At 68.2% G+C, this 54,762-nt stretch carries 52 protein-coding genes; 28 read left to right on the forward strand and 24 right to left on the reverse strand.

Annotated elements, in window-relative coordinates; all coding sequences use genetic code 11:
• Positions 1–61: 61 nt before the first annotated feature.
• From folE to ACTIE5_RS25280, 3 genes are all read right to left on the reverse strand, one after another.
• Positions 62–700 (reverse strand): GTP cyclohydrolase I FolE, encoded by a 639-nt coding sequence (gene folE, locus ACTIE5_RS25270; protein WP_439552502.1) that lies wholly within the window; start codon positions 698–700, stop codon positions 62–64.
• A 415-nt stretch (positions 701–1,115) separates the two neighbouring features.
• Entirely contained in the window at positions 1,116–1,877 is a 762-nt protein-coding gene (locus tag ACTIE5_RS25275; RefSeq protein WP_439552503.1) for a competence/damage-inducible protein A, read from the reverse strand.
• A 54-nt stretch (positions 1,878–1,931) separates the two neighbouring features.
• Positions 1,932–3,017, reverse strand: coding sequence for a bifunctional GNAT family N-acetyltransferase/(deoxy)nucleoside triphosphate pyrophosphohydrolase (locus ACTIE5_RS25280; RefSeq protein WP_439552504.1), 1,086 nt, complete (start codon positions 3,015–3,017; stop codon positions 1,932–1,934).
• A gap of 185 nt (positions 3,018–3,202) precedes the next feature.
• Here ACTIE5_RS25280 and ACTIE5_RS25285 point away from each other — a divergent pair, with 185 nt between their 5' ends.
• Entirely contained in the window at positions 3,203–3,385 is a 183-nt protein-coding gene (locus ACTIE5_RS25285; protein WP_439552505.1) for a hypothetical protein, read from the forward strand.
• Here the strand turns inward: ACTIE5_RS25285 and argJ are convergent.
• Together argJ and ACTIE5_RS25295 are read right to left on the reverse strand one after the other, a co-directional pair.
• Positions 3,363–4,601 (reverse strand): bifunctional glutamate N-acetyltransferase/amino-acid acetyltransferase ArgJ, encoded by a 1,239-nt coding sequence (argJ, locus tag ACTIE5_RS25290; protein WP_439552506.1) that lies wholly within the window; start codon positions 4,599–4,601, stop codon positions 3,363–3,365. The two genes, ACTIE5_RS25285 and argJ, sit on opposite strands and share 23 nt — an antisense overlap.
• A 14-nt stretch (positions 4,602–4,615) precedes the next feature.
• Entirely contained in the window at positions 4,616–5,521 is a 906-nt protein-coding gene (locus tag ACTIE5_RS25295; protein WP_439552507.1) for a peptidylprolyl isomerase, read from the reverse strand.
• A 256-nt stretch (positions 5,522–5,777) separates the two neighbouring features.
• Here ACTIE5_RS25295 and secA point away from each other — a divergent pair, with 256 nt between their 5' ends.
• The 4 genes from secA to ACTIE5_RS25315 all read left to right on the forward strand — a co-directional run bounded on the left by secA (position 5,778) and on the right by ACTIE5_RS25315 (position 12,032).
• Positions 5,778–8,507, forward strand: coding sequence for a preprotein translocase subunit SecA (secA, locus tag ACTIE5_RS25300; RefSeq protein WP_439552508.1), 2,730 nt, complete (start codon positions 5,778–5,780; stop codon positions 8,505–8,507).
• 124 nt (positions 8,508–8,631) lie between these two features.
• Complete coding sequence (locus tag ACTIE5_RS25305) at positions 8,632–9,843, forward strand: tyrosine-type recombinase/integrase (RefSeq protein ID WP_439552509.1); 1,212 nt, start codon at positions 8,632–8,634, stop codon at positions 9,841–9,843.
• A 1,134-nt stretch (positions 9,844–10,977) separates the two neighbouring features.
• Positions 10,978–11,340 carry a M10 family metallopeptidase C-terminal domain-containing protein gene (locus ACTIE5_RS25310; protein WP_439552510.1) on the forward strand — a complete coding sequence of 121 codons (363 nt, stop codon included), beginning with the start codon at positions 10,978–10,980 and terminating at the stop codon, positions 11,338–11,340.
• Between the two features lie 314 nt (positions 11,341–11,654).
• Entirely contained in the window at positions 11,655–12,032 is a 378-nt protein-coding gene (locus tag ACTIE5_RS25315; RefSeq protein ID WP_439552511.1) for a DUF6876 family protein, read from the forward strand.
• Between the two features lie 184 nt (positions 12,033–12,216).
• On the opposite strand, the gene ACTIE5_RS25320 is transcribed toward ACTIE5_RS25315, so the two are convergent.
• Complete coding sequence (locus ACTIE5_RS25320; protein ID WP_439552512.1) at positions 12,217–12,996, reverse strand: hypothetical protein; 780 nt, start codon at positions 12,994–12,996, stop codon at positions 12,217–12,219.
• Positions 12,997–13,279: 283 nt separating this feature from the next.
• Between ACTIE5_RS25320 and ACTIE5_RS25325 the strand changes: the two genes are divergently transcribed.
• From ACTIE5_RS25325 to ACTIE5_RS25335, 3 genes are all read left to right on the forward strand, one after another.
• Positions 13,280–14,053 (forward strand): hypothetical protein, encoded by a 774-nt coding sequence (locus ACTIE5_RS25325; protein WP_439552513.1) that lies wholly within the window; start codon positions 13,280–13,282, stop codon positions 14,051–14,053.
• A gap of 89 nt (positions 14,054–14,142) precedes the next feature.
• The gene (locus ACTIE5_RS25330) at positions 14,143–14,853 is read left to right on the forward strand and encodes an AAA family ATPase (RefSeq protein ID WP_439552514.1); all 711 of its coding nucleotides are present in this window, start codon (positions 14,143–14,145) and stop codon (positions 14,851–14,853) included.
• A gap of 552 nt (positions 14,854–15,405) precedes the next feature.
• Entirely contained in the window at positions 15,406–15,873 is a 468-nt protein-coding gene (locus ACTIE5_RS25335; RefSeq protein WP_439552515.1) for a hypothetical protein, read from the forward strand.
• Between the two features lie 494 nt (positions 15,874–16,367).
• On the opposite strand, the gene ACTIE5_RS25340 is transcribed toward ACTIE5_RS25335, so the two are convergent.
• Positions 16,368–16,667: a hypothetical protein gene (locus ACTIE5_RS25340; RefSeq protein ID WP_439552516.1), complete on the reverse strand. Its 300-nt coding sequence runs from the start codon at positions 16,665–16,667 to the stop codon at positions 16,368–16,370.
• A gap of 299 nt (positions 16,668–16,966) precedes the next feature.
• Here ACTIE5_RS25340 and ACTIE5_RS25345 point away from each other — a divergent pair, with 299 nt between their 5' ends.
• The gene (locus tag ACTIE5_RS25345) at positions 16,967–17,407 is read left to right on the forward strand and encodes a DUF6641 family protein (RefSeq protein WP_439552517.1); all 441 of its coding nucleotides are present in this window, start codon (positions 16,967–16,969) and stop codon (positions 17,405–17,407) included.
• 551 nt (positions 17,408–17,958) lie between these two features.
• Positions 17,959–18,528, forward strand: a complete 570-nt coding sequence (locus tag ACTIE5_RS25350) for a tyrosine-type recombinase/integrase (protein ID WP_439552518.1) — start codon at positions 17,959–17,961, stop codon at positions 18,526–18,528.
• Positions 18,529–18,788: 260 nt separating this feature from the next.
• On the opposite strand, the gene ACTIE5_RS25355 is transcribed toward ACTIE5_RS25350, so the two are convergent.
• From ACTIE5_RS25355 to ACTIE5_RS25380, 6 genes are all read right to left on the reverse strand, one after another.
• The gene (locus ACTIE5_RS25355; protein WP_439552519.1) at positions 18,789–19,250 is read right to left on the reverse strand and encodes a hypothetical protein; all 462 of its coding nucleotides are present in this window, start codon (positions 19,248–19,250) and stop codon (positions 18,789–18,791) included.
• Positions 19,251–19,364: 114 nt separating this feature from the next.
• Positions 19,365–20,858, reverse strand: coding sequence for an MFS transporter (locus ACTIE5_RS25360; protein WP_439552520.1), 1,494 nt, complete (start codon positions 20,856–20,858; stop codon positions 19,365–19,367).
• Positions 20,859–20,888: 30 nt separating this feature from the next.
• Positions 20,889–21,845, reverse strand: a complete 957-nt coding sequence (locus tag ACTIE5_RS25365; RefSeq protein ID WP_439552521.1) for an acetyl-CoA carboxylase carboxyltransferase subunit alpha — start codon at positions 21,843–21,845, stop codon at positions 20,889–20,891.
• 69 nt (positions 21,846–21,914) lie between these two features.
• Complete coding sequence (locus ACTIE5_RS25370; RefSeq protein WP_439552522.1) at positions 21,915–22,904, reverse strand: Bug family tripartite tricarboxylate transporter substrate binding protein; 990 nt, start codon at positions 22,902–22,904, stop codon at positions 21,915–21,917.
• A 65-nt stretch (positions 22,905–22,969) separates the two neighbouring features.
• On the reverse strand, positions 22,970–23,941 hold the full coding sequence (locus ACTIE5_RS25375; RefSeq protein ID WP_439552523.1) for a tripartite tricarboxylate transporter substrate binding protein: 972 nt from the start codon (positions 23,939–23,941) through the stop codon (positions 22,970–22,972).
• Positions 23,942–24,019: 78 nt separating this feature from the next.
• Entirely contained in the window at positions 24,020–24,694 is a 675-nt protein-coding gene (locus ACTIE5_RS25380; RefSeq protein ID WP_439552524.1) for a substrate-binding periplasmic protein, read from the reverse strand.
• Positions 24,695–25,070: 376 nt separating this feature from the next.
• Here ACTIE5_RS25380 and ACTIE5_RS25385 point away from each other — a divergent pair, with 376 nt between their 5' ends.
• Entirely contained in the window at positions 25,071–27,557 is a 2,487-nt protein-coding gene (locus tag ACTIE5_RS25385) for a response regulator (protein ID WP_439552525.1), read from the forward strand.
• 123 nt (positions 27,558–27,680) lie between these two features.
• Here the strand turns inward: ACTIE5_RS25385 and ACTIE5_RS25390 are convergent, their stop codons facing one another.
• From ACTIE5_RS25390 to ACTIE5_RS25400, 3 genes are read right to left on the reverse strand one after another with little or no spacing between them, the layout of a single operon-like run.
• Positions 27,681–28,391 (reverse strand): trypsin-like serine peptidase, encoded by a 711-nt coding sequence (locus tag ACTIE5_RS25390; RefSeq protein ID WP_439552526.1) that lies wholly within the window; start codon positions 28,389–28,391, stop codon positions 27,681–27,683.
• A gap of 24 nt (positions 28,392–28,415) precedes the next feature.
• Positions 28,416–29,465, reverse strand: coding sequence for a tetratricopeptide repeat protein (locus tag ACTIE5_RS25395; RefSeq protein WP_439552527.1), 1,050 nt, complete (start codon positions 29,463–29,465; stop codon positions 28,416–28,418).
• Positions 29,462–30,163 carry an NAD-dependent deacylase gene (locus ACTIE5_RS25400; protein ID WP_439552528.1) on the reverse strand — a complete coding sequence of 234 codons (702 nt, stop codon included), beginning with the start codon at positions 30,161–30,163 and terminating at the stop codon, positions 29,462–29,464. The genes ACTIE5_RS25395 and ACTIE5_RS25400 overlap by 4 nt, the downstream gene beginning before the upstream one ends.
• Positions 30,164–30,273: 110 nt before the next feature.
• On the opposite strand from ACTIE5_RS25400, the gene ACTIE5_RS25405 reads away from it, so the two are divergent.
• Positions 30,274–31,086, forward strand: coding sequence for a M48 family metallopeptidase (locus ACTIE5_RS25405; RefSeq protein WP_439552529.1), 813 nt, complete (start codon positions 30,274–30,276; stop codon positions 31,084–31,086).
• Here the strand turns inward: ACTIE5_RS25405 and ACTIE5_RS25410 are convergent, their stop codons facing one another.
• Positions 31,087–32,214, reverse strand: coding sequence for an MFS transporter (locus tag ACTIE5_RS25410; RefSeq protein WP_439552530.1), 1,128 nt, complete (start codon positions 32,212–32,214; stop codon positions 31,087–31,089). It abuts the gene before it with no gap.
• Between the two features lie 101 nt (positions 32,215–32,315).
• Between ACTIE5_RS25410 and ACTIE5_RS25415 the strand changes: the two genes are divergently transcribed.
• Entirely contained in the window at positions 32,316–32,696 is a 381-nt protein-coding gene (locus ACTIE5_RS25415; protein WP_439552531.1) for a rhodanese-like domain-containing protein, read from the forward strand.
• A gap of 18 nt (positions 32,697–32,714) precedes the next feature.
• Here ACTIE5_RS25415 and ACTIE5_RS25420 read toward each other — a convergent pair whose 3' ends face one another.
• From ACTIE5_RS25420 to ACTIE5_RS25430, 3 genes are all read right to left on the reverse strand, one after another.
• Entirely contained in the window at positions 32,715–33,182 is a 468-nt protein-coding gene (locus ACTIE5_RS25420; RefSeq protein WP_439552532.1) for a GlcG/HbpS family heme-binding protein, read from the reverse strand.
• Between the two features lie 61 nt (positions 33,183–33,243).
• Positions 33,244–34,782, reverse strand: a complete 1,539-nt coding sequence (locus ACTIE5_RS25425; protein ID WP_439552533.1) for a hypothetical protein — start codon at positions 34,780–34,782, stop codon at positions 33,244–33,246.
• A gap of 193 nt (positions 34,783–34,975) precedes the next feature.
• Positions 34,976–36,622 (reverse strand): electron transfer flavoprotein-ubiquinone oxidoreductase, encoded by a 1,647-nt coding sequence (locus tag ACTIE5_RS25430; protein ID WP_439552534.1) that lies wholly within the window; start codon positions 36,620–36,622, stop codon positions 34,976–34,978.
• A gap of 126 nt (positions 36,623–36,748) precedes the next feature.
• Between ACTIE5_RS25430 and ACTIE5_RS25435 the strand changes: the two genes are divergently transcribed.
• The 5 genes from ACTIE5_RS25435 (at position 36,749) to ACTIE5_RS25455 (ending at position 41,886) form a co-directional block, all read left to right on the forward strand.
• Entirely contained in the window at positions 36,749–37,567 is an 819-nt protein-coding gene (locus ACTIE5_RS25435; RefSeq protein ID WP_439552535.1) for a uracil-DNA glycosylase, read from the forward strand.
• A 412-nt stretch (positions 37,568–37,979) separates the two neighbouring features.
• On the forward strand, positions 37,980–39,524 hold the full coding sequence (locus tag ACTIE5_RS25440; protein WP_439552536.1) for a transglycosylase SLT domain-containing protein: 1,545 nt from the start codon (positions 37,980–37,982) through the stop codon (positions 39,522–39,524).
• 47 nt (positions 39,525–39,571) lie between these two features.
• Entirely contained in the window at positions 39,572–40,111 is a 540-nt protein-coding gene (gene moaB, locus ACTIE5_RS25445) for a molybdenum cofactor biosynthesis protein B (RefSeq protein WP_439552537.1), read from the forward strand.
• Between the two features lie 97 nt (positions 40,112–40,208).
• Positions 40,209–41,102, forward strand: coding sequence for a DMT family transporter (locus ACTIE5_RS25450; RefSeq protein WP_439552538.1), 894 nt, complete (start codon positions 40,209–40,211; stop codon positions 41,100–41,102).
• Between the two features lie 91 nt (positions 41,103–41,193).
• Positions 41,194–41,886: a class I SAM-dependent methyltransferase gene (locus ACTIE5_RS25455; protein WP_439552539.1), complete on the forward strand. Its 693-nt coding sequence runs from the start codon at positions 41,194–41,196 to the stop codon at positions 41,884–41,886.
• Between the two features lie 151 nt (positions 41,887–42,037).
• Here ACTIE5_RS25455 and ACTIE5_RS25460 read toward each other — a convergent pair whose 3' ends face one another.
• Genes ACTIE5_RS25460 through ACTIE5_RS25475 form a run of 4 tightly spaced genes read right to left on the reverse strand, consistent with a single transcriptional unit; the run spans position 42,038 to position 46,011 of the window.
• Positions 42,038–42,964 carry a metal ABC transporter permease gene (locus ACTIE5_RS25460; protein WP_439552540.1) on the reverse strand — a complete coding sequence of 309 codons (927 nt, stop codon included), beginning with the start codon at positions 42,962–42,964 and terminating at the stop codon, positions 42,038–42,040.
• Positions 42,961–44,256 carry a metal ABC transporter permease gene (locus ACTIE5_RS25465; protein WP_439552541.1) on the reverse strand — a complete coding sequence of 432 codons (1,296 nt, stop codon included), beginning with the start codon at positions 44,254–44,256 and terminating at the stop codon, positions 42,961–42,963. The genes ACTIE5_RS25460 and ACTIE5_RS25465 overlap by 4 nt, the downstream gene beginning before the upstream one ends.
• 10 nt (positions 44,257–44,266) lie before the next feature.
• Complete coding sequence (locus ACTIE5_RS25470; RefSeq protein ID WP_439552542.1) at positions 44,267–45,031, reverse strand: metal ABC transporter ATP-binding protein; 765 nt, start codon at positions 45,029–45,031, stop codon at positions 44,267–44,269.
• Positions 45,028–46,011 (reverse strand): metal ABC transporter solute-binding protein, Zn/Mn family, encoded by a 984-nt coding sequence (locus ACTIE5_RS25475; RefSeq protein WP_439552543.1) that lies wholly within the window; start codon positions 46,009–46,011, stop codon positions 45,028–45,030. Before ACTIE5_RS25475 ends, ACTIE5_RS25470 begins: the two co-directional genes overlap by 4 nt.
• 200 nt (positions 46,012–46,211) lie before the next feature.
• On the opposite strand from ACTIE5_RS25475, the gene ACTIE5_RS25480 reads away from it, so the two are divergent.
• The 10 genes from ACTIE5_RS25480 to ACTIE5_RS25525 all read left to right on the forward strand — a co-directional run bounded on the left by ACTIE5_RS25480 (position 46,212) and on the right by ACTIE5_RS25525 (position 54,761).
• Positions 46,212–46,547, forward strand: coding sequence for an ArsR/SmtB family transcription factor (locus tag ACTIE5_RS25480; RefSeq protein WP_092962398.1), 336 nt, complete (start codon positions 46,212–46,214; stop codon positions 46,545–46,547).
• A gap of 353 nt (positions 46,548–46,900) precedes the next feature.
• Positions 46,901–47,773 carry a cytochrome c oxidase subunit II gene (gene coxB, locus ACTIE5_RS25485; protein ID WP_439552544.1) on the forward strand — a complete coding sequence of 291 codons (873 nt, stop codon included), beginning with the start codon at positions 46,901–46,903 and terminating at the stop codon, positions 47,771–47,773.
• A gap of 43 nt (positions 47,774–47,816) precedes the next feature.
• On the forward strand, positions 47,817–49,421 hold the full coding sequence (gene ctaD, locus ACTIE5_RS25490; RefSeq protein WP_439552545.1) for a cytochrome c oxidase subunit I: 1,605 nt from the start codon (positions 47,817–47,819) through the stop codon (positions 49,419–49,421).
• Between the two features lie 5 nt (positions 49,422–49,426).
• Positions 49,427–50,377: a heme o synthase gene (locus tag ACTIE5_RS25495; protein ID WP_439552546.1), complete on the forward strand. Its 951-nt coding sequence runs from the start codon at positions 49,427–49,429 to the stop codon at positions 50,375–50,377.
• Positions 50,377–50,505: a hypothetical protein gene (locus ACTIE5_RS25500; RefSeq protein ID WP_439552547.1), complete on the forward strand. Its 129-nt coding sequence runs from the start codon at positions 50,377–50,379 to the stop codon at positions 50,503–50,505. The genes ACTIE5_RS25495 and ACTIE5_RS25500 overlap by 1 nt, the downstream gene beginning before the upstream one ends.
• Positions 50,506–50,530: 25 nt before the next feature.
• Positions 50,531–51,178 carry a cytochrome c oxidase assembly protein gene (locus tag ACTIE5_RS25505; RefSeq protein WP_439552548.1) on the forward strand — a complete coding sequence of 216 codons (648 nt, stop codon included), beginning with the start codon at positions 50,531–50,533 and terminating at the stop codon, positions 51,176–51,178.
• A 177-nt stretch (positions 51,179–51,355) separates the two neighbouring features.
• Positions 51,356–52,192 carry a cytochrome c oxidase subunit 3 gene (locus tag ACTIE5_RS25510; protein ID WP_439552549.1) on the forward strand — a complete coding sequence of 279 codons (837 nt, stop codon included), beginning with the start codon at positions 51,356–51,358 and terminating at the stop codon, positions 52,190–52,192.
• Between the two features lie 73 nt (positions 52,193–52,265).
• Positions 52,266–52,586 (forward strand): DUF983 domain-containing protein, encoded by a 321-nt coding sequence (locus tag ACTIE5_RS25515; protein ID WP_439552550.1) that lies wholly within the window; start codon positions 52,266–52,268, stop codon positions 52,584–52,586.
• A 10-nt stretch (positions 52,587–52,596) separates the two neighbouring features.
• A complete protein-coding gene (locus tag ACTIE5_RS25520; protein WP_439552551.1) occupies positions 52,597–53,277 on the forward strand; it encodes an SURF1 family protein in 681 nt (226 codons plus the stop codon).
• A 2-nt stretch (positions 53,278–53,279) separates the two neighbouring features.
• A complete protein-coding gene (locus ACTIE5_RS25525; RefSeq protein WP_439552552.1) occupies positions 53,280–54,761 on the forward strand; it encodes a carboxypeptidase M32 in 1,482 nt (493 codons plus the stop codon).
• The last annotated feature ends 1 nt before the right edge of the window (position 54,762 follow it).

Consider the following 54,762-nt stretch of genomic DNA (forward strand, 5'->3'; position numbering starts at 1 on the left):
GGCTGGCTTTCAGCCTTCCGCGCCAAGGCTGGCTTTCAGCCTTCCGCGCCAAGGCTGGCTTTCAGCCTTCCGCGCCAAGGCGCGGGGAGCCGATCATCGCCAGGAATTCGCGGCGGGTGGAAGGATCGTCGCGGAAGGCGCCGAGCATGCGGGACGTCACCATGCTGACGCCGGGCTTGTGGATGCCGCGGGTGGTCATGCACTGGTGCTGTGCCTCGATCACCACGGCCACGCCCTTGGGCTTCAGCACCGTCTCGATCGTGTTCGCGACCTGCGCCGTCAGCTTCTCCTGGATCTGCAGGCGCTTGGCATAGGCTTCCAGCACGCGGGCGAGCTTGGAGATGCCGACGACGCGGCCATCGGGGATATAGGCGATGTGCGCCCGGCCGATGATCGGGACCAGGTGGTGCTCGCAATGCGATTCCAGGCGGATGTCGCGCAGCACGACCATCTCGTCATAGCCGTCCGTCTCCTCGAAGGACCGGGCGAGGAGTTCGACGGGGTCGATCTCGTAGCCGCCGAAGAATTCCTCATAGGCGCGGGCGACACGGGCGGGGGTGTCGACCAGGCCTTCGCGGTTCGGGTCGTCACCGGCCCAGAGCAGCAGGGTCCGGACGGCGGCTTCCGCCTCGGCCCGCGACGGGCGCTGGATGGAGGAGGCCTGGGGGTCGGCGATGCTGGCGGGGGTCTGGATGTTCACGGTCTTGGTTCCTGATGGCGTCTGGATGCGGCGATTGTCTTGTCGCGCCGCCGCGTCTACGGCGCCTTCCTCTCCAGGCCAGATGGGGGTGCGCCCGCATCGCGCAATAGTGGGGGTAAGGCCGCATGGCGCCCCCGCGCTGGCGGCATGGAAGCCTGCCTCAGTGATGGATTGGGAATGCCGGCGGCCGAGGGTTCGCGAGGGATTTTTCGCCCCCGGCAGGGCCGCGGCGGCGCCGCCGATGCTGGTTGCGTCGGCAAGCCCGGGGGCATGCCGCAGGCGTGCCTTTGGCACGAGGCCGCAGGCGTGCCTTCGGCACGAGGCCGCAGGCGTGCCTTTGGCACGAGGCCAGTGGCCGAAAAGCCCAGCGAAACCGACCCGCCGGCGTCCTCGAATGCTCACTCAGGCCCGAGCTTCAGACCGGCGGCTCCCCCTGCACCGGCTGGCTGCCGATGGCGCGCAGCAGCATGGTGATGGCGGCGGAGGCCGCGTCCACCGCCTCGGTATCGTTCCCCTTGGCCACCAGCGCCACGCCGCCGCCGCCCATGCGGTAATAGGGGTAGCTGCCGATATCGAGGTCCGGCCACCGCTTCTGGATATCCGCCAGCCCTTCCGCGATCCGCCCCTCCATCACGCCATTGGCGTGCACGGTGCGGGACGCGATGGGCGGCCCGCCCTGGAGCGTGGGCGCCAGCGCCTCGAACATCGCCTGCATGATGCGCGGTACGCCGGCCATCACATGCACGTTCTCCATGGTGAAGCCCGGCGCGATGGAGATGGCGTTGTCGATCAGCGTGGCGCCGCGCGGCATGGTGCCCATGCGCTGGCGCGCGGCGTTGAACTCCCCGGGCTTGTAGTGGCGCTCCAGGCGGCCCCAGGCCTCGGGATGCGGTTCCCACGGCACGCCGAAGGCGGCGGCGATGCATTCGCTGGTGATGTCGTCATGCGTCGGGCCGATGCCGCCGGTCGTGAAGACGTGGTCGAATTTCCGCCGCATCTCATTCACCGTCGCGACGATGGTGTCCTTCACGTCGGGGATCACGCGCACCTCCCGCAGCGGGATGCCGATCTCCCCCAGGCGCGTCGCCAGGAACTTGATGTTGGCGTCCTGCGTGCGGCCGGACAGCACCTCATTGCCGATGACGAGGAGGCAGGCGATGGGATTCGATTCGGTCATGCGGCGGGGTCCTGGCGGGCTGGTCACGATGATGGCGAGGGGCCCGGCGTGCCGCTACAGGAAATCCCGGAGCAGCGCGACCAGCGGCTTGTCCGCCGGCGGCATCGCGTAATCCGCCAGCTTCTGCGGCCTGACCCAGGCCAGCGCCTGGCCCTCCACCGGCGTTACCGCGCCGTTCCAGCGCCGGCAGAGATAAAGCGGCATCAACAGATGAAACTTCTCATAGCCATGGCTGGCGAAGGCGAAGGGGGCGAGGCAGCTTTCCGCCACATCGATCGCCAGCTCCTCCTTCAACTCCCGGATCAAGGCGGCTTCGGGCGTCTCCCCCGCATGGACCTTGCCGCCCGGGAATTCCCAGAGGCCCGCCAGCGGCTTGCCCTCCGGCCGCCTGGCCAGCAGCACGCGGCCATCGCCATCGATCAGCGCGCAGGCGGCGACGAGGAGGATCTTCTTCCCCGGTGCATCGGCCGGGCCATCCGCCAGGGCAGGCGCGGCCGCGGGCGTGGCGGAAGGGGCGGGGGCGGGCAGGTCGGCGCGGGTCATCGCGAACAGCTTGACGGGCATCGGGCCGCCGCGTGCAACGAAATCCCGCACGCCCTCTCCCGTCTCGCGGAAGCCGATGCGGCCCAGCAGCTTCTGGCTGCGGTCGTTCTCCACCAAAGCGGAGGCGACAAGCCGGTCCACATCGATATTGGCGAAGGCCCAGCTCACGACCCGCGCCGCCGCTTCCGGCCCCACGCCATGGCCCCAGAAGCGGCGGCCAACCCAATAGCCCAGCTCCGCCTCCCGCTTCGCCGCATCCCGGCTGAGGCCGATGCAGCCGACCAGCACCTCCCGCTCCTCCGCCGTGCCCGCCTGTTCGAGGCCGGTGATGGCGAGGTGCCAGGCATGGCCATCGGCCATCTGCGCGCGGGTGGAGGCGATCCATTCATCCGCCAGGTCGCGGGGATAGGGGAAGGGTACGCGCGCCAGGGTCTTCGCCACCTCCCAGTCATTCACCAGGCGGTGCAGGTCGGCTGCATCCTCCGGCCGGAGGGGACGGATGGTCAGTCGCTCCGTCCGCAGCGGCGCGAAGGGCGGGGGGGCGAGGGGATCGGCTTCCTCCGATGCGGAGGGCAGGAGGGGGGGCAAGGTCGCCATGGGTTGGTGGGAACGGTCCTGCCGGAGTCGTGGAAGGGGGGAAATGCTGCGCCGCTCATAACGCGGGGCGTGGGGGGCGGTAAGGTCGCGCGGCGTGAAGGCCTGGATAGTTTCGCTCGCGACCGGCCGACCGTGGCCGTGGCGCACCATGGGCTCGCCGATCATGCAGGGCGGCGACAGGATGGATGACGGTGGGACGCGGCACGCCAGCGGCGCGCAACCTCATCTTCGCCGCGCCCACGGATGGCACGCTGGGGCCGGCCTGCAACAACGGCGGCCGGCCGATGGCGGTGATCCGCCTCGGCGACTGGCGCGGGACGCTCTATTCCCGGGAGGAGAAGCCACTCAGCTCCGGTAGGACCCGTTGATGTCGATGTAGCCATGCGTCAGGTCGCAGGTCCACACGGTCGCCTTGCCGCGGCCGAGGCCGATATCGACCTCGATCATCACTTCCCGGCCCTTCATATGGGCGACCACGGGCGTCTCGTCATAGCCGGCGACCACGCCGCCTTCACGGGCCATCCAGGTGCCGCCGACGGCGACGCTCAGCTTGTCCCGGTCCGCGGGTTCGCCCGCCTTGCCGACGGCCATGACGATGCGGCCCCAATTCGCGTCCTCGCCCGCGATCGCCGTTTTCACGAGTGGCGAATTGGCGATGGACATGGCGATCCGGTGGGCCGACTTCGCGCTGACGGCACCGGTGACGTCGATCTGGATGAGCTTCTGCGCGCCCTCCCCGTCCCGGGCGACCATCAGCGCCAGGTCCATGAGGACCTCATGCACCGCGCGGGTGAAATCCTTCAGCATGGCGCCGCCCTCGGCGGGCACGCGGGGGTGCCTGGTGGCGCCGGTGGCGAACATCAGCACCGTGTCGCTGGTGGAAGTGTCGCTATCCACCGTGACGCAGTTGAAGGACCGGTCGCTGCCCTTGGCCAGGATCTTCTGCAGCACCGGGGCGGGGATCTTCGCATCGGTGGCCAGGAAGCACAGCATCGTCGCCATGTCGGGCGCGATCATGCCGCTGCCCTTGGCGATGCCGCTGACCGTCACGGTCGCGTCGCCGATCTTCGCCGTCCGGGTCGCGCCCTTGGGGAAGGTGTCGGTGGTCATGATGGCGCGGGCGGCGCCCTGCCAGCCATCATCGCCCAGCGCGCCGAACAGGCCGGGGAGGGCGGCGACCAACTTCTCGGTCGGCAGCTTCTCCCCGATCACGCCGGTGGAGGCCAGGAACACTTCCTTCGGCTTGCAGCCCGCCAGGCCCGCCATGGCGGCCGCGGTATCGGCACAGGTCTGGCGCCCGGCCTTGCCGGTGAAGACGTTGGAATTGCCGGCGGTGACGACCAGCGCGCGGGCCTTGCCGCCCGCCAGCGCGGCACGGCACCAATCCACCGGCGCGCCCGGGCACTTGTTCTTGGTGAAGACGCCCGCGACGGTCGTCCCCTGCGGGAAGACCATCATCGTGACGTCCTCCCGCGTCGTGTAGCGGATGGCGGCGCGGCCGGAGCCGAGGCTGACCCCCGGCACCGGCGGCAGTGCCGGCAAGGGAAGGGCGAGGGGAGAGACGGGAAGGTCCTTGCCGGCCATGGTCGTGGTCTCGTTCAGCGGCGGGGTTGGGGGGCGGCGGGGGGCGCGGCGCGGTCCAGCAGCGAAGGCGCGGGCGCCGGGCTGCCATCCATGCCGAAGCGCTCGATCCGGGCGGCGGCGCGGATTCGCTCCACCTCCGCGTTCACGCCTTCCTCGAAGGCGGTCTGGCGCAGGCCCTCGCGCGCTTCCTCGAAGGGCGGCGGCGGCACGGCGCGGCGTTCCTCCACCTTGATGACATGCCAGCCGAACTGGGTGCGGACCGGCGCCGTGCTGATCTGGCCGGGCTGCATCGCGAAGGCGGCCTCGGCGAATTCCGGGATCATGTCGCCGCGCTTGAAGAAGCCCAGGTCGCCGCCTTCGCGGGAACCGGGGCCGGTGGAACGGCGGCGGGCGACCTCGGCGAAATCAGCGCCGGCGCGGCGGGCTTCCGCCATGGCGGTGCGCGCCTCGGCTTCCGTCGGCGTCAGGATGTGGCGGGCGCGCACCTCCTCCTCCGAGGGGCGGGCGGCGATGTCACGCTGGTAGCGGGCGCGCAGCGCCTCCTCCGTCAGCAGGGGGGCCACGGCGCGGGTGATGAGGGCCTGCTGCAGCGTCTCCTCCTCCACCCGGCGGAGCCTGGCGGCGACTTCCGGGTCCTGTGGCAGGTTGGCGGCGCGGGCGGCCTGGGTGATCGCCTTCTGGGTGATCATCTGGTCCAGCAGCAGGGGGAAGAGCATCTGCGGCGGCATGTTCCGCAGCTCCTCCGGCAGGCGGCGGGCCTCGTCCTGCACGTCGTCCATGCGGATTTCCAGGCCATCCACGCGGGCAACCACTGGGTTGGCGGGCGCCGGCGTGGCGGCAGGTGAGGGGGGCGCACCCTGGGCCAGGGCCATGCCGGCCGGCATCATCAGGGCGGCGAACAGCAGGGCCGTGCGGCGCATTCGGGGGATTCTCCGTCAGGTGCCGGAACATGGCCGATGACGGTCCGAGCCACAAGAACGGGGCAGGAGGGGGGCGGATCGGCGCCCTCGCGTTGACGCGGCGGGGTCGCCCGCCTATCTCTCCCGGTGCCGCGCCGCCGCCGGCATTGGGCCCTTGCCTGGCCGGCCGCGCCCCCCGATTCACCTCGGCGCGGGCGCCCCGCCCGGCGGGGGGACCCGGGGCCGGCGCCGCGCCGGCCGGAGACCCCAGGATCCCATGTTCCAACGTATCGTCCGCGCCTTCTTCGGCACATCGAACGACCGTCAGGTCAAGCGCTACCAGGGGCGGGTCCCGGCGATCAACGCGCTGGAACCCGGCCTCGCCGCGCTGTCGGATGACGCGCTCAGGGCCAGGACCGCCGAATTCCGCGCGGCGCTGGCCGCCGGCAAGACGCTGGACGACATCCAGGCCGAAGCCTTCGCCACCGTGCGCGAAGCCGCCAAGCGTGTGCTCGGCCTGCGGCATTTCGACGTGCAGATGATCGGCGGCATGGTGCTGCATGATGGCCGCATCGCGGAGATGAAGACCGGCGAGGGCAAGACCCTGGTCGCGACGCTGCCCGTCTATCTCAACGCGCTGCCCGCCAAGGGCGTGCATGTCGTCACCGTGAACGACTACCTGGCGAAGCGCGACAGCGAATGGATGGGGCGGCTCTACCGCTTCCTCGGCCTTTCCGTCGGCGTCATCGTCCATGGCATGACGGATGACGAACGGCGCGACGCCTATGCCTGCGACGTCACCTACGGCACCAACAACGAATTCGGCTTCGACTACCTCCGCGACAACATGAAGTACCGGCTGGAGGAGATGGTCCAGCGGGACTTCGCCTACGCCATCGTGGACGAGGTCGACAGCATCCTGGTGGATGAGGCGCGCACGCCCCTCATCATCTCCGGCCCCACCGACGACACCTCGGAGCTCTACAGCCGCGTCGACCTGGTGATGAAGGAACTCATCAAGGACACGTCGCTGTTCGAGAAGGATGAGAAGCTCAAGACCGTCCACCTGCTGGAGGCCGGGACGGAGGCGCTGGAGAACGCGCTGCGCGATGCCGGGCTGCTGACGGAGGGCAACCTCTACGACAGTTCCAACGTCACGCTGGTGCACCACGCCAACCAGTCGCTGCGCGCGCAGGTCCTGTTCACGAAGGACGTCGACTACATCGTCCGGCAGGACAAGGTCGTCATCATCGACGAATTCACCGGCCGCATGATGGAAGGCCGCCGCTACTCCGACGGCCTGCACCAGGCGCTGGAGGCGAAGGAGCATGTGACGGTCCAGCCCGAGAACCAGACGCTGGCCTCCATCACCTTCCAGAACTACTTCCGTCTGTATCCCAAGCTGTCGGGCATGACCGGCACGGCTTCGACCGAGGCCGACGAGTTCGCCGAGATCTACAAGCTCGAAGTGGTCGAGATCCCGACCAACGTGCCGGTGGCCCGCATCGATTCCGATGACGAGGTCTACAAATCCGCGCGCGAGAAGTACGAGGCCGTGGCCGTGCTGATCGCGGAGGCGCGGGAACGCGGCCAGCCCACGCTGGTCGGCACCACCAGCATCGAGAAGTCGGAGCTGATCTCCGAACTGCTGAAGAAGAAGGGCGTGCCGCACCAGGTGCTGAACGCCCGCTTCCACGAACAGGAAGCCGGCATCGTGGCGCAGGCCGGGCGCCCCGGCTCCGTCACCATCGCCACCAACATGGCCGGCCGCGGCACGGACATCCAGCTCGGCGGCAATGCCGACATGCTGGCGCGCGCCGAGATCGGCAACAGTGACAGCCCGGAATATGAGGAGGCGCTGGCCCGCCACAAGGCGGAGGTGGAGGCGATCCGCCCCGCCGTGAAGGCCGCGGGCGGGCTGCTCGTCATCGGCACGGAACGGCATGAAAGCCGCCGCATCGACAACCAGCTGCGCGGCCGGTCCGGCCGCCAGGGCGACCCGGGGGCGAGCCGCTTCTTCCTGTCGCTCGAAGACGATCTGATGCGCATCTTCGGCAGCGACCGCATGGGGGGCATGCTGCAGAAGCTCGGCCTGAAGGAGGGGGAGGCGATCGTCCACCCCTGGATCAACAAGGCCCTGGAGAAGGCGCAGAAGAAGGTCGAAGCCAGGAACTTCGACACTCGGAAAAACCTGCTGAAATACGACGACGTCATGAACAACCAGCGGAAGGAGGTCTACGCCCAGCGCCGCACCTTCATGACCGCGCCCGACGTCGCCGAGACGGTCGCCGAGATGCGGCGGGAGACCATCGCCAAGCTGGTCGACGCCGCCATCCCGGAAAACGCCTATCCCGAGCAGTGGGACCTGACCGGGCTGCAGGACAAGGTGCTGGCGATCCTCGGCCTCGACCTGCCCGTCGCCGATTGGGCGCGGGAGGAAGGGATCGACGAGACGCAGGTGCGGGAGCGGCTGGAGAAGGCTGCGGACGAGGCCTATGCCGCCCGCGTGGCGAATATCGGCACCGACCTGATGCGCATGGTGGAGAAGAGCCTGCTGCTGCAGATCTTCGACGCGGTGTGGAAGGAACACCTGCTGTCGCTGGACCATCTGCGCCAGGGCATCGGGCTGCGCGCCTATGGCCAGCGGGACCCGCTGAACGAATACAAGTCGGAAGCCTTCAACCTGTTCAACAGCATGCTGGAGGATCTGCGGGAACGCACCACCAGCGTGCTGATGCGCATCGACATCCGCCCGGATGCGCCGCCGCCCATGCCGGAGCCGGTGCAGGTGATGGATCTGCGCCACGACGCGCCGCCGAACGAGTTGGCCTTTGCGGATGGCGGCCCGGCGATGGAATACGGCACCGCCAGCCAGGCCGCCCGGCAGCCGATGGTGGCGGCCAGCGTGGACCCGAACGACCCCGCCACCTGGGCCGCCACGCCGCGCAACGCACCCTGCCCCTGCGGGTCGGGCAAGAAGTACAAGCACTGCCACGGGCGCGCATAGCGTTCAATGAAATCAACGCGCTAGCAGCCAAGCCCAAGGGTTTTGGCTGTTAGGCACTTGTTGGGCACATGAAAATCCTGCAGGTCGTTATGCAGAATTTAGGCATAACGAGCGGCAGGATTATATGCCCACGAATCCCACCCATGCACTGCATGATGGTCTGCTACAGCTGTTCCTGCGCAACGGGCTGTGGCAGGCACGGGTGTATCTGGGTCATGGTCGCTATCTGTGGCGCAGCCTCAAGACTGTGGATCTTGAGCGAGCAAAGCAGCTGGGCACGCAGCTGTTCTACGAGACCCAGTTCAAGCTCAAAGCGGGCTTGCCCACGCACCAGCGCAGCCTGGATAGCGTGATCTCAGAATACGTGAGCTGGCGCGAGCGGGACAACGCACAGGGCAAGGCTGCACACAACAGCACCAGCAAGTTCACCAGTGACCACATGCTCAGGCAGGTCAAACGGGTGGTGAAATTCTGGCGTGCATATGCAGGCAACCGCGCCATTGAAGTCGTGGACGACAACATGTTGGCTGGGTATGTGAACTGGCGCAAAGCCTACTATGAGAACATGGTGGAGCTGCCCCGGAATGCTCAGCTGCATCCTGCTGACAAGACTTTGCAGTGGGAGATCATGCTGGGCAAGGCAATCATCAAGTTTGCCCATGATGCAGGCTATCGCGGCAACAAGCCGCTGCCCACATTCACCTTTGTGCCCAAGGTGAAACGTGTGCGACCTGCGTTCACTATCCCCGAATATCGCGCACTCTATCGCGCCATGCGTGCATGGATTGCTGAGGCTGATAATGAGCGGTCGCGCTACATGAGGCAGCTGCTGCGTGACTATGTGCTGGTGCTGGCAAACTCAGGCATGCGGGTGGGAGAAGCCAACAATCTGCGTGTGAGTGATGTGGTGCCATTCGTGGATGCGCTGGGCAGGCAGAACGTGGAACTGCATGTGCGTGGCAAGACGGGTTCTCGTGTAGTGATCCCGCGAGTGGCAGTGGCGAAGTATGTGTCTCGGGTGCTTGCGCTGCGCGATAACCACTCTGCGCATGATCCAGTGTTCGTCATGCAGGATGGTGGTGCAATTATCACCCTGATTGATCAGTTCAATCAGGTGCTGGATCGAGCTCAGATCACACACAACAGTTCGGGTGACAAGTTCACACTCTACAGCTTGCGGCACTTCTATGCGGTCATGAGCATACGTGCAGGCATCGACATCTACATGATCGCCCGCAACATGGGCACCAGCGTGGCTATGATTGAAGCCTACTACGGCAAGTCAGCCACACCCGCAGCACGGGCAGCGCAGCTGGGTGGTCACACCTACGGCTGACCAGTTGGGTGGTGTTGCACCACGCAACTCGTTCATGGGGGCTACCCTGATCACCCACAGCTGCTGGGCTGTCCTCACATTCCTGGGCTGGTCTGGGTGGTCATGCGCAGATCGCCTCATGTGTGCTGGCTGGATGGCTGTGGTGTGAGCGGGCTGCCTTGCAGCGGCTCACGGTGGGGCAGCCCAGCCCCGTCGTCGTAACCAGTTCAGTTACAAGACTCCACGCAACTCAGATCGCTTGTTCATGACGGTGCGTTCATTTTGAGGTCGCGCAGCGGGCAGTGTGCCTGTTCCCGCCGTCGTCACGAACCCTTTGACGGGCAAGGTTCGGTCCCGATCGCGGTATAGTACAGTTAATGACGGGAGTTTAGTGCGTTGATATCAATGTCATTAAAGCTACTGATCGTCACGGCTGTCGCGCTGACAGCAGCATGCGCCAACGATCCTGCGGCTTCATTAAGGCAGGGATCCATTCCTGGGAATGCCTCTCCTGCCGCTGTCAATGTTTCGCGCGAATCGATCCGACCGTACTGCCCTGCTGCTGGTAGTTGGATAAATCGGACCCGAAGCGATAATGGTGTCGCGCTTGTACGAGTGACCTATGTTGGAGAGCATTCCGCTTATCCGGGTATTTGCCAGTACATAGTCGGAGTCGATAGTGAAAATAGGTATCTGAGTTTTGGTCCGATACCTATTGTGCCTAGGGATCTAGAGCTCGCATCAGGAGTTTCGGCGCAGATTTTCCCTCTGGCGGTCGGAAATACCGCAAGCTTCACTGCAATTGATCGCAGTTTCAGAGATATTGATACCTTTCAATATCGTTTTACGTTTAATGTTTTGCGTCGCGAGCGTGTTACGGTAAGCAATAGATCGTATGACGCTTTTGTTGTTAGTAGAACAGAGGAAGGTATGTTCAATAATGTTTTTCGAGGACATGAGATATACTGGATTGACAGCGAGACTATGCTACCAATCAAGCTAGAGCGTCGGGTTGATCGAGGTATACCCTCATCCGCTCCGAGTTGGGTAGTGACCCAAACAGGTAGAGCGAGCGGCGCTAGTTCTACTCCTGAGCAGCGGCGCTAACCACAATACTGAATCGTATGCCCTGGATTCACGCTCCTGTTTGGTTCGGTGCTGAGCGGCGGCAATGACGTTTTGCGCTTCAGCAGCTACTCGGACAGCGGCGACATCATCCGCGACTTCGTTCGAGGTCAGGACCGCATCGATCTGTCAGCCATAGATGCGAACGCCACCCTGCAGGGCGATCAGGCTTTCGAGTTTCAGGGTGCGGGTGACGGGCTCTATTTCATTCCGCCTGGCGTCGGAATTTTCGGGGGATTTCTAGCCACAAGGGCGACTGTGAGTTATTCCTACAACCTCTACAGCGACAGAACGACCGTGGAGATCGACAGCACAGACGCCCGCAGCGTTGCCGATATGACCATCTATCTGTCAGGCAGAGTTGCGCTGCAGGCTTCTGACTTCGTGCTCTGAGTGGGAATAAGCGTGGCACACCAGCCGCAGGGTTGGTGTGCTGCGCCGGTGATCCGTCGGCTCATTCCAGTTGGTTGGTTCAACACCAGCCAACTTGGTGTTCAAAGAGAACTTGCAGCGCTCTATGTCAGGTATCCGGGAGCGCTGGGTGCTCATTTGACAGCGCTGAGCACAGCTGGTGCCTGCCGGAAATATGGCGGCTGCGCGGTGGACTATGCCAACTGGATCATCCTTTGGCATGAGCCCAGAAATCAGCCGACTTCATGGAAAAGCCGTGCTTGATCGAAGTGAGCCGCTGAAAGGAGGCGGCTCACATGGATGCTCACACACTGCGAGCGCAGCTCACGCAATTCACCGGCAGCGAGACGTTCACGCGTCATGCCCTGCTACGACGAATGGTCATGACCGAAGGCGTGATATGGCTGGTGGAGCAAGCGCAGGCGCATTGGCTCACAGACATCATCGCCAGCTATCAGCACGAGGCGCACGTCAGTCTTGAACACTTCCAGGCATGGCGTCTCAGCGTGGATCTGACCACACGTGCCGCGGTGATCATGATGATGGACGGCAACTCACACAAACCCATCGTGCAGCAACAGATCGACTACACCGATTTCCCGCTGGCAGAGATCACGCTGTGGCTGATCGCTCAGGGTGAGCATGTCGTGCTCATGCTGCCCAGCGAGTATTGATCCGCACGCCAGCGGTTGGGTAACAAACACTTGTACGCAAGCTGCGCGCCATCTGACTGCTGCACTTTGCTGCCGACAAAGTGTGGCAACAAAGTCTGACAGCAAGATCTACCCCGTCATTCGGCGACCATGCGATGATTTATGTCTCTCCACTACAGCAGAGCCCGGCGCAATTCGACAAGCCTCACGCAGGCTCATTTACTACGGGAAATGCGCTGAGAACTCTGCCTGTGGCGTGATGCTCTTGGTCGGAACAAGCCACCCACTTCACCAGCGTGTTGCCCATTCGCAGATAGTCGGCTGCCTCGCTGGTGAGCTTGTTCTTGGGGTCCACAAACGTGGCTCCCACCTTGATGCCCAGCTTCTCAGCCATCTCCAACAGGGTGACCTTGGGATCGCGCTGCCGCAGCTGTCGCGCCATCAGCGCCAGGCGAATGGTGTGGATGGCAGTCTTGGAGGCAAGTGGGAACTGGGTGTGCGACCTCTCCCAGAACTCGCGCGTCCTGGCGTCCTTGAGCCGCGGCTCCAGCAATCGACGCACCTGCTGCAAGGCGCTGGTGAGGTTGGACGTGAGCGGCAGCACCACACACAGCGCCTCCTGCTCAGGTGGCGCCTCCTCACCTGCGTGCAGGCGCCTCACTCGGCGCTCTCGTGGTTCAGCGAACAATTGGGTGCCTCGCTGCAGGAACCAGTCATGGAAGCTGGTGCCACGCACGTCGCCCATGTGCGCGTACAGCAAGCTGTACTCTCCCTGTCCCTGTTGGGCGCAGGTGTCCAGGTAGCCATCCACCTGCCGCAGGCAGTGCCACCACCACCAATACAGGTTGGCTTGATACTGCGTGGCACCCTTGAAGGGCACACGATCCACGCAGGGCGCTTCACCCAGTGAGGGTGACAGGGGCGGCTTGCCACCTCGGAACAAGTAGCCCTTGAGCGCCTGTTTCAGGCTGCTGTGCTCCATCATGGCGCGATTACAGCACACCCCTGCGCAGGTGCCAAAGTGGCTCTCCCCGGTTCATGTTCAACTCAACTAGTAGAGCGGGAAAAACGGCTTTAACGCTATAATGACCCCATCGAGCAGAGACACTGTTCGATGCGCTCTTTGATAATCAAATCGGCAAGCGCTGGTGCGCGCAAGTTATTCGTGCGCGGTGGCGGATTGGATGTTGAGGGGCGCTGCAAGGGTCGCAAGACCATTCATCAAGCGGTCGGCAATTCTGCCGACTTAATAGAGAAGGATGTTAATTATGGTTCGTAAGTTCAAGCTCAAGACCGGCAAGAAGCACAACAGTTCTGCCAGCGTGGCAGCGGTGGAACGCAGCGTGGGTGCGCTGGCTGCTGCTGTGAATGATTGGCAGGAAAATGAGTACAAGGCGAGCGAAACTCGCCTGTATCAGCTGCTGCAGGATACCTACGGCGTATTCAAGCTGTATGACACTGATGCTGCTGCCTGGGGCAAGGTGCTGAGCGCCTACCTGGTGCAGCAGGGTCGTGTGTTCTCGCCCAAGATGTCGCTCATGGGCAAGATTGTTCGTGCCGTGTTCGATGAGCACAAGCAGGACGTGACACCGCTGATTGGCGTGCTGAACATCGCCAACAAGAGCAAGGTAACCGAAGACAATCTGGCTGCGTGGATCGAACAGAACGGTGGCATCTGGCAGATCCGTCGCAACAAGCCGCTCACCGGCAGCGAGAAGCAGCGGATCAGTCGCGGCGATCTGATCATCAAGGCGGAGCGTGGCTGCAAGACGCTGCCTGTGCAGGCGGTTGTGAATGTGACTGCTGTGCAGAGCATCAAGGACTTTGCTGTGGACAGCCACGGCACCTTCAGCGTGGCGCTGGCTATCAAGGTCAACGGTCAACTGAAGATCATTCATTACACCGAAGCGACGGGTCTGGTGAATGAATACCTGGAGCGCATGGGTCGGGCGATGCCCGAACTCAGCGCTGCGGAGATGGCTGCCGCTGCCAACGAGGACGATCGGCGGCTCAAGGAGGTGAACAGCATGATGGCTGCATAAGCGCGAAGCATGAGAGTGGGGCGGAAGCTTATTCCGCCTCTCACATTCAAATCTAGAACATAATTTATTCTATCATCAAAGGAAATAAAATGAGTTATCGAATTATCTACGAGCCCAAGACCATCCATGATTTGGTTTGGCCCGATATACAGCTGGAAACGCAGATCAAGGGCATGTGCTCAAACAAACTGCTCACTGTTAGCATTCTTCTGCATGGTCCCAGCGGCACTGGCAAGACCTGTCTGGCGAAGCTGATTGCTCGCACCATTTGGGGCAACCAGACAGCGAGTAATCTGCCCGAGTACGGTCCCACCGAGTATCAGGCGCTGAGGAGCGGTCTGTGTGGGCAGATCAAGAACGATATCAATCTTCAGCTCACGATCAGCGGTGTGTCGCGTCCTGTGGTGCTGCTGAATGAGATCGAATTGTATGACAAGCCCAAGCTGATCACCGAACTGTATGATTGGCTGTTGAGCCGCAGGATTAACTGTGTTTGGGTGGCGACCACCAACGATGTGCACAACGTGAATTCTGCACTCAAGAGCCGCCTGCGACCTATTCTGTGGGACTATCGCCTGAGCACCTTCGACCAGAATGTGGCGCTGTTTGTTCCGCGTGTGCTGGCTGTGTGCCAGCAGGAACTGACCGCGCAGCAGCTGCCCAGCGCTGAGCAGGTTCAGGCAGGGCTGGTGTGGATGATGCAGCACACGCCTGAGATTGATGCGCGGCGCATCATGGATGGCACGGAAGCGATTGTGGCGCTCAGAAAGGGTCTGATCTCCAGCCTCTATCAGGTCTGACCTAGCCTTGGTTGGTTGCCAACAAACGTTGGCAACCAGATCAGGGCAGAATTCTCTGCGCGCCACAAACTGTGTCGGTGGCAAAGTGGCGCGCCAGGAACAATAGTTTGGCGCTTGCTCCAGGGTGCCACCGCTAAATAGCGGTGCCATGAGAGCGCACGAATTCATCCCCCACGACCAGCTGCTGGAAGCACAGCTCTCACCTGACCAGGCGCGCGCACGGCAGCGTGCATGGCTGTGGGCAGAACTGCAGAACCTCATTCGGTTGGCACGCAAGGCAGCGGTGCCAGCACGTGCCAAGCCCAAACCCATCAAGTGGAAGTGGCAAAAGCCTCCCAAGCCCCGCAAGCCCAAAGTCATTCAGCCCAGGCGCCGCAAGCGCAGAGTTGCAGCAATAGCTCCCATCAAGCCCAAGGTGTTGGCTGATCCTGCCAGAGCACAACGACGGCTGGCAGCACTACAGCGCCGCTGATCACACATTCTGATGCGCAAATATTAATGCATGACAGCCATATATTTGATTTGGCGCAATTCATTATATATAAATAGCGCATGGTTATTAATTTCAAGGCACATCAAGCCCAGCAGGCTTATGTGGCATGGCTGTGCAATCTGCCTTTGAGTGTGGCTCTCACACTCAATTTCAGGGCTGATATTCATGAGACACAAGCCAGGAGCGCTGCAAGGCACTTCTGGCGCTTGGTGGACACGCAGGTTTGGGGTGCCAATGCGGTTAAGCGGCACAACGCACAGCTGATCAGAGTGTGTGCGCTGGAAGGCGAAGCGCAGGTGCGCAATTGGCACTATCATGCGGCTGTGCAGCTGCCTGAGCATTGGCAAACAAACAAATTCCACGATCTGCTCATGAACACCTGGGGCGACATGCGTGAGGCAGGTAAATACAGCATGTGCACAGCCATTCATGATCGCATGGGATGGCTCAACTACATTTGCAAGGATGTGAGGCGCAAGGGCGAAGCGCTGTGCTTGGCGACTTCGCATATACCTCAGCCAGAGTGACAGCAGCGACCCGATGGGACGCTGATACACAATTGCATATATATCACCATGGACGCACTCGCAAATGTGGGTGGTCAGTTAATTGTATTCTATTGTCAAATGACTGCTTATCATAATGCGATGAAGAGATAATAGATGCAGTCAGATGCAAGATGACTGTCAGATACAACGCGATGATTAGACACAAGATGACTGACGGATACACCGTGGTGAATAGATATAAGATGACTGTCAGATATAATGCGGTGAATGAATATTAGATTGCTGGCAGATATACCGCGGTGAACGGGTATAAGATGACTGTCAGATATAAGGTGAATTCCACACACGGCACGCCGAATAGATATTGATTGCATTCAGATATGGGGTGGCTGCCAGACATGGCTTGGCGAATGATAATCAATTGATCAGGCATCCAGTCATGCGGATGCATGCAGATCGAACAAACACCACACCTCACCGCTTTCACGCTTGCCGGGTGCAATTCAGATTGATCAGTGAGATTTCTTGTTGCCAAATTTGCGCACAGCACGATGTGTGCATTCCTCACGCATGCGAGCAATCATCACCCTCAGTCGTTCCTGCGCCAGCTTATCTGTCTCCTGTTCAGCCTTTTTCTCCATGTGCCACACCAGTGCGAGAACAGCACTCACAGGCATATCGCGTCCCTGGCATCGCGTGCTGCTGAACCAGCCGGCAGAACGACCACATAGTTCGCTCACATGATATTGGCTGCGCACAATCTGTAGCTCACGCAGCCAGTGGTAGATAGTTTGATCGGTGATTGATGGCATTCGCTATTTAGTGCCGCAGCTGAGCGCAACCACGCAGCCCAAGACGAGAGCGAGACAGGGCGCTGCGCCATGAATTTGGTAGTCAGGTAGCGCAGCTGCTGTGGGCACCCTGTCGCGCTCTCTCAGGGCGTTCTCGCGCACGCAGCAACCTTCCCGCTTTTGAAGGCAAGATCACGCAAGGAAATTAGGTAATCCATATGAGGTTCTATCTGCACACATAATCAGAACCCATCATGCCTTTCCCCACTCGACCCTTTTTGGTGAAGCCAGCAGATCAGGCACACCAACAAGGAGCACACATGATGAGCCATCTCGCCAAACTCACCATCACGCAGGTCAAGCGCCAGAGTGCACTCAGCCCGCAGGAGGCACGACGCACCAAGCTGATCACCAAGCTGGAGGAGCAGCTCAAGCTGGCTGAGGCACAAGCCAAGGGCGAGCGCTATCTGGTCATCAAGCCCAGCTGGAGCCGCGATGCAGACGGCAATCGGGTGCGTGTGCAGCGGGAGCGCCAAGTGCGACCCTGGTGGTGGCAGGAAGGGGAGGGAGTTGCCATGCTGGTCAGGTATGGGGCTCGATCGCTGGAGCTGAGCAAGGGCAAGCGGGCAATCAGCATCCAGACCCCCGCCATGCTGCCTGGTGCCATCCACACGCTGATCGCAGCTGTGCGGGCAGGTGAACTGGATGCAGCCATGGATGCAGCCATCACGGAGACCAAGCGCAAGTCAGGCAAGGGATAATACTCCTCGCCAATTCAAATCCGTTCCAGGCGCTGTGTGAGCAATCGCACGGCGCCTTTTCTGTCTCTGCTCGATGCAGCGGCGGATATCGCAACAAGATCGGGTCTAGATCTACCACTCAGCAATTCCCTGTGTGGCTACCATCTGGGAAGGTGGGTGCGCTGCCATGGTTCTCATGGGTGGCATAAATAGCGATATGAGAACTTATTATATTCCCCACCATATCAGCACCCCAGAGCGCGACGCAGCCATCCACGCCATTTGCGCAGCCATCATGGTGGTGCTCGCACGCACACAGCGCCAAACCAGCTGATCTGTGCATATACAAACTTTGTATATGGAGAGTTCTGCCTGAAATCACTCCAAGGGCATACCCTATGTGCTACACCCTATGGTCTTGATCGCGTGACAAAGACCACATGAAATACTGAAACTATTAGGTTTTGCCCGAAGCCATTGATGTCGTTGGATTTATGCGCGTTCTGGTTCTGGTCGCGCGCCCACAACCTATTAGTTTATACGAACAGAACGAAATCATTAGGTTTTGCGCGATGAGCCAAGCCCGCACCCTGAGCCCCCGAGAGCTGCGCAAGGCACTGGACCATGTTGCCACGCGAGCCCATGCCACACGCAACCGCATCTCTCTCCTGCTCACGCACTGGGCTGGCATGCGGGTGGGGGAAGTGGCTGCGCTGCGCTGGTCGGACGTGATCGCGCAGGACGGAAGTGTGAAGCCCGAGATCCGGCTGTCAGCTGCGCAGACCAAGGGGCATCAGCCACGCACCGTGTTCGTAAGCGACAGGCTCAGGAAGGAACTTGCTGCCTACACCCGCAGCCAGGGCATCATCGTCCCGGACAGACCGCTGCTGCGCACCCAGAAGCGGGATGGGTTCTCAGCCAACACCCTCGCCCAGACCATCAACCACATTTACTGTGCAGCAGGTCTGGATGGTGCCAGCAGCCACAGCGGACGCAGAAGCTTCATCACCACGCTGGCGCACAAGGGGGTAGGCGTGAGGGTGTTGGCAAGCCTGGCTGGGCATCGCAGCATCAGCACCACCCAGCGCTACATCGACGTGAACGATGACCAGAAGCGTGCTGCTGTGGAACTCATGGGCTGATCTGGCGCGATCATGTGCATATGAATAAATGCACAAGCGCCCAGATCATTGGGTGGCGCCACCAGATGCATCACCGTATCAAGTCAGGCAGATGTTAGGCTTAAGCGATCAGGGCATAATTCTCTCAACGAAAACAACGCAGTAAGTGCCATGCGAACAAATACAAGCACTGCCACGGCAAGGCCTGAACCAGGCCGCCACCCCATGAAAAAGGCCCGGTGCCGATGGCGCCGGGCCTTTCGCGTTTCCGAGATGCGCGCTCAGCGCCCCCGGCGGCCCTGGCCGGGCCCGTCGCTCGGGTCGCTGTCCGTAAGCCCCGTCCGCCGCCCGCGCCCATTGCCGGGGCCGTCGCTGGGGTCGCTGTCCGTGATGCCGGTGCCGCGGCGCTGCCCGCGGCCATTGCCCGGGCCGTCGCTCGGGTCGCTGTCGGTGATGCCGGTGCCGCGGCGCTGCCCGCGGCCATTGCCCGGGCCGTCGCTCGGGTCGCTGTCCGTGATGCCCGTGCCGCGACGCTGGCCGCGGCCATAGCCGGCCCCATCGCTGGGGTCGCTGTCATTCAGGCCGGTATAGCCGCGCTGGATCTGGGTCGCGCCCGTCTCCGGCGCCGCCTGCCGCGCCGGGGCGGCGGCCGCGGCACCGGCCAGCGCCAGGCCCGGCGCCGCCGCGCCCAGGCGGATGACCAGCAGGCGGCGCCCGAGGCCCTTCGGCGAATTCTCTGTCATGCGATGTGGTTCCTCCCCCGCGCCACCCTGCGGGCAGGCCCCAGCCTGGGCAAGATTATGTGATCCAGGGTTGAATGAAATCTCGGCAACCTGATTAAAAAAGCAACGTGCCGATCAGACCCGTTGCAGCGGCACCCGCGTACACAGCCAGGCCGCCACCCCCGTCAGCAGCGCCGCGGCGCCGAACAGGGCGCGGAAGGCGTCCAGCAATTCCGCCTGGAACAGCGCCCTCGGCGCCGGCGCCAGCCCCGCCAGCGCCCCGCTTCCCTGGTTGACCAGCGCCACGAACAGCCCGGCCGCATCGCCCGGCGCCACCACCAGCGCGCCGAACAGCACCGCGCCCAGCAGCGCCGTGCCCGTGGCGGCGCCCAGCGACCGGCTGAACTGGACGGAGGCGGTGGCGCTGCCCAGCCTCTCCCGCCCCGCCGCCACCTGCACCGTCACCTGCACCATGGGGAAGGAGGACCCGAAGCCGAGCGACGCCACCGCCAGCAGCACCGCCAGCAGGGTCATCGGTATCGCCCCCGCGCCGATCGCGATCACCGCCAGGGCGATGGTCGCCAGGGTCAGCCCGATGGCGGGCCACAGCATCGTCCGCCCCGTCCGCGCCAGCCCCGCCCCCGCCATCAGCGCGCCGAAGCCCGAACAGGCGGAGAGCGGCAGCAGCGCGAAGCCGACCTCGGAAGGGCTCAGGCCCCGCACCGTGGTCAGGTAGATCGGCAGGAAGGCGATGGAGCCGACGAAGGCGCCGTTCACCAGGCCCGTCATCAGGTTGGTGCGCCAGATCGTGGCGTCACCCAGCAGGTTCAGCGGCAGCAGCGGATCGGGCGCCCGCCTTTCCTGCCGCAGCAGCAGCCACAGCGCGAGGCCCGCCACCAGGGCGAGGCCGCCCGCCACCAGCAGCGGCAGCGTGGCCAGCTTGCGAGCCTGGTCCAGCGCCAGAAGGGCGGGCGCCACGAACAGGCTGAACAGCACCAGGCCCCACCAGTCGAAGGCAAAGCCGCGGGAGGATCCCTTCGCGGTCGCCTGCAACCGCGTCACCGCCAGCCAGGCCGCGACCATGGCCAGCGGCAATTGCAGCATGAAGACGCTGCGCCAGCCGAATTCCCCCGTCAGGAACCCGCCCAGCACGGGGCCGAGCGCGCTGGCCCCCGTGAACACCGCCGCGATCCAGGCCTGGAAGCGCCCGCGTTCCCGCGGCGGCACCACCTCCGCGATCAGGGCAACGGACAGGCTGATGAGGCCCCCGCCCCCGAAGCCCTGCACGATGCGGGCCGCCGCCAGCCAGGACAGCGATGGCGCGACGGCGCAGGCGCAGGCCCCGGCGGCATAGAAGCCCAGCGCCACCAGCAGCATCCGCCGGCGCCCGAAGGCATCGCCCAGCCGTCCATAGACCGGCGCCGCCACCGTATTGGCGACGAGGTAGAGGACGACGATCCAGGAAACCCGCTCCACATCGCCCAGGCTGCGGGCGATGGCCGGCAGCGCGGCCGCGACCAGCGTCTGGTCCAGCGCGGCGCCGAACATCGCGAGCGCGACGGCGGGGAAGATGCGGAAGAAAAGCCGTTTCAGCTCGGCAGGCGGGATCGGCGCATCGGGAGGAGCCATGCGGCGCCGATCATCCCATGCCGCCGGGCGTCAGACGACGCCCGTGCGGCCCATTTCGAGAAACTTCTCGCGACGCCGGGCGCGCAGCGTGGCGCCATCCAGCGCCATCAGCGGCTCCAGGCAATCCCATACCTGGCGGGACACGGCGGCCAGCATCATGCCGTGGTCGCGATGCGCGCCGCCCAGCGGTTCCGGGATGATGGCGTCGATCAGGGCGAGCTTGCGGAGGTCCTCCGCCGTCAGGCGCAGCGCTTCCGCGGCCTGGGGTGCATTGGCGGCGTCGCGCCACAGGATGCTCGCGCACCCCTCCGGCGAGATGACGGAATAGATGGCGTGTTCCAGCATCAGCACGCGGTCGGCCGCGGCCAGCGCGATGGCACCGCCCGACCCGCCTTCGCCGATGATGGTGGCGACGAAGGGGACGGGGGCATCGAGCCCGGCCTCGATCGACCGCGCGATGGCTTCCGCCTGGCCGCGCGCCTCGGCCTCGATCCCCGGGAAGGCGCCGGCGGTATCGACGAAGCTCAGGATCGGCAGGCCGAAGCGGCCGGCGAGTTCCATGATCCGCTTGGCCTTCCGGTAGCCCTCCGGCCGCGCCATGCCGAAATTATGCTTCACCCGGCTTTCCGTGTCGCGCCCCTTCTCCGTGCCCAGCACGGCGACGGCGCGGCCCCGGAAGCGGCCGAGTCCCGCCAGCACCGCGGCATCGTCGGCGAAGGCGCGGTCGCCGGCGAGCGGCGTCCATTCCTCGATCAGGCCGCGGATGTAGTCGGCCGCTTTCGGGCGTTCCGGGTGGCGGGCGACGAGGGCCTTCTGCCAGGGCGTGAGCTTGGCGTAGGTCTGGCGGAGCAGGGCTTCCGCCTTGTCCCGCAGCTTGCCGACTTCCTCGGCAACATCGATGCCGCCGGCGTCGGTTGCCCGGCGCAGCTCCTCGATCTTGCCTTCGAGCTCGGCGATGGGCTTTTCGAATTCCAGGAAGTGGCGCATGGGGCGGGAGGCTTAGCCCGGAACGGTGCCGGGCGGAAGCGCTCCCGCTCCATGCTCAGGCAGCCGGCTTCAATCCGCGTTCGCCCCGCTGGCCCGGACGATGGGCGCCCATTTCGCCGTCTCGTCCCGGATGAAGCGGGCGAGTTCGTCGGGGGAGGAGGGGGTGGGCTCCACCCCGTGGCGGGCCAGGTGGGCGCGGACATCGCTGTCGGCCAAAGTGGCCCGCATGGCGGCGTTCAGCTTGTCCACGATCGGCTGGGGCAGGCCCTTCGGCCCGACCAGCGCGTACCAGTTGCCGACCTCGTAGCCCGGCAGCGTCTCCGCCACCGTCGGCACCTGGGGCATGAGGAAGGAACGCTGGAGGGTCGGGACCGCGAGCGCGCGGAGCTTGCCGGCCTCGATCTGCGGGATGGCGGTGGGCGCGGTGGAGAAGGAGAAGTCGATCTTGCCGCCGACCATGTCCGTCATCAGCGGGCCGCCGCCGCGATAGGGCACGTGCACGGTCGTGATGCCCGCCATCTGGTCCAGCAGCGCCCCCGCCAGGTGCCCCGCGCCCCCGACGCCGGAGGAGCCGTAGGTCAGGGTGTCAGGCCGCGCCTTCGCCGCCGCCACCAAGTCGGCCACTGTCCGCCAGGGCCGGTCCGCCGGCACCACCAGCACGTTCAGGATGGAGCCGGACTGGCTGATCGGCGTCAGATCTGCCGCCGGGTCGAAGGGCAGGTTGCGGTAGATGGTCGGGTTGATGGCCAGCGCCGCGATGGTGCCCATCAGCAGCGTGTAGCCATCGGGCGCCGCGCGCACGGTCATCTCGGTCGCCAAATTGCCGCCGGCGCCGGGGCGGTTGTCGATCAGGATGGTGCCGCCGAGCGCCTGCTGCAGCTTGGGCTGCATGGTGCGGGCCGTGAGGTCCGTGCCACCGCCGGCGGCGAAGCCCACGATCATGCGGATGGGGCGGTTCGGATAATCCCCGCCCGTCTGGGCGAGGGCCGGCAGCGGCAGCGTGGCGGCGGCAAGGCCCGCGGGCGCCAGCGCGGCGAAGCCGCGACGGGTGATGATCATTGTTTCCTCCAGCGGTCTTGCGGGCATTTAAGCCCGTCGACCGCCGGAGGGATAGCGGGAAGCGATCAGCCCTCCCGCCAGGGATGGGCGTTCCAGAGGGTCTGGTACCGCACCTGCAGCGCCCGCAGCTCCGCCGCATAGGCATCGGGCGCCAGGAAGCGCAGCGGCAGGTTCTGCTGCACGGCGGAGGCCTGGAACTCCGGGTTCTCCACCGTGCGGCGGACGGACAGCGCCAGGCGTTCCAGCACCGGGGCGGGCAGGCCGGCGGGGGCCGCCATGCCGCGCATCGAACCCTCGACCACGTCGAAGCCCTTCTCGCGCAGCGTCGGCACCTGGGCCAGGGGCTGCCACCGCGTCTCCCCCATCTGCGCCAGGGGCCGCAGCACGCCCTGGTTCATCTCGATCACCCCCTCCGCCACGTTCATGACGCCGACCGGAATGGCGCGGGAGAGGAGGTTCTGCTTGACCTGGGCGCTGCCGCCGAACGGCACGTGCAGGAATTTCGCGCCGCTCGTGCGTTCCAGCGCCAGCATCGCCAGATGGTCGTCGGACCCGATGCCGGTGGTGCCGTAGCCGATCGTCTCCGGCCGCGCGCGGGCCGCGGCCAGCAATTCCTCCAGCGTCCGGTAGGGGCTGTCGGCCATCACCCAGAGCCCGCCCGGATCGTCCACGATGTTGCCGATCAGCGTGAAGTCGGAGAGCTGGAAGCGCGTCCGCCGCTCGATCGGCAGCGTCACGATATGGGGCGTGTTGATGAAGCCGATGGTCAGGCCATCCGGCCGCGCGCGCGCCAGTTCCGTGAAGCCGATCTCGCCCCCCGCGCCCGGGCGGTTCAGCACCACCACGGGCTGGCCGAGGTCGCGTTCCATGAAGCGGGCGATGGTGCGGGCGGCGAGGTCGGTGCCCCCGCCGGCGGCGAATGCCACCACCATGGTCAGGCCCCGTTCCGGGTTCCATGCACCCTGGGCCGAAGCACCACGGGGCAGCAGGGCGGGCGTGGCCAGCGTGGCCGCAAGCGCGGCGCGGCGGGTGAGCATGACGTCTTCTCCCGATTTGGTCGTTTGGCCTCCGTCATGTGACAGCGCCGACCGCGCCGGGCAAGCAGGGTCGGCGCCTCAGGGCAGCAGGATGGGCGCCAGGCCATGGCGGGTGGCGGACCGGGTGATGGTGCCGTCGAGCCGCGCGCGTTCCAGGAAGGCGTTCACCTCGTTCAGCCAGGCCGCGTCGTTGCGCTGCACGGCATAGGCGTAGAGCGTCTCCCCGAACCGGCCCGGCGGATCGATCACGCGGGCCCAGTCATGCATCAGCACCATGCGGCGGGTGTAGGGGTAGTCCGACATGAAGACATCGGCGCGGCCGGACAGGATCTCCCCCTCCCGCGTCCTCGGCATGCGGACCACCATCATCTCCGCGTTGCGCAGCGACTCGCGCATCAGCGGTTCCATGATGGTGCCGGCGGCTACCGCGACCACGGTGCCGGGGCTGTCGATGTCCCGCCAGGCCTGGATGCGGGTGTTGGTGCGCGTCGTCACCGCATAGACGGGGCTGGCCAGATAGGGCTTGGAAAAGGCGATCCGCTGCGCCCGGGGCGGCGTGATGCCCACCGCCATCATGGCGATGTCGCAGCTGCCATCATCCACCCGGTCCATGAACTCGCCGAAATTGGTCTCGACGAAGGTCAGGCGGACATTGAGCCGGGCGGCCAGCGCGCGCGCCATGTCGATGTCGATCCCCTCCAGCTCCCCGTTCCGGGGATTCCGGTAGGAGATGGCGAAATACTCGGGCCACATGCAGACCCGGACTTCGCCTCTGGCGCGAATAACGGGCAGGCGCTCGGCCCGTGCCGCGGTGGCGGCGGGGGGCGTGGCCGCTGCGGCCGGCGGAGCGGCGGGCGAAACTGGGGCCGAAATCAACGGCGTAGCGGAGCCGGACTGTTGCGCTGTCGATGTTTGCGCCAGAACGCCTTCACCGCGCTCGCAAATTAAGACGAACAGGCCGATAATGGCCGTCGCAAAGATGGTCCCACGCATCGCCCTACTCCGTGCCGCCTTCAGGCGTTCGCTTGGCCTCGGTGCACCGAAGCCAAGCGAGCCGCGCCCGTGGCTGCTCTTCTCGGCGGCGGTCGGCCTCGTCGCCCTATGCCTGCTGGGCATCTACAGCATCTTAATGCACCGCGGCCAACAGGATGCCATCGCGGAAGCGGAACGGTTGACCCAGGGCGTGGCCGCCGGGCTGGCGGACCAGCTGACCCGCGCGATGCAGACCGTGGACCTGGTCGTGATGGACGTGGCGGAGCGGCTGGTGGAGACCGACCCCGCCATCGTCACCCGCCAGATCACCGGCCGGATCCGGGATGTGCCGCAGATGCGCGCCCTGCTGATCACCGACGCGCAGGGCTTCATCATCGCGAGTTCCGTGGAGGGGCTGCGGGAGGCATCGGTCGCGGACCGCGAATGGTTCCGCCTGCTGCGCTTCGGCAACCAGGCGCTGCGCCTCGGCGCGCCGGAACCGGGGCGCTTCATCGGGCCGCAGGGGCGGACCATCGCCCAGGCTGGCGGGCTCTATTCCATCCCCTATGCCAGGGCGATGCGCGGCGCGCGGGGCGAGTTCCAGGGCGCCATCGTCGCGGTGCTGAACCCGGACTACCTGGTGGGCGTGGCGCGGCGCCATGCCGATGCCTTCGGCGCCATCGTCCGCGTCCATTCCTTCCAGGGCCTGCTGCTGGCGCGGTCCGACGGCGCGACCCAGGGGGTGGGGGAGCTCAATTCATCCTCCTGGATCTTCCGGGACTTCCTGCCGCGGCGGGAGACCGGGACCTGGGCCGGCGTGGACCAGGATGCGTCGGAGGTCGTCGCCTCCTTCGCCGTCACCCGCCAGGGCACCTTCGTGGTGGAGACGGCGCGCAGCCGCGTCGATGCGCTGGATACCGCCAACCGCCTCGGCGCCCTGCTGGCCGCGGGCGTCGCCGCCGCCGCGGTGGTCACGCTGGTGGCGCTGTGGCTGCTGGTGCGCCAGGCCCAGGCGCTGAAGATGCAGGGCCAGCGCCTGACGGAAAGCGAACGCGCCGCCGTCGCCGCCAGCCGGGCGAAGGAGGAATTCCTCGCCTCCATGAGCCATGAGATCCGCACGCCGATGAACGGCGTGATCGGCATGACCGGCCTGCTGCTGGACACGGGCCTCGACCCCGTGCAGCGCCGCTATGCGGAGACGATCCAGGGCAGCGCCGAGCACCTCATGATGGTGCTGAACGACATCCTCGATTTCTCCAAGCTCGAAGCCGGCGCGCTGCAGCTGGAAAGCGTGCCCTTCAACGTGGAGCAGGAGATCGCGACGATCGTGGAGCTGTTTGCCCCCCGCGCGGCCGCGAAGGGGGTGGAGCTGGTCTGCGCGCTCGCCCCCGACCTGCCGCACAAGGTGGTGGGCGACCCCGGGCGCATCCGGCAGATGCTGTTCAACCTGGTGGGCAACGCCATCAAGTTCACGGAGACCGGCTGGATCCAGGTCGCGATCTCCATCGAGGCGGAGCTGGATTACTGGCGGCTGCGCGTCTCCGTCTCCGACACCGGGATCGGGATCGAGCGCGACAAGATCGGCATGCTCTTCGAACGCTTCACCCAGGCCGATGCCTCCATCCGCCGGAAATATGGCGGCACGGGCCTCGGCCTCGCGATCTGCAAGAAACTCGCCGAGGAAATGGGCGGGGGCATCGAGGCGGTGCCGCGCCTGGCCGGCGTGCGGAATGGCGGCGGCAGCATCTTCCGCTTCACCGTCAAGATCGGGCGGGTCGAGGGCGACCAGCTGCCGCTGACGGGCCTGACCGGCCGCCGCATCCTGGTGGTGGACGATTTGCCCCTGAACCGGGAGATCATGGTCCGGCAGCTGGCCGGCATGGGGGCGGAGGCGATCGCCGTGGCCGATGGCGGCACCGCGCTGGCGGCGCTGCGCCAGGCGGCGTCCCAGGGCCGGCCCTTCGAGGCCGCGGTGCTGGACGGGCAGTTGCCGGATGGCGACGGGCTCGCCCTCGCGCGGCGCATCCGGCAGGAATGGGACGCCTTCGGCCGGCCGCGCCTGCTGCTCTGCGCCTCCGGCTCCACCGATTCGCGGGAAGCCAACGGCCAGGGCGTGCTGGACGGGCTGCTGCTGAAGCCGGCCCTGCCGACGCGGCTGCGGGACGCGCTGCTGGTGGCGCTGGCGCCGCCCCGGCCCGCGGCCGCGCCCGCGCCGCGCGTGGAGGCGCCGGTCGCCGTCGATGCCGCGCCAGGCCCGCAGGTGCGGGTGCTGCTGGTGGAGGACAACCCGACCAACCAGCTGGTGATGAAGACCATCCTGAGCCGTGCCGGCGCGTCCGTGGTGGTGGCGGGTGATGGCCAGCAGGCCGTGCAGGCCGCCCGCGCCGCCCAGTACGACGTGATCCTGATGGACCTGCAGATGCCCGTGATGGACGGGCTGGAAGCGACGCGCGGCATCCGCGGCCACCCCGGCCCCAACCGCCGCACCCATATCATCGGCCTGACCGCTGCCGTCGGCCCCGAATTCGAACGGCAATGCCGGGAGGCGGGGATGGATGATTACGTGGGCAAGCCGGTGCAGCGGGACCTGCTGCTGCGCAAGCTGGGCCTGGCGCCGAAGGCGGCGGGGTCCCAGGCGGCCTGAGGGCAGTCCCTAAAAAATACTATGCCTTTAGCCCTTTTAGCACCTTTAGCACCGTTTTCGGGGGGGGGACGGGGCGCAGATGGGGCGTTGGCGTAGGCATATTGTCCTGTTCGATGCCCGCCGTCAATCGAGATCCAGCCCTTCCAGCGCCACGGCCAGGCCGCCGCGGGCCTGGCGCTGCGCGCCGGCGGCGATGCCGGCGATGGCCCAGCCATCCCCCTGCCTGACCAACAGCGGCCCGCCGGAGGAACCGCGCGTGGCGGCGCAATTGTGCCGGATCAGCCAGCGCAGCCCGGGGTCGCGGAAGCGGCCTTCCACCTGGCAGGCGGTATCGGCCAGCAGCGCATGGGCGCGATCCTGCTGCCATCCCGCCAGCATGGCCGGCGTCGCCGCCATCGGCAGCGCGGCGCGCGGCAGCACCGGGCCGGGCAGGGGGGCAGCCAGGCGCAGCAGCGCCCAATCCGCCCCGATCGGGCCGCGCGCAGCGGGGTCGAAGCCCGGGCCGAGGCGGATCGCCCGCACCCGCGCATGGGCCTGGAAATCGCCGCGGTCATAGCCCGCCAGCACATGGGTGCGGCTGGCGAGGACGGGGTTGCCGGTCTGCGGCGCCACCAGGCAATGCGCGGCGGTCAGCACGCGATCCGGGGCGATGAGCACGCCGGTGCAGCGCGTGCCGGCCTCCGTCTGGACGCGCACCAGGCTGGACCAGGGGGGCTGACGGATATCGACGGCGTGGCGCGCTTCCTCCGCCGCGGGATCGAGGCCCGGGCGCGGCAGGGGCTGGGCGGTGGCCATGGCCGGGACCAGCAAAGCGAGGAACAGGGCATGGCGCATGGGCCAGCCTGCGCCCCGGCCTCCCTACCAGTCCAGGCCGAGCGCCTGCAGCGCCAGTTGCGACCCGAGATTGCCGGCGCGCGCGGCCTGCCGGTGCCAGGCGATCCCGGCGTCCCGGTCCCGGGCCAGGCCGCCGCGGCCCTCCAGGGCGAATCGGCCCATGTTGAACAGCGCCACGTCGAAGCCGCGCGCCGCGCCCAGGCGGTAATACCGCAGCGCCTCCGCATCGTCGCGCGCCAGGCCGCCGCGCCCTTCCTCATGGAAGACGCCGATGCTGTTGAGGGCAAAGAGATCGCCCCCCTCCGCCGCCAGGCGATAGAGGCGGAGCGCCTCCGCCTCATCCTCCGTGACGATCAGCTGACCATTCACGGCGAGGCCGTGCTGATGCAGCAGGGCGAGGTGCGCCTGGGCAGGCGCATGGCCACGCTCCGCCGCGAGGCGGATCAGGCGCGCGCCCTCGATCTGGTCCATCACGACGGAATCGTGCCGGCCGAAGGGGCCCCGATGGTCGCCCATGCGCAGCAGGGCGAGGGCGAAGATCGCTTCCGGCGTGCCGCCCTGCGCGGCGCGGCGCAGCAGCCGCAGCGCCTCCGCCTCATCTTGCGGCAGGCCGGGCGCGCCATGGGCCAGCAACTCCGCGAGGCCGATCAAGGCGAGGTCGCTCCCCCCCTCCGCGGCCTGCCGCAGCAGCCCGATGGCCTCGGCCCCATCGGGCGAGCCGGGCGGGACGATCCGCGCCAGCCGCACGGTGGCGGCGACATGGCCGGCCCGCGCGGCCTCCCGGTACAGCGCCACCGCCTCGGCCTCCTGCCCCGCACGTTCCCGCAGCCGGGCGAACTGGAAGGGCAGGCGCGGCAGGCCGGGCGCGTCGCGCCTTGCCTGGTCGCAAGACAGCGCATCGGCGGGGTCCAGCCGGTCGAACAGCACGCCGGGCACGCCTTCGGGCCGGGTCGGGTCATGCGGCGCGGCGGCGGCACGGTCGCAGGCGAGGATGCTGGGCGGGGCGGCGGGCTGGGCCTGCGCCGTGATGGCCGAGAGGAGCAACACGGCCGTGACTAAGCGCAGCGCGGTCATGCCAGCAGTTCTGCCACGAATTCTGGCACGAGGCTGGTCGCCTTCCCGTGCCGCGCCTCATCGAAGCGGCTTCTGCCGGCGCTGGGTTCGAGATTGAGCTCCAGCGTCCGCGCCCGGCCCGCGACCTCCGCCACGAAGCCCGCCGCCGGGTAGACATTCCCCGACGTCCCGATGGAGACGAAGAGGTCGCAGGCATCGAGTGCCGCGCCGATCCGCTCCATCTGCATCGGCATCTCACCGAACCAGACGATGTGCGGCCGCATGCCGCCGGTCTTGCCGCAGGCGGGGCAGGGGGTGGTGGTGGACAGGTCCTCCGCCCAGCGGTGCACGGCCTCGCATTCCAGGCAGCGGGCTTTCGCGAGTTCGCCATGCATCGCGACCATGCGGCGCGATCCCGCGCGCGCGTGGAGGTCATCCACATTCTGCGTCACCAGCAGCAATTCGCCCGGCCAGCGCGCATCCAGCTCCGCCAGCGCCAAATGGGCGGCGTTGGGGGTGATGGCGGGATCGCGCAGCTGGGCGCGGCGGGCATTGTAGAAGGCGTGGACGCGGGCGGGGTCCCGCGCGAAGGCCTCGGGCGTCGCCACATCCTCGATCCGGACTTTCGACCAGAGGCCGTCCCTGTCGCGGAAGGTGGCGAGGCCCGATTCGGCGGAGATGCCGGCGCCGGTGAGGATGACGATGTTTTTCGAGCGCATGGCCCCATCCTAGCGCGGCGCGGCCGGGCGTCGCGCCGAATCCGCTTCCCCGCCGGCGCCGCCCCGCGCCATTGTTCGCCGAACAGAACGGGTTTGCGGAGGTCCGCCCCATGATGGGACGGCGTCTTTTCCTGGCCAGCGGCGGGATGCTCTGCGGCTGTGCCGGCGCGGTGCACCAGGTGCCGGCGGTGGGCGGCGCCCAGGTGGCGCTGGCGCAGGCGGAGGTGGCGGAGGCCGGGGACGCGCCGCCCCGGCGGCCGCTGTCGGAACGCGATGCGCAGGCGATGATGCGATCCGCCCTGGCACGCATCCGGCCCAGTGCCACGCGGCTGTGCCAGGAAATGGCGGTGGGCGTCTGCCGGTGGGAGGTGCGGACCAGCCGCGACCGCACGCTGAATGCCGGGGCGGGGGGCGATGGCCGCATCGTCATCAACCAGGGCATCATGGAATACGCGGCGAATGAGGAGGAGGTCGCCCTCGTCATCGGGCATGAGATCGGCCACCACGCCGCCAACCATGTCGCCAATAGCGGGGATGCGCGGGCGATCGGCAGCGTGATCGGCGCGGCGGTGATGGCGGCGGCGACGGTGGCGGCGGCGGCGTCCGGCCCCGTCAGCGCCCGCGCGGCGTGGCGCAGCGTCGAAAGCGGCGCCAACCTCGGCGGGGCCGTCGGGCGGCTGGCCTTTTCCAAGGAGCAGGAGCGGGAGGCCGACTACCTGGCGGCGGCGATCCTGTACCGGGCGGGGGTGGATCTGGGGAAGGCGCGGGGCTTCCTGGTGACCATGGCGCGGCTGTCGGGGCGGATGGAGACGGGGATCCTCGACAGCCACCCGGCGGGGCCGGAACGGGTGGCGGGGTGGGATGAGGCGATGCGCGACCTGGCACGCAGCAATGGGGCGCTACCGCCGCGGCGGGGGGTGTAGCTACCGCCGCACCGGCAGCCGCCAGATCATCGCCGTCAGCACCACGCCCAGCCCCACCAGCAGCCACGGCACCACCCAGGGCCCGCCCGCGAGGTCCGCGCCCAGGCCGAGGCCGGCGGGGATGACGGCGACGCCGATGGTGGCCGCGGCCACCTGCACCCCCACGGCCTGCGCGGCCAGGGCCGGGCCGACGCGGGCGGGGGTGCGGGCCATGACGGTCGGGAAGATCGGCGCCAGCGCCAGGGCGCAGATGGCCAGCGCCACCAGATCCGCGATGCCCAGCGCGAAGGCCAGCATGGCCAGCAGGGCGACGGGTGTCAGCAGGCGCAGCACGCGGTCGGCGCCGATCCGGTCCAGCACGAAGCCCAGCGCCAGGCGGCCGCCCGTCAGCGCCGCGAAGAACAGCGTGGCGGCGACCGCGCCCTCCGCCGGCGTGGCGCCGCGCGCGCCGGTCATGATGGTGGCGACCCATTGGCCGGCCCCGGCCTCCAGCCCCGTATAGAGGAAGAAGACCGCGGCCTGCAGGCGCGCCACGGGGTGCCGCAGCACGGCAAGCGGGTTGGTGCGGTCTGCCGGGGGGCGGGGGGTGCCGTCCTCCCACCGCCCGCGCGTGACCAGGAAGCAAACGGTCAGCGCGCCGAGTGCCAGCGCCACGGCAGCATAGCCGGCCTGCCAGCCGAAGCCCGCCGCCAGCAGCGCGGCGGCGGTGGCGGGGCCGAGCGTGGCACCGACGCCCCAGAAGCCGTGCAGCCAGTTCATGTGGCCCGGCTTGAAGCGGGATGCGGCGAAGAGGTTCATGGCCGAATCGACCGCCCCGCCGCCGAAGCCCGCCAGCACGGCCAGCGCGACGAAGCCCGCCCAGGGCGGCGCGAAGGCCTGGCCGGCTGCCGCCAGGGTGGTGGCCGCCAGGCTGCCCACCAGCACGCCGCCGATGCCCGCGCGCGCGATCATCCGCCCCGTCAGCACCCCCGCCGCCACATAGCCCGTGGCGACCGCCGCCAGCACCAGGCCGAGCGCCGCGTTCGGCACATCGTAATGCGGGCGGAGCGAGGGCCAGAGGCTGCCCGGCATCGGGTCCGGCAGGCCGAGGCCGATGAAGGCGAGGAAGGCGAGGGCGAGAAGGGGCACGCGCCCGCCTACACCGGAACCGCCGCGCGCTCCACCGCGGGCGGGTTGCCGATGGTGGCCGGGACGGGGCAGGCTGGCCCCAACAACCGGGAGAGAGCGCCATGCCGTTGACCGTGAAAGACATGCTGGACGCCGCGAATGCCGCCGTGCCGCGCATCGCGCCGGCGGAGGCCGTGGCCCTGGCCGCGAAGCCTGGCGTGCTGGTGCTGGATGTGCGGGATGCCGCCGAAGTGAAGGCGAGCGGGAAAGCGGCCGGCGCCATGGCCGTCAGCCGCGGCCTGGTGGAGTTCCGGGCCGATCCCGAAAGCCCGTCGCATGACCCCGCGATGAAGCAGGCCGCCACGATCCTGGTCTATTGCGCCTCCGGCGGGCGATCCGCGCTGGTGGGCAAGACGCTGAAGGACATGGGCTATGGCGATGTCCGGAACCTCGGCGGGTTCCGGGACTGGGTGGAGGCAGGCGGCGCGGTGGAGCCCGGCTGACCGCCGGGCTCCTTAACCTCAGGCAGCGTCGCCCGTATCCGCGGCCAGGCCCGCGGCGGTGATGCCGGCCACGGCGCAGACCTCGTCCTTGTCGGACGCATCGCCAGAAACGCCGACGGCGCCCAGCACCGCGCCATCGGCGGCCCGCACCAGCACGCCGCCCGGCACCGGCACGGCGCGGCCGCCCGCGAGGTCCGACAGCGCGTTCATGAAGCCCGGCATGGCGGTGGAGCGGCGGGCCAGTTCGCGGGACCCGAAGCCAAGCGCCATGGCGCCGAAGGCCTTGCCCCAGGCGATATCGGGGCGGAGCAGGCTGCACCCATCCTCCCGCATCACGGCCTTCAGGTGGCCGCCGGCGTCCAGCACCACGACGGTCAGCGGCGCCAGGCCGAGTTCGCGGCCCTTGGCGAGCGTCGCATCGACGATGGTGCGGGCGGCGGCGGCGGTGATGCCGTGCTGGAATCCGGCGGGGGCGGCGTTGCTCATGGCGTGTTCTCTCCGTTGATGGCGCTGTCTGCGGGCTGAGTGGGCCGTTGTGAAGGGGGCCTCAGCGGATCGGCAGCTCGAGCGGGTTGGACCGGCTGCCATCGGCGAAGACGGCCACCAGGATCAGCGTGCGGGCATTGGCGGGGGCCTGCATCTCCACCACCGCGCGGGGCGGGTCGCCGGCCAGGATCACCTCATCTGGCACGCCGACGGGCACCACGCGTGGGCGGCGTTCGGCGTCGGTCGCCCATTCCACCGCGATCAGCCCGGCGCGGAGGTGCCCCGCCACGGCGAAGTTGTTCAGCCGCCCGCCGGCCAGCCGCCCCGGCGCGAAGCTGGCGAAGGTGCCCTGCCGCTGGAGGGTGCGTTGCGCCTGGTCCCGGATCGCCTGGGCGGGGTCGAAGGTGGCGGCCACTTCCGGCGCCATCACGCCATCCCGGTCCACATAGCGGAAGCGAAGGGTCTGCAGGCGCCAGGGGCGGTTCATGCGCAGTGTCGGCGCGGGTTCGCCGGCGCGCTGCGCGACCTCCGCCCAGACCGCGCCTTCCGCATCCGTGCCGCGCACGAACTGGACGGAGGTCGCGGGTTCGGGCGCCATGACGCGCAGCAGGATGGGCTGGTTGGGCTGGCCGGGGGGTGGCGCGACCGCGCTGATGGCCAGGCGGCGCTGGGCCACTTCGCGCGTCCAGGCCAGGGCCAGCATCTCCTGCTGCAGCTGCGCGACTGAGGCCTGGTGGAGGAAGCGGGCGGCGAAGGCGGGCAGCCTGTCCTCATCCTCGAAGGCGCCGATCAGGGCGGCGATGCGCCCGGCCATGGCGACGGTCGGCCCCTGCGGGCCGGCGGCGACGATCAGGGATCGGGCGAGCGCGGCCGCGGCCAGCAGCGCCTCCGGGTCCTGTTCCACGATTCGGGTCAGGGCGGCGATGCGTTCGGGCCCCTCCGGCGCGGCCATGGCCTCCACATGCTCCCGGAAGGCCGCGGGCAGGGTGGCGGGCAGGGTGGAGAGCGCGTCGCGAACGCCGGGCAGCGCGGTCGCCATCAGCCCGTCATGCAGCAGCAGGGCGTCCGGGCGCGGGTCGGCGGCGCGGCGGATCGCCTCCGCCAGGGCGCGCGCGCTTTGCACGGGTTCGTCGCGGTGGCGAAGCAGGATGGCGTTGTAGAGGAATTCATCGGCCGAGGCCGGGCGGGGGCGGAGTGGCGGCTCCGCCTGGTCCAGCGCGCCGCGCAGCTGTTCCATCGCCGCGACGTCGTGGCGCGGTTCCCCGAACCAGCCATCCTGCCGGGCGGCGATGGAGGAGGAGAGGCTGCCGAGCACGCCGCGCTGGATGCCCGTGATGTATTGCAGGCCGGCGATCAGCCCGAACCCCGCCAGCAGCAGGGCCGCGGTGGTCATGACGCCGTGGGGCCAGGAGGCTTCCCGCTGCGCCCGCGCCAAGGCGAGGCCGGCGCCGAGGCCGATGGCGGCCAGCAAGGCGAGGATCGGCACGGCGGGGAAGGCGGGCTGGAGCACATCCCCCACCAGGCCGAGCACGACCAGCACGCCGAGGGCGATGCCGGTGAGGGCCGGTCGGTCCAGGAAGGGTCTGATCAGGCCACGCATGGCGGCGTGATATGGGCTCACGGGTTCGTGGGCAACCAGTGCGCGAGGTTTAGGTGGCGAAGCGGTTGGCGCGGGGGGGGGGGAGCGCTGTTCCCCCCCGGACCCTGGACCGGGAGCTTATTGATGATGGTCCAGGGTGGTCTCCCCCCTGGCGGGAGGGTCAGGGAGGGCAGCGCCCTCCCTGGAATCACCCTCACATGCCGCCGATGTAGTTCGGCCCGCCGCCCCCTTCGGGTGTCTTCCAGTCGATGTTCTGAGTCGGGTCCTTGATGTCGCAGGTTTTGCAGTGGACGCAGTTCTGGGCGTTGATCACCAGGTGCATCTCGCCCTCGGCATTGCCGGCCTCGCTGCCCACGGCCTCATACACCGCGGCGGGGCAGTAGCGGCTTTCGGGGCTGCGGAACTTGTCCCAGTTCGTCCCCTTCCAGCGCGCGGGATCGCGCAGCACCAGGTGGGCGGGCTGGTCTTCCTCATGGTTGGTGTTGGACAGGAAGACGGAGGAGAGGCGGTCGAAGCTCAGCACGCCGTCGGGCTTGGGGTAGGCGATCTTCGGCGACTCGGCGGCGGGCTTCAGCGTCTCGTGGTCCGCATGGTGGCCCCAGGTCCAGGGCGCCTTGCCGCGGAAGACGTAGGTATCCAGCGCCGCGGCCGCCATGCCGCCCCAGAAGCCGTATTTCGCGAAGCCGGGGCGGATGTTGCGGACGCCCTGCAACTCCTCCCACACCCAGGACGCCTTGATGCCGGCTTCGTAGCTGTCGAGCACCGCCGGGCGGTCGCCTGCCAGCGCGGCGGCGATCGCCTCCGCCGCCACCATGCCGGACTTCATGGAGGTGTGCGTGCCCTTGATCTTGGGCACGTTGAGGAAGCCGGCCGTGTCGCCCGCCAGCATGCCGCCGGGGAAGACCAGCTTGGGGATGGCCTGGATGCCGCCCTCGTTCAGGGCGCGGGCGCCGTAGCTGATGCGCTTGCCGCCCTCCAGGAACCCCCGCACCGCGGGGTGGGTCTTGAAGCGCTGGAATTCATCGAAGGGCGAGAGCCAGGGGTTCGGGTAGTCCAGCCCCACCACGAAGCCCACGCTGACCAGATTGTCGCCCAGCATGTAGAGCCAGGAGCCGCCATAGGTGTCCGATGGCAGCGGCCAGCCCGTGGAATGCCACACCAGGCCCGGCGTGTGCTTCTCCTTCGGGATCTCCCACAGCTCCTTCATCCCCAGCGCGAAGGTCTGCGGCGCGACGCCGGCGCGGAGGTTGAAGGTCTCGAACAGGCGCTTCGTGAGGCTCCCGCGGCAGCCCTCCGCGAAGACCGTGTAGGTGGCGCGGAGCTCCATGCCGGGCTGGTAGCTGGGGCCCTTGGTGCCGTCGCGCTGGATGCCCATGATTCCGGCGACGACGCCGCGCACCTGGCCATCCTCGATGATCGAGTCGGAGGCCGCGAAACCGGGATAGATCTCGACGCCCAGCGCTTCCGCCTTCGCGCCCAGCCAGCGGCAGACATTGCCGAGGCTGACGACGTAGTTGCCTTCGTTGTGCATCTGCGGCGGCGTGGGCAGCTTGAAGCCCTTCGTCTCCGTCAGCAGCATGAAGCGGTCATCGGTGACGGGGGTGGCCATCGCCGGCGGGTCGTCGCGCCAATCCGGGATGAGTTCGTCCAGCGCCCGCGGTTCCAGCACGGCGCCCGACAGGATATGGGCGCCGATCTCGCCGCCCTTCTCCACCACGCAGACCGTGGCATCGGGGCTCAGCTGCTTCAGGCGGATGGCGGCGGCGAGGCCGGCGGGGCCGCCGCCCACCACCAGCACATCGAACTCCATCGACTCGCGCTGCTCGGTATCCCCGCTCATTCCGCTGTTCCTTCCGGCATCTCGATGCCTGCCGGGAGCCTGACTTTGCCCGGGCAAGCGCGCTGTCCTGGCAGATAGCGTCGCAGGCCATTGCGCGGAACCCCGCCCCGCGCCGATATGACCCCCATGGAGGCAGGATATCGCGAGGAGCTGCTGGCCGCGCTGCGGCTGCAGCTGGAATGGGGGGTGGACGAGGCGCTGGAGGAAGCGCCGATCGACCGCTTCGCCGTGCGCGCCCCCCAGCCCCTGGCCATGCCCCAGCCGGACGCGCCCCCGGTGCTGGCCACCCCCGCCGTGAAGGCGGCCGCCAGGTCGCTACTGCCGATGGTGCCCCCGCCGGCCGCCGCCGCTGCCGCCCTGGCCGCCGCCGCGCAGGATCTGGCCGGGCTGAAGGCCGCCATCGCGGAAGTCGACAGCCCGCTGCGTGACACCGCGACCAACCTGGTCTTCAGCGACGGCGTGGCGGAATCCGGCCTGATGATGGTGGGGGAGGCGCCTGGCGCGGATGAGGACCGGCTGGGGAAACCCTTCGTCGGCGTCTCCGGCCAGTTGCTGGACCGGATGCTGGCCAGCATCGGGCTGAACCGGGCCGAGAATTTCTACCTGACCAACATCCTGCCCTGGCGGCCGCCGGGCAACCGGACGCCGACGGATGGGGAGATCACGCTGTTCCTGCCCTTCCTGATGCGCCACATCGAAATGGTCCGGCCGCGCCACCTGGTGCTGCTGGGCGGCGTATCGGCCAAGGCGCTGCTGCGGGCCAAGGACGGCATCACCCGGCTGCGCGGGCGCTGGCACCAGGTCGAAACCCCCGCCGGCACGCTGCCGGGGCTAGCCACTCTGCACCCCGCCTATCTGCTGCGCACCCCCTCCGCCAAGCGGGAAGCCTGGTCCGACCTGCTGCTGCTGCGGCGGACACTTAATGGTGATGCCGCGCCGCAGTGACGAAAAACGGCAGAAAAAACGCGGCAAGAAAGTCCGGCAAGCCGCTGATTCCATAACGAGCCGTCCAAAATTCCGAGATTCGTTCCTGATTCGGGGGTTGCCAGTGGCTTTAACCCGCCGCTAGGGGTTCCGGGCCATGCAAGCGATCTGCCCCATGGCCCGGCGAAACCGCCCAGCTTCCGCGTCACGATGCTTCGTGATGGCGGCCCTGGTCGGGGCGACGATGATTGCGGGGGCTCAGGTCCCCGCTTTCGGGCAACGGGCCGACCAGACCGCCATGAGCGTCCCGCGTCCTGCTTTGCAGGGCGGGGTCGCCGGGTTCCCGCAACCCCTAGCGCCGTCCGATGCGACGCGCCTCCGACGTGTTTTCGAGCTCCAGTCCCGGGGCGAGATCGCGCTGGCGACGCGCGAGATGGAGCGGCTGGATGACCGTCGCCTGGTCGGCCATGTGCTGGCCGACCGGTGGCTGCGCGGCCATGAACCGCCCTTGCCGGACCTCCTGGCCTGGCTGACGGATTACGCCGACCACCCGGATGCGCCCCGCGTGCATGCGATGCTGGTGCGGCGTGCCCCGCGCGGCATGGCCCTGCCGCCCGCCCCGGCCCAGGAAGTCCTGGCCGATGGCGCGGAAGTGGTGCCGGAGGAGCGGGAGCCGCCATCCCGCACCATCACCCGCAACGCCAGCCTGGACCGCACCGTGCGCGACCGCGCCGGCAATGGCGACGACACGGGCGCGCTGGCCGCGATCGCCCGCGCCCGGCCCAGCGCCCCCTACGCCGCCATCCTGCGGGCGGAGGTCGCGCAGGCGATGCTCCAGGCCGGGCGGGACCAGGACGCCTTCCGCATCGCCTCCGAAGCCGCGCGCAATTCCGCCGGCACGGCCTTCCCGGGCTACATCGCGGGCCTCGCGGCCTGGGCGCTGGACCGGCCGGATGTGGCGCTGGCCTATCTGGAACATGCGGCGCGGTCGGACATCGCATCCCCCGCCATCAGGTCCGCCGCCGCCTTCTGGACGGCGCGGGCGGCGGTCAGGGCACGGCGGCCGCAGGCCTATGTGCCCTGGATGATGCAGGCCGCGCAGGAACCGCGGACCTTCTACGGCATGGTCGCGCGACGCGCGCTCGGCCTGCCCATGGGCTTCGCCTGGGAACGCGAAGTGGCCGGGGAAGGCGAGGGCGCCGCGGTGGCCGAAAGCGCCGCCGGCTGGCGCGCCCTCGCCCTGCTGCAGATCGGGCAGCAGGACAGGGCGGAGGCGGAGATGCGCGCCCTCTGGCCCCGGGTGCAGGGCAATGCGGGCGTGCTGCGGGCCATGCTGCTGCTGGCGTCGCAGGCGGGCATGACGGATCTGGCGGCTCAGCTGGCCGCGCTGTCCCAGACCGCGGATGGCAGGCCGCGCGACTTCGCGCGCTTCCCCCTGCCGCGGCTGGAGCCGATGCTCGGCTTCCGCGTGGACCCGGCGCTGCTCTATGCGCTGGCCCGCCAGGAATCGAATTTCGACCCGCGCGCGGTATCGCCGGCCGGGGCCCGGGGGCTGCTGCAGATCATGCCGGCCACGGCCAGCTACGTGACCGGGGACAGCAGCCTGCGGGGGGCCAATATCGCCCGCCTGCATGATCCTGGCTTCTCGCTGGAAGTGGGGCAGCGCTATGTCCACTACCTGGCCCGCAGCGAGAATGTGAACGGCGACCTGATCCGGCTGCTGGCCTCCTACAATGCGGGTCCGGGCAATCTCGGCCGCTGGCTGCCGGCCATCCGCCACCGGGACGACCCCTTCCTGTTCATCGAGAGCATCCCGGTGGGGGAGACGCGGCAATTCGTGCAGCGCGTGCTCGCCTATTCCTGGATCTATGCGGCACGGCTCGGGCTGCCTTCACCCAGCCTCGATGCGCTGGCCACGGGGCGGTTCCCCCAGTTCCAGGACACCCAGGCGGTCGCCGCCATGCTAACACCGCGCTGAACGACGCCCCCCGCTCCGGCGGGGGGCTATCAGCGACGGGTGGTGCCATGCCGATCGATTCTTCGAAAAAATTCCTGCCGGTGAACATCGCGGTGCTGACCGTGTCGGACACGCGCGACCTGGCGAGCGACCGGAGCGGGGAGACGCTGGCCGGGCGCATCGCCGCCGCGGGCCATGTCCTGGCGGCGCGGGAGATCGTGAAGGACGATGCCGGGCTGATCGAGTCGGTGCTGCGCCGCTGGATCGCCGACCCCGCGGTGGATTGCGTGATCACGACCGGCGGCACCGGCATCACCGGGCGGGACGTGACGCCGGAAGCCTTCGCCCGGGTGCTGGAGAAGGAGATCACCGGCTTCGGGGAGCTGTTCCGCATGCTCAGCTACCAGAAGATCGGCACCTCGACGATCCAGTCCCGCGCCATCGGCGGCGTGGCGGGCGGCACCTACCTGTTCGCGCTGCCGGGCAGCACGGGGGCCTGCAAGGATGCCTGGGACGACATCCTGGTCTGGCAGCTCGACAGCCGCCACCGCCCCTGCAACCTGGTGGAGCTGATGCCCCGGCTGCTGGAGCATCTGAAGGCAGCCTGAGGCGGGGTAGGGGGGCGGCGCATGGCCGCCCCGCAACCATCCCGGTTGGTCGGCGCGGGCCTGCCTGCCACTATGGGCGCAGACAGACCGAGGCCGCATGTCCCGCCCCCTGCAAGGCGTGCTGATCCAGATCGCGGCACTCTTCCTGTTCGTCGCCATGGATGCGCTGCTGAAGCTGCTGGTGGCGCGCTATGCCGTGCCGCAGCTGATGTTCGTGCGCTTCGTCTTCCACACCATCCTGGTCTTCGCCGCGGTGCGGCTGATGACGGGGCGGCTGCCCTTCCGCAGCCGGGCGCCCTGGCTGCAGGTGGCGCGCAGCATCACGCTGGCGGTGGCGAATTTCTTCTTCTCGATGTCGCTCATCCACATCTCGCTCGCCGATGCCACGGCGGTGTCCTTCGCGGCGCCGGTCTTCACCGTGGCGCTGGCCGCCCTGCTGCTGGGGGAACAGGTCGGGCGGGTGAAGTGGCTGGGCGTGGCACTCGGCATGGCCGGCGTGCTGGTGGCGCTGCGCCCGCCCTTCCTGACCGGGGAGCCCCTGCACTGGGCCATGCTGCTGCCCCTGGTGACGGCGGCGGCCAATACCGCCTACCAGCTGCTGACGCGCAAGCTGGCGGGGCTGGACGACCCGCACACCACCTTCCTGCACACCGGCATCGCCGCGGCCTTCATCTCCGCACTCGCGCAACCCTTCGTCTGGGTGGAGCCCGAGGCCTGGGACTGGCCGCTATTCGCCGCCCTCGGCCTGCTGGGGGGAATCGGGCATTGCCTGCTGGTGCTGGCCTTCGCCCGCGCGCCGGCCAGCGTGCTGGCGCCGATGTCCTACACCCAGCTGGTCTGGGCCGGGCTGGCCGGCGTGCTGGTCTTCGGGGACTGGCCGGATGGCTGGACCCTGCTGGGGGCGGGGATCATCGCGGCGGGGGGAATCCTGGTCGCGATGCCGTCCCGGGCCGCTGGACCTGCCACAAAACAGCCGCGCTCATCGTCTTGAACGCTCGCTTACCTCCTTCACGGCATCTTCGGGCTTGCGCGACACGGTCCGTTGGGACTAGCCCGGGGTGCAATTCGCAGACTGGCCAGGCATGACCATCCGCACCGACGCTCCCGACCGAGACCATCCCCGCGCCGCGCTGGACGCAGCCGGCGTCCGGGACGCCTATCGGCGCTGGGCGGGCGTCTATGACGCGGTCTTCGGCGGGGTCTCCGCCTATGGCCGCCGCCGCGCGGTGGCCGAGGTCAACCGCCTGCCCGGCACCCGTGTCCTCGAAGTGGGCGTCGGCACAGGCCTCGCCCTGCCGCGCTACCGCGGCGACAAGCGCGTGGTCGGCGTCGACCTGTCGCGGGAGATGCTGGAGAAGGCCGCCGAGCGGGTCCGCGAGGAAAAGCTCGGCCATGTCGTCGGCCTGGCGGAGATGGACGCGGAGCACATGGCCTTCGCCGATGGCTCCTTCGACATCGCAGTGGCCATGTTCACGGCCAGCGTCGTGCCGAACGCCAAGGATCTGTTCGCGGAGATGTCGCGCGTGGTCCGCCCGGGCGGGCACCTGCTGTTCGTGAACCATTTCGCGGCGGAGAACGGGCCCCGCTGGTGGGTGGAACGCGCCATGGCGCCGCTGTCCCGCCTGCTGGGCTGGCACCCTGACTTCGCGCTGCGGGACCTGCTGGACCCGGCGATGGTGCAGGTGGACATGATGGAGCCCTGCCAGCCGGCGGGGCTGTTCACGCTGGTGAGCGTGCGGAACCAGCCGATGGGCGCACTCGCTGCGGCGGCATAGTTGATGGGGAAGGCGCTGCCTTCCCCATACCCCATCCGCCAGGGCCGAACCGGCCCTGGACCGTCTTCAATGGCCTGGGTTCCAAGGGCCCCCAAATCTTCAAGGAGGGGGCCCTTGGCATGGGGGTGCGGGGGAACAGCGTTCCCCCGCCTTAAGCCGTGACCACGCGCGCGCGCCGGACTCCCGCCCGCACCAGCGCCGCGACGGCCACCATCACGCCGCCCAGCGTGCCGATGACGCCCGCGGCATTGAGGGAAATGTCGAGGCCGAGCGCCGCCGGCACCGGCCCGGCCAGCGCATAGCCGACACCCCCCAGCGCCGCCCCCAGCGCCGCCCCGCCCAGCACCTGCGCGCCATAGCGGTCCGTCATCAGCCGCAGCGCCGCCGCCGGGCAGACCAGCATCGCCACCACCAGGATGGAGCCGACCGACTCGAAGGCCGCCACCGCCGCCGCCGCCACCAGCAGCGCCAAGCCGAATTCCAGCACGCGCGACGGCATGCCGATCGCCGCGGCATAGCCGGGGTCGAAGCAGATCAGCTTCAGCGGCCGCCACAGCGCCGCCACCACCACCGCCACGACCAGCCCCACGCCGGCCAGCAGGCCGAGCTGCCGGGGCAGACCCTCCAGCGCCACCGGATCGACCAGGGAATGCAGGCCCTCCGCCTGCGCCCAGACCAGCGTCTCCAGCTGGCCGAACAGCACGCAATCCAGGTCGAGATCGACGCTCCGCGCGCCCGTCGTCTCCATCAGCACCAGGCCGATGGCGAAGAAGGTGGTGAAGATCGCCCCGATGGCGGCCCCGGGATCGAGTCGCGCCGCCCGCTGCACCACGGAAATCAGCACCACCGCCAGCAGCCCCGCCGCCATGGCGCCGATCAGCATCGGCAAGCCGCTGCGCGCGCCGGTGATGGCGAAGCCCAGCACGATGCCCGGCAGCACGGCATGGGACAGCGCATCCCCCACCAGCGATTCCCGCCGCAGCACGAGGAAACTGCCAAGCAGCCCGCACGTCGCCCCCGCCATCAGCGCCGCCAGCAAGGGCGGCAGGTCCAGCATGAGGAAATCCCGGATCGTCATGGCCGGCGCCTCTCCCCCAATTGATGCGGGCTGGCCGGCAGGGCGGAGGGCTCCGGCAGCAGCCTGGCCGCCATCTCCGGCGGCAGGCCGTGCTCCACCAGATCCGCCAGGCGGTCGGCGGAGGCGATGTCGGTCGCGCCCGCCGCTAGCAGGTGATGCTCCACCGCGCGATGGGCGCGCACGGCCCGGCGGGCGGCGGCGGCGCCGCGGGGCGTCAGGTGCACATGGCCATCGGCGCGGGCGACCAGGCCGCGCTGCGCCAGCCAGAAGGCCAGCCGCCGCGCCCGCCCGATCCGCCAGCCCCGCGCCGCGGCCACCGCGCCGATCGGCGCCCAGCGGTCGCCCGCCGTGCCGGGGCTGGCGCCCGCGATCTCCTGCGCTTCCCACGCCGCGCGGAGGAAATGCTCGGTATCGGCGGCCAGGCGCCGGCGGAGATGGCTGTAGACCTGCGCGAGCAGGCCCCGTTCCGGCGCCAGCAGCAGCGCCACGGTGAAGACCGCGGCCAGCGCCAGCACCACGGCGGCACCTGTCGGCACTTCCGGCCGCAGCGCGGAGACCCAGGCCCCCGCCGCCCCGCAGATCGCGCCGATCGCGGCGGAGATCGCCAGCATCCGCGGCAGGCGGAAGGTGAGCAGCCGCGCGGTCGCCGCCGGCAGCACCAGCAGCGCCACCACCAGGATCAGCCCCACCGCCTGCAAGCCGGCCACGCAGACCAGCACCAGCAGCCCCAGCAGCAGCAGATCCACCTTCTGCACGCCCAGCCCCTGCATCCGGCAGAAATCCGGGTCGAAGCACACGGCCCGCAGCCGCTGGAACATCACCAGGCAGACCAGAAGGCAGAAGCCCGCGACGGAGGCCGCGACCCAGGCATCCTCCGCCCGCATCGCCGCCGCCTGGCCCAGGATGAATTTCGACAGCCCCGCCTGCGCCGCCCCGGGCTGGGTCTGCAGCCAGGACAGGATCGCGACGCCGAGCGCGTAGAAGGAGGAGAGGACGATGGCGATGGCCGCGTCCTCCCGGATCCGGCCCGTGCGCGCCAGCGCCTGCACGGCCAGCACGCCGAGCACGCCCGCCGTTGCGGCACCCGCCAGCAGCGGGGGGAGGGAGCGCGGATCGCCGCCCAGCGTGGCCACGATCAGCGCCGCGATGGCGACGCCGGGCAGCGCCGCATGCCCCACCGCATCGGCCACCAGCGCCCGGCCCCGCAGCAGGGAGAAGGTGCCGACGGTCCCGGCCGCGAGCCCCAGCAGCGCGCAGCCCAGCAGGACGACGGCGGTGTTGTAGGCAATCATCCCGTGTGCCTCACAGGGCTTTTGCCTCCGCCGCCCGGACGCTCGCCTGGTCCAGCAGCGCCAGGCGCGCGCCATAGGTCGCGCCGATATTGGCGTTGGTGAAGGCCTCCCCCACCGGCCCGGCCGCGAAGACCCGCGCGTTGATGAGCAGGACATTCGAGAAATAGTCGGGCACGGTGCCGAGGTCGTGGTGCACCGCCACCACGTGGCGGCCCTTCGCCACCAGATCCCGCAGCACGGTGACGATGGCCTGTTCCGTCGCCGCATCCACCGCGGCGAAAGGCTCGTCCATCAGCACGAGGTCGGCATCCTGGGCGAGGGCGCGGGCCAGGAAGACGCGCTGCTGCTGCCCGCCGGAGAGCTTGCCGATCTGCCGTTCCGCGAAGCCTTCCATCCCCACCTGGGCGAGGGCCGCGCGCGCGGCCTCCCGGTGCTTGCGCGGCACCGGGCCCCACCAGCGCATCCGCGGGTAGCGCGCCATGCACACGACATCGAGCGCGGTGGCCGGGAAGTCCCAGTCCACGCTGGCGCGCTGCGGCAGGTAGCCGATCCGGTCGCGCACCTCCTCCAGCGGCCGGCCGAAGAAGCGGACCTCTCCCGACAGGGCCGGCACCAGGCCGAGCGTCGCCTTGAGGAGGGTCGATTTCCCCGCGCCATTCGGCCCGACGATGGCGGTCAGCCCCGTGGGCGCGTTCCAGGTCACGTCCCAGACCGCCGGCCTTTCGCCATAGGCGACGGTCAGGTGGCTGACCGATAGCGGCGGCGCGATGCTCATGCCGCCAACCGCCCGTTCAGCCCGCGCGCCGGCGCCTGGCCGCCCAGCGCGCGCGCGATGATCGTGACATTGTGGTCGATCATGCCCTCATAGGTCCCCTCATAGGTGCCGGCCTTGCCCATGGCGTCGGAGAAGAGGTTGCCGCCCAGCGCCACCCGCTGCCCGCGCGCGCCCGCGCCCTCGATCAACGCGCGGACGGCGCGATCGGGCACGGAGGTTTCGGCGAAGACGGCGGGGACGCGGCGATCCACCAGCTTGCGGACCAGCGCCTCGATCGCGGCGAGGTTCGCCTCGGCTTCCGTGGACAGGCCCTGGATGCTCTCGACCTCCAGCCCGTAGCGGGCGCCGAAATAGGCGAAGGCGTCATGCGCGGTGACGAGGAGGCGGGCATTGGCGGGCACGGTCGCCATCGAGTCGCGGGCATAGGCGTCGAGCCGCGCCAGCCTCTCCCGGAACTTTGCCAGATTATCCGCGAAGGTCTCCCGCAGGTCGGGCGCCAGGCGGCCCAGCGCCTCGGCCGCCGCGACCGAGGCCTCCGACCACAGGGACGGATCCATCCAGACATGCGGGTCGGCGGAATCGGGGTAGTCCGGATTGGCCCGCAGCCGGTCCCGCGGGATGCTTTCCGCGATCATGATCACGGGCTTGCCCGCCGCGCGCACGCGGTCGAGCACATCGCCCATGCGCCCTTCCAGGCGGTGGCCGCTGGCGAAGACGACATCGGCGGAAAGCAGGCGGGCAATGTCGGCGCGCGTCGGGCGGAACAGGTGGGGGTCGACGCCTTCGCCGATCAGCGTCTCCGCCCGGATGCGGCCGCCCGAGATCTCCCGCACCACATCGCCCACCATGGCGACGGTGGCGAGCACGTTGCGCGGCGCGCGGGGCGCGGCCTGTGCCAGGGCGGGGAGGGGCGTGGCGGCGCCGATCGCGGCGGCCAACAGGGTGCGGCGGCTTGCGGCCACGTATGAACGTGTGTTCACGTGTACTCCTGTTGATGTCTTGGGCTGTTCAGTTCTTCACATATCCAAGTTTTTTCAATAACTTGGCGTTGTCATCCACATGGAATGACGGCACGCTGCCGTCAAGCGTGGGTTTACGTTTCGGCCCTCCGGGGCATGGGCGGGTCGGCGCGACGGTTGGAACACGCGGGGCAACCGCGTCACGGGGGTCCAGAACAGGCATGGCGGTTCGCGGCGCGCGCATTCCCGAAGACCAGGTCGTCGAACTGGCCGAGATGTTCCAGATGATGAGCGACCCGACCCGGCTGCGGATCATCCTGGCCTGCCTCGATGCGCCGGTCTCCGTCGGCGACATGGCGGATGGGCTCGGCATCTCGGCCTCCCTCGTCTCCCACCACCTGCGCCTGCTGCGCGCGGCCAGGCTGCTGCAGGCGGAACGGCGGGGCCGGCAGGTCTTCTATGTGGTGGGGGACAGCCACATCCGGTCCATGCTGACGGACATGCTGGACCATGTGGCGGAAGGGGAGGCGGAGGCCGAGCAGGCCCCCGGCGCCTGACCGGCCAGGGGCGGTGGCGGCAGCCCCCCGGAGGGTGGCCGCCAGCCGCGATGTGGCCAATTCCTTAACCTTTCCAGCATGACAGTCGGTGCCGTCATCTTGCGATGACGACCAGAGGGCTCACTTGTGCGGTGCGGCAGCGACAACTATGGTCGCGCCGCGGCGACCCTCCCCCCTCATGGGGAGGACGGGTCTTCAGCACGGCCACCGGCGGGCGGGTCGCCCGGTGGTTGGGGAGCGGAATTCGGGCGCGCCCCGCGCGCCTACGGGACGACAGGATGCGGCACGTGATCAGTGCGTTTCGAGGGTTCGCAGGGGGCCGTCTGGCCACCCTCGCATGGGCGTTGCTGGCGATGATGATCGCTGGCGGCGATGCGCTGGCCCAGGCCGCCGGTGGCGGCATGGTCGGCGCGCCGCAGCCCTGGGGCATGGGCCTCCAGCCTTCCGGCGGGCCGATCAAGGACGCGATCTCGTCCTTCAACACGCTGGTCTTCTGGATCATCGTGGCGATCACGATCTTCGTCTTCCTGCTGCTGGTCTATGTGGTGGTGAAGTTCCGGGCCGATGTGAACCCGAACCCGTCCCGCACCAGCCACAACACGCTGCTGGAAGTGGCCTGGACGGTGATCCCGGTGCTGATCCTGGTGGTGATCGCCATCCCGTCCTTCCGCCTGATCTACTACCAGGACCGCGCGATCGACGCCGACCTGACGATCAACGTGCAGGGCCGCCAGTGGTATTGGCACTACGGCTACCCCGACAACGGCAACTTCACCTTCGACAGCTACCCGGTCCAGACCGCCGACCTGCAGCCCGGCCAGATCCGCAACCTCGATGTGGACAACCCGCTGGTCATTCCGGTCGGCGCCACGGTCCGCATCCTGACGACCGGCCAGGACGTCATCCACAGCTTCTTCGTCCCCTCCCTCGGCGTGCAGAAGTACACGATCCCGGGCCGGACGATGGAGACCTGGATGCGCGCCGACCGCCCCGGCACCTTCTACGGCCAGTGCAACCAGATCTGCGGCGTGAACCACTGGTTCATGCCGATCGTGGTCCGCGCCGTGCCGGCCGCCGAGTTCACCGCCTGGGCCGAGCAGGCGAAGACCCGCTTCGCCGAAGGCCTGCCGCCCGGCCCGGTGCCGGCCCTTGCCGGGGCCCCTGTGGCCCCCACCCTGAACGCCGGGGCCCCGGCCTCCCTGAATGTCGCGGAGGCCCGCCGGTAAGGCGGGGCTCCAGAGCCAACACGAGAAGCGGACACACCCCCAGATGGCGACCGCGGCACACGACGCCCCCCACGGTTCACACGACAACCACGACCACACGCCCTCCTTCGTGAACCGGTGGCTGTTCTCCACCAACCACAAGGATATCGGCACGCTCTACATCGGCTTCTCGCTGATCGCCGCGATCGTCGGCATCGGCCTGTCGCTGCTGATGCGCATGGAACTGCAGCAGCCCGGCATGCAGATCTTCGCCGATGGCCAGATGTGGAACGCCTACGTCTCCGCCCACGGCCTGATCATGGTGTTCTTCGTGATCATGCCCGCGCTGATCGGCGGCTTCGGCAACTGGTTCGTGCCGATCATGATCGGCGCGCCGGACATGGCCTTCCCGCGCATGAACAACATCAGCTTCTGGCTGCTGGTGCCGGCCTTCCTGATGCTGGGCAGCAGCCTGTTCATCGGCGGCGGCGCCGGCGCGGGCTGGACCATCTACCCGCCGCTGTCGGATGACACCTACCAGTCCGGCCCGGCCATGGACATGGCGCTGTTCGGCCTGCACCTGGCGGGCGCCAGCTCCATCCTCGGCGCGGCGAACTTCATCACCACCATCTTCAACATGCGCGCGCCGGGCATGACCCTGCACAAGATGCCGCTGTTCGTGTGGTCGATGCTGGTCACCGCCTTCCTGCTGCTGCTGGCCGTGCCCGTGCTGGCCGGCGCCATCACCATGCTGATCACGGACCGCAACTTCGGCACGGCCTTCTTCGACCCGGCCGGCGGCGGCGACCCCGTGCTGTTCCAGCACCTCTTCTGGTTCTTCGGCCACCCCGAAGTCTACATCATGATCCTGCCGGCCTTCGGCATCGTCAGCCACGTGATCTCGACCTTCAGCCGCAAGCCGATCTTCGGCTACCTCGGCATGGCCTACGCCATGGTCGCGATCGGCGTCGTCGGCTTCATCGTGTGGGCGCACCACATGTACACCTCGGGCATGGACGTCGACACGCGCGCCTACTTCATGGCCGCGACGATGGTCATCGCCGTGCCGACCGGCATCAAGATCTTCTCCTGGATCGCGACGATGTGGGGCGGCAGCCTCACGCTCAACACGCCGATGCTCTTCGCCATCGGCTTCATCTTCCTCTTCACGGTCGGTGGCGTGACGGGCGTGGTGCTGGCCAATGCGGGCATCACGCAGATCCTGCACAACACCTACTACGTGGTCGGCCACTTCCACTACGTGCTGTCGCTGGGCGCCGTGTACGGCATCTACTGCGGCATCTACTACTGGATGGGGAAGATGTCGGGCCGCCAGTACGACGAGAAGCTGGGCAAGATCCACTTCTGGCTGACGTTCATCGGCGTGAACCTGACCTTCTTCCCGATGCACTTCCTGGGCAACCAGGGCATGCCGCGCCGCTACCCGGACTATCCTGACGCCTTCTGGGGCTGGAACCTGGTGGCCTCCATCGGGTCCTACATCTCCGTCGCCGCCTTCCTCTTCTTCTTCTACGTGCTCTGGCACACGCTGACGAAGGGCGCGAAGGCCGCCGCGAATCCCTGGGGCGAGGGTGCGACGACGCTGGAGTGGCAGGTCTCCTCCCCGCCGCCGTTCCACACCTTCGACGAACTCCCGCGCATCCGGTAACGGTGATGAGCGGAGCAACGATCGAGCCGAAGGGGGCGCAAGCCCCCTTCACCACATCCGGAGCCGACATCTCCGAGGTCCGGGACTGGATCGCGCTGCTCAAGCCGCGCGTCATGTCCCTCGTCGTCTTCAGCGGCCTGGTCGGCCTGCTGGTGGCGCCGGTCTCCATCCCGCCGGCGCTGGCCTTCACGGCCATCCTCTGCATCGCGATCGCCGCGGGCGCCGCGGGCGCCATCAACATGTGGTACGACCGCGACATCGATGCGCTGATGCGCCGCACGGCGCGCCGGCCCATCCCGGCCGGGCGGATCGAGCCCAAGGCCGCGCTCGGCTTCGGGATCACCCTCGGCGTCGCCTCCGTCATCCTGATGGGGCTCGCCACCAACCTGGTGGCGGCCGGCTGGCTGGCGGTGTCGATCCTGTTCTACGTCTTCATCTACACCATGTGGCTGAAGCGCCGGACCAGCCAGAACATCGTCATCGGCGGCGCCGCCGGCGCCTTCCCGCCGATCATCGGCTGGGCCGCGGCCACGGGCGACGTCACGCTGGTGCCCTGGCTGCTGTTCGCCATCATCTTCGCCTGGACGCCGCCGCATTTCTGGGCGCTCAGCCTCTGGGCCCATGGCGACTACGCCCGCGCGGGCGTGCCCATGCTGCCGGTGGTGTCGGGGGCGAAGGAAACGCGCCGGCAGATCCTCTACTACACCATCATCCTCGCACCCCTCGGCATGTCCCCCTGGTTCGTCGGCTTCTCCAGCCCGGCTTACGCGCTGGTCGCCGCCGTGCTCGGCGGCATGTTCCTGATGCATGCCGTGCGCACGCTGCGGGAGAAGCAGGATGAGACGGGGCGCAGCCTGGTGAACGACGCCGCCGCGCGCCGCACCTTCAGCTTCTCCCTGCTGTATCTCTTCCTCCTCCTCGGCGCGCTTGCCGTGGACAAGCTGGTGTTCGGCTGATGACCCCTGAGGAAAAGGCGGAGTTCGAGCGCCGGCGCCGTGGCCGCAACTGGGCGATCCTCGGCGTGCTCGTCGGCCTCGTGATCCTGTTCTACTTCATCTCGACCGCACGCCTGCTGCAGGGTTGAGACGCAGCAGCGGCAAGCCCAGGTGATGCGCATGGAACCAGACCGGCAACAGACCCTCGCCCGCCGCAACCGCCGAACGGCCATCGCCGCCTTCACGATGGTCGGTACCATGGTGGGCGTCAGCTTCGCGGCCGTGCCGCTCTATGAACTGTTCTGCCGCGTCACCGGCTTCGGCGGCACGCCGATGATCGGCGGCGGCCCGGCGCCTGGCGCCGGGCAGCAGACCATCACCATCCGCTTCAACGCCAACACCCAGCCCAACCTGCCCTGGCGGTTCGAGGCGGTGCAGGCCAGCCAGACCCTGCATGTGGGGGAGGAAGGCGTCGCCTTCTACCGCGCGCGCAACACCGGGACGGGCCCTGCCACAGGCGTTTCCACCTACAACGTGACGCCGGAGACGGTGGGCCGCTACTTCCACAAGACCGCCTGCTTCTGCTTCGAGGAGCAGACCCTGACCCCCGGGCAGGAAGTGGACATGCCGCTGGCCTTCTGGATCGACCCGCGGATCGCGGATGACCCGAACACCCGGAACATCCGCACCATCACGGTCAGTTATACCTTTTTCCGTACCATGGCGGATGCGGAGCGGTCCGGCGCGTTGGCCAATGCCGGCCCGCATGTCGGGCGGCGGGACGGGCTGGCGCCGGCGGCACCGCCGACGGCCACACCCTGAACGGGGACACCCTGAACAGCCGCATGAATTGACGCCCACCCAGGACCCGAAAACCCGCCGCCACCCTTGATCCGGCGGGGCTTTTGGGGATTGATGCAGCGCGATATCCGGGGTGCGCGGGCGCCCCGGAAGACTTGATCGGGCGCCCCGGCGCCCCAATGACCACCAGGACGAGCGATGGCAAGCACCAGCGAGACGGGCCACAGCCCCTACAAGCACCCCTACCACCTGGTCGATCCGTCGCCCTGGCCCCTGGTCGGCGCCCTGGCCGCCGGCGTGCTGGTGACCGGCATCGTCTTCATCGGCCATTACGGCAGCTACTGGCTGGCCACGCTCGGCCTGCTGGGCGTGCTGGCCACCATGTTCTTCTGGTGGCGCGACGTGCTGAAGGAAAGCCGGACGCCGGGCATCCATTCCCCGGTCGTGCGCCTTGGCCTGCGCTACGGCATGGTGCTGTTCATCGCGTCGGAAGTGATGTTCTTCGTGGCCTTCTTCTGGGCCTTCTTCCACTTCGCGATCTACCCGGAACACGTCTCCGGCGCCGCGAAGGCCATCTGGCCGCCCCAGGGCACCCTGACCTTCGACCCCTTCCACCTGCCGCTGCTCAACACGATGATCCTGCTGCTGTCCGGCTGCACGGTCACCTGGGCACACCATTCGCTGCTGAGCGGGGACCGCAAGGGCCTGATCACCGGCCTGTCGCTGACGGTCTTCCTGGGCGCGTTCTTCACCTTCTTCCAGGTGTGGGAATACGCCATCGCCCCCTTCGCCTTCACGGGCGGCGTCTATCCCTCCACCTTCTTCCTCGCCACCGGCTTCCACGGCTTCCACGTGCTGGTCGGCACCATCTTCCTGGCGGTCTGCCTGGTGCGCGCCATCAAGGGCCACTTCACGCCGGAGAAGCATTTCGGCTTCGAGGCCGCGGCCTGGTATTGGCACTTCGTGGACGTGGTGTGGCTGTTCCTCTTCGTCGTGATCTACTGGTGGGGCGCGGGCGAAATCGCCCACCACTGAGCCGGTCACGATGACCCAACAAACGACCCCGCCCGTTCCCACGGGCGGGGTCGCTCCGTTCTGGAAGGCCGCATTGGCCTGCCGCTGCCCGCGATGCGGGGAGGGGCGGCTGTTCAAGGGCCTGCTGGACGTGGCCCCCACCTGCACCGCCTGCGGGCTCGACCTCTCCGGCCAGGATTCGGGCGATGGGCCGGCGGTGCTCGGCATCTTCGTGCTGGGCGCGCTGGCCATGATCGGCGCCTTCCTGGTGGAATTCCGCCTCTCCCCCCCGCTCTGGGTCCATGCCGTGCTCTGGCCCGCGCTGCTGATCCCCGCCGCCGTTGTGATGATGCGCAGCGCCAAGGCGGCGCTGATCTGGCTGCAATGGCGCCACAGGCGGGGCGAGGGCGTGTAGAACACCGCGCATGCAAGCGCGCCGGATTCTCCTCCCCCTCCTCGTCATGCTGCCCGTGCTGGCCGTCCTCCTCGGACTCGGCACCTGGCAGGTCCAGCGCCTCGGCGCCAAGAACGCCCTGCTGGCGGAGATCGCGGCCGGGGAGGCCGCACCCGCCCGTCCCCTCGGCGCCGCCGCGCCACCTTCCTGGACCAAGGTCGCCGCCACAGGCCGATTCGATCATGAACGGGAGGTGCTGCTGGGCCTCGAGGTCCGCGGCCCCATCCTTGGCGCGCGCCTGGTCACGCCCCTGCTGCGGGATGGCGCGCCGCCGGTGCTGGTGGATCGCGGCTGGGTGCCGATGGACAAATCCGGCACCATCGCCCGCCCGGCCGGCCCCGTGACGATCGAGGCCTATGCCCGGCCCGGGGAGACGGCGGGCATGCTCTCCGCCACCGATGACCCGGCCGGCCGCCGCTTCTACACCTTCGACCCGCCCCTGATCGCCCGCAGCCTCGGCCTGCCGGCGCCGGAGCCCTTCGGGCTGGTGGCACTCGGTGGCCCGGGCGGCGCGCTGCCGGACCCCGCGCGCACCCTGCCGCGCCCCACCAACAGCCATCTCGGCTATGCCGTCACCTGGTACGGCCTGGCGTTGTCGCTGCTCGGCGTCTTCGCCGTCTGGCTGCGCCGCCGGCTGAAGGAGCCCGCCTGAGCATGAACGACGCCTATGCCCGCCTGACCGCCCGCTTCGGCCGCATCGGCGCCATCGGGGAAGCCGCGGGGATCCTGTCCTGGGACGCCTCCGCCATGATGCCGCCGGGGGGCGGAGCGGCGCGGGGCGAACAACTCGCGGCGCTCGCCGGCATCCGGCACGATTTGCTGGTGGCGCCGGAGGTCGCGGAAGACCTGGCCGCCGCGACGGCGGAAGGGGAGTGGGAGGGCGCCAACCTCCGCCTGATGCGCCACGCCCATCGCCGCGCCACCGCCCTGCCGACCAGCCTGGTGGAGGCGATCGCGCGGGCCAATTCGAACTGCGAGAAGGTCTGGCGGGTCGCGAAGCGGGACGCCGATTTTGCCAAGGTCCTGCCGCTGCTGGAGGAGGTCGTGCGCCTGGCGCGGGAGGAAGCGCAGGCCTATGGCGGCGCGCTGGGCCTTTCGCCCTATGACGCGCTGATGGATGGCTACCAGCCCGGCGTCACGGCGGCCGATGTCGCCCCCGTCTTCGCGGCCTATGAGGCCTGGCTGGCCGAGGCGCTGCCCCGCGCGGAGGCCATCCAGGCCGCGCGCGGCCCAGCCATGCCGCTGGCCGGCCCCTTCCCGGTGGCGAAGCAGCGGGAGCTGTGCGCGGCGATGGCGGCCACGGTCGGGCTGGATTTCGCCCATGCCCGGCTGGACGAAAGCCTCCACCCCTTCTGCGGCGGCAACCCCGCCGATATCCGCATCACGACCTTCTACGACGAGGACAACGTCGCCAAGGCGCTGCTCGGCGTGCTGCATGAGACCGGCCACGCGATGTACGAACGTGGCCTGCCCGCTGCCCATGCCCGCCAACCGGTGGGGGAGGCCGCGGGGATGGCCGCGCATGAATCGCAATCCCTGATCGTGGAGATGCAGGCCAGCCGTTCCGACGCCTTCCTCCGGTTCCTGGGCGGCCGCCTGCACGAGACCTTCGGCGGCGACCCCGCCCCCTATGCCGCCGCGAACCTCGGAAAACTCTGGCGCCGGGTGGAACGCGGCTTCATCCGGGTGGACGCGGATGAGATGACCTACCCCGCGCATGTCATCCTCCGCTTCCGGCTGGAACGCGCGATGATCGAGGGCGGGCTGGAGGTCGCGGATTTGCCGACGGCCTGGAATGAGGGGCTGCACCGGCTGCTTGGCATCACGCCCCCGGATGATGCCCGGGGCTGCCTGCAGGACATCCACTGGCATGACGGCGCCTTCGGCTACTTCCCCAGCTACACGCTGGGCGCCATGGCGGCCGCGCAGCTGATGGCGGCGCTGCGGCGGGCGGAGCCGGAGCTTGATGCGCAACTGGCCCAGGGCGACATGGGCCCGATGATGCGCTGGCTGGGCCAGGCGGTGCATGCGCAAGGCGCCAGGCTTGGCTTCCAGGACCTGCTGCGCCACGCCACGGGCAAGCCGCTCGATCCCGCCGACTTCACCGCCCATCTGACGGCCCGCTACCTGGCTTGAG

The organism is Falsiroseomonas sp. (genome assembly GCF_051859025.1).
Classification (GTDB): domain Bacteria; phylum Pseudomonadota; class Alphaproteobacteria; order Acetobacterales; family Acetobacteraceae; genus Falsiroseomonas.

What these genes read in the sequence shown, in the direction of transcription:
- ACTIE5_RS25275 (WP_439552503.1), bottom strand. Translation starts at nt 1,877, where the DNA reads ATGACCGAATCGAATCCCATCGCCTGCCTCCTCGTCATCGGCAATGAG.
- ACTIE5_RS25280 (WP_439552504.1), bottom strand. Translation starts at nt 3,017, where the DNA reads ATGGCGACCTTGCCCCCCCTCCTGCCCTCCGCATCGGAGGAAGCCGAT.
- ACTIE5_RS25285 (WP_439552505.1), top strand. Translation starts at nt 3,203, where the DNA reads ATGACGGTGGGACGCGGCACGCCAGCGGCGCGCAACCTCATCTTCGCC.
- argJ (WP_439552506.1), bottom strand. Translation starts at nt 4,601, where the DNA reads ATGGCCGGCAAGGACCTTCCCGTCTCTCCCCTCGCCCTTCCCTTGCCG.
- ACTIE5_RS25295 (WP_439552507.1), bottom strand. Translation starts at nt 5,521, where the DNA reads ATGCGCCGCACGGCCCTGCTGTTCGCCGCCCTGATGATGCCGGCCGGC.
- secA (WP_439552508.1), top strand. Translation starts at nt 5,778, where the DNA reads ATGTTCCAACGTATCGTCCGCGCCTTCTTCGGCACATCGAACGACCGT.
- ACTIE5_RS25305 (WP_439552509.1), top strand. Translation starts at nt 8,632, where the DNA reads ATGCCCACGAATCCCACCCATGCACTGCATGATGGTCTGCTACAGCTG.
- ACTIE5_RS25315 (WP_439552511.1), top strand. Translation starts at nt 11,655, where the DNA reads ATGGATGCTCACACACTGCGAGCGCAGCTCACGCAATTCACCGGCAGC.
- ACTIE5_RS25320 (WP_439552512.1), bottom strand. Translation starts at nt 12,996, where the DNA reads ATGATGGAGCACAGCAGCCTGAAACAGGCGCTCAAGGGCTACTTGTTC.
- ACTIE5_RS25325 (WP_439552513.1), top strand. Translation starts at nt 13,280, where the DNA reads ATGGTTCGTAAGTTCAAGCTCAAGACCGGCAAGAAGCACAACAGTTCT.
- ACTIE5_RS25330 (WP_439552514.1), top strand. Translation starts at nt 14,143, where the DNA reads ATGAGTTATCGAATTATCTACGAGCCCAAGACCATCCATGATTTGGTT.
- ACTIE5_RS25335 (WP_439552515.1), top strand. Translation starts at nt 15,406, where the DNA reads ATGGTTATTAATTTCAAGGCACATCAAGCCCAGCAGGCTTATGTGGCA.
- ACTIE5_RS25340 (WP_439552516.1), bottom strand. Translation starts at nt 16,667, where the DNA reads ATGCCATCAATCACCGATCAAACTATCTACCACTGGCTGCGTGAGCTA.
- ACTIE5_RS25345 (WP_439552517.1), top strand. Translation starts at nt 16,967, where the DNA reads ATGATGAGCCATCTCGCCAAACTCACCATCACGCAGGTCAAGCGCCAG.
- ACTIE5_RS25350 (WP_439552518.1), top strand. Translation starts at nt 17,959, where the DNA reads ATGAGCCAAGCCCGCACCCTGAGCCCCCGAGAGCTGCGCAAGGCACTG.
- ACTIE5_RS25355 (WP_439552519.1), bottom strand. Translation starts at nt 19,250, where the DNA reads ATGACAGAGAATTCGCCGAAGGGCCTCGGGCGCCGCCTGCTGGTCATC.
- ACTIE5_RS25360 (WP_439552520.1), bottom strand. Translation starts at nt 20,858, where the DNA reads ATGGCTCCTCCCGATGCGCCGATCCCGCCTGCCGAGCTGAAACGGCTT.
- ACTIE5_RS25365 (WP_439552521.1), bottom strand. Translation starts at nt 21,845, where the DNA reads ATGCGCCACTTCCTGGAATTCGAAAAGCCCATCGCCGAGCTCGAAGGC.
- ACTIE5_RS25370 (WP_439552522.1), bottom strand. Translation starts at nt 22,904, where the DNA reads ATGATCATCACCCGTCGCGGCTTCGCCGCGCTGGCGCCCGCGGGCCTT.
- ACTIE5_RS25375 (WP_439552523.1), bottom strand. Translation starts at nt 23,941, where the DNA reads ATGCTCACCCGCCGCGCCGCGCTTGCGGCCACGCTGGCCACGCCCGCC.
- ACTIE5_RS25380 (WP_439552524.1), bottom strand. Translation starts at nt 24,694, where the DNA reads ATGTGGCCCGAGTATTTCGCCATCTCCTACCGGAATCCCCGGAACGGG.
- ACTIE5_RS25385 (WP_439552525.1), top strand. Translation starts at nt 25,071, where the DNA reads ATGCACCGCGGCCAACAGGATGCCATCGCGGAAGCGGAACGGTTGACC.
- ACTIE5_RS25390 (WP_439552526.1), bottom strand. Translation starts at nt 28,391, where the DNA reads ATGCGCCATGCCCTGTTCCTCGCTTTGCTGGTCCCGGCCATGGCCACC.
- ACTIE5_RS25395 (WP_439552527.1), bottom strand. Translation starts at nt 29,465, where the DNA reads ATGACCGCGCTGCGCTTAGTCACGGCCGTGTTGCTCCTCTCGGCCATC.
- ACTIE5_RS25400 (WP_439552528.1), bottom strand. Translation starts at nt 30,163, where the DNA reads ATGCGCTCGAAAAACATCGTCATCCTCACCGGCGCCGGCATCTCCGCC.
- ACTIE5_RS25405 (WP_439552529.1), top strand. Translation starts at nt 30,274, where the DNA reads ATGATGGGACGGCGTCTTTTCCTGGCCAGCGGCGGGATGCTCTGCGGC.
- ACTIE5_RS25415 (WP_439552531.1), top strand. Translation starts at nt 32,316, where the DNA reads ATGCCGTTGACCGTGAAAGACATGCTGGACGCCGCGAATGCCGCCGTG.
- ACTIE5_RS25420 (WP_439552532.1), bottom strand. Translation starts at nt 33,182, where the DNA reads ATGAGCAACGCCGCCCCCGCCGGATTCCAGCACGGCATCACCGCCGCC.
- ACTIE5_RS25425 (WP_439552533.1), bottom strand. Translation starts at nt 34,782, where the DNA reads ATGCGTGGCCTGATCAGACCCTTCCTGGACCGACCGGCCCTCACCGGC.
- ACTIE5_RS25430 (WP_439552534.1), bottom strand. Translation starts at nt 36,622, where the DNA reads ATGAGCGGGGATACCGAGCAGCGCGAGTCGATGGAGTTCGATGTGCTG.
- ACTIE5_RS25435 (WP_439552535.1), top strand. Translation starts at nt 36,749, where the DNA reads ATGGAGGCAGGATATCGCGAGGAGCTGCTGGCCGCGCTGCGGCTGCAG.
- ACTIE5_RS25440 (WP_439552536.1), top strand. Translation starts at nt 37,980, where the DNA reads ATGGAGCGGCTGGATGACCGTCGCCTGGTCGGCCATGTGCTGGCCGAC.
- moaB (WP_439552537.1), top strand. Translation starts at nt 39,572, where the DNA reads ATGCCGATCGATTCTTCGAAAAAATTCCTGCCGGTGAACATCGCGGTG.
- ACTIE5_RS25450 (WP_439552538.1), top strand. Translation starts at nt 40,209, where the DNA reads ATGTCCCGCCCCCTGCAAGGCGTGCTGATCCAGATCGCGGCACTCTTC.
- ACTIE5_RS25455 (WP_439552539.1), top strand. Translation starts at nt 41,194, where the DNA reads ATGACCATCCGCACCGACGCTCCCGACCGAGACCATCCCCGCGCCGCG.
- ACTIE5_RS25460 (WP_439552540.1), bottom strand. Translation starts at nt 42,964, where the DNA reads ATGACGATCCGGGATTTCCTCATGCTGGACCTGCCGCCCTTGCTGGCG.
- ACTIE5_RS25465 (WP_439552541.1), bottom strand. Translation starts at nt 44,256, where the DNA reads ATGATTGCCTACAACACCGCCGTCGTCCTGCTGGGCTGCGCGCTGCTG.
- ACTIE5_RS25470 (WP_439552542.1), bottom strand. Translation starts at nt 45,031, where the DNA reads ATGAGCATCGCGCCGCCGCTATCGGTCAGCCACCTGACCGTCGCCTAT.
- ACTIE5_RS25480 (WP_092962398.1), top strand. Translation starts at nt 46,212, where the DNA reads ATGGCGGTTCGCGGCGCGCGCATTCCCGAAGACCAGGTCGTCGAACTG.
- coxB (WP_439552544.1), top strand. Translation starts at nt 46,901, where the DNA reads ATGATGATCGCTGGCGGCGATGCGCTGGCCCAGGCCGCCGGTGGCGGC.
- ctaD (WP_439552545.1), top strand. Translation starts at nt 47,817, where the DNA reads ATGGCGACCGCGGCACACGACGCCCCCCACGGTTCACACGACAACCAC.
- ACTIE5_RS25495 (WP_439552546.1), top strand. Translation starts at nt 49,427, where the DNA reads ATGAGCGGAGCAACGATCGAGCCGAAGGGGGCGCAAGCCCCCTTCACC.
- ACTIE5_RS25500 (WP_439552547.1), top strand. Translation starts at nt 50,377, where the DNA reads ATGACCCCTGAGGAAAAGGCGGAGTTCGAGCGCCGGCGCCGTGGCCGC.
- ACTIE5_RS25505 (WP_439552548.1), top strand. Translation starts at nt 50,531, where the DNA reads ATGCGCATGGAACCAGACCGGCAACAGACCCTCGCCCGCCGCAACCGC.
- ACTIE5_RS25510 (WP_439552549.1), top strand. Translation starts at nt 51,356, where the DNA reads ATGGCAAGCACCAGCGAGACGGGCCACAGCCCCTACAAGCACCCCTAC.
- ACTIE5_RS25520 (WP_439552551.1), top strand. Translation starts at nt 52,597, where the DNA reads ATGCAAGCGCGCCGGATTCTCCTCCCCCTCCTCGTCATGCTGCCCGTG.
- ACTIE5_RS25525 (WP_439552552.1), top strand. Translation starts at nt 53,280, where the DNA reads ATGAACGACGCCTATGCCCGCCTGACCGCCCGCTTCGGCCGCATCGGC.